Origin of the sequence: Rhodopila globiformis (assembly GCF_002937115.1) — a bacterium.
Lineage (GTDB): Bacteria > Pseudomonadota > Alphaproteobacteria > Acetobacterales > Acetobacteraceae > Rhodopila > Rhodopila globiformis.
In genome coordinates this window covers 1-54,839 of the sequence record NZ_NHRY01000236.1, presented here as the reverse complement: position 1 = coordinate 54,839, position 54,839 = coordinate 1, and the positions used below count along the sequence as shown (strand labels likewise).

At 68.4% G+C, this 54,839-nt stretch carries 55 protein-coding genes and 1 tRNA gene (1 of these 56 running past the window's edge); 29 read left to right on the top strand and 27 right to left on the bottom strand.

The features are described from left to right. The 4 genes from glgA to CCS01_RS36225 form a co-directional block, all read right to left on the bottom strand. Positions 1-108, bottom strand: partial view of a glycogen synthase GlgA gene (gene glgA, locus CCS01_RS23500; RefSeq protein WP_104521193.1) — the beginning only. The gene continues 1,341 nt to the left of window position 1, outside the view; 108 of the gene's 1,449 nt are visible here — the first part of the coding sequence; it begins with the start codon at positions 106-108; its stop codon lies beyond the left edge, outside the window. Between the two features lie 258 nt (positions 109-366). Then, positions 367-1,632 (bottom strand): glucose-1-phosphate adenylyltransferase, encoded by a 1,266-nt coding sequence (glgC, locus tag CCS01_RS23495; protein ID WP_104521192.1) that lies wholly within the window; start codon positions 1,630-1,632, stop codon positions 367-369. An 85-nt stretch (positions 1,633-1,717) separates the two neighbouring features. Next, positions 1,718-4,216, bottom strand: a complete 2,499-nt coding sequence (locus tag CCS01_RS23490) for a glycogen/starch/alpha-glucan phosphorylase (RefSeq protein WP_104521191.1) — start codon at positions 4,214-4,216, stop codon at positions 1,718-1,720. A 182-nt stretch (positions 4,217-4,398) separates the two neighbouring features. After that, on the bottom strand, positions 4,399-4,818 hold the full coding sequence (locus CCS01_RS36225; protein ID WP_104521190.1) for a zinc-ribbon domain-containing protein: 420 nt from the start codon (positions 4,816-4,818) through the stop codon (positions 4,399-4,401). Between the two features lie 116 nt (positions 4,819-4,934). Here CCS01_RS36225 and CCS01_RS23480 point away from each other — a divergent pair, with 116 nt between their 5' ends. The 6 genes from CCS01_RS23480 (at position 4,935) to CCS01_RS23455 (ending at position 9,693) form a co-directional block, all read left to right on the top strand. Continuing rightward, the gene (locus tag CCS01_RS23480) at positions 4,935-5,690 is read left to right on the top strand and encodes a cell division ATP-binding protein FtsE (RefSeq protein WP_104521189.1); all 756 of its coding nucleotides are present in this window, start codon (positions 4,935-4,937) and stop codon (positions 5,688-5,690) included. Continuing rightward, positions 5,687-6,625, top strand: coding sequence for a cell division protein FtsX (locus CCS01_RS23475; protein ID WP_104521188.1), 939 nt, complete (start codon positions 5,687-5,689; stop codon positions 6,623-6,625). The genes CCS01_RS23480 and CCS01_RS23475 overlap by 4 nt, the downstream gene beginning before the upstream one ends. After that, positions 6,625-7,257: a YdcF family protein gene (locus CCS01_RS23470; protein WP_104521187.1), complete on the top strand. Its 633-nt coding sequence runs from the start codon at positions 6,625-6,627 to the stop codon at positions 7,255-7,257. Before CCS01_RS23475 ends, CCS01_RS23470 begins: the two co-directional genes overlap by 1 nt. Beyond that, positions 7,254-8,000, top strand: a complete 747-nt coding sequence (locus CCS01_RS23465; RefSeq protein WP_104521186.1) for a lysophospholipid acyltransferase family protein — start codon at positions 7,254-7,256, stop codon at positions 7,998-8,000. Before CCS01_RS23470 ends, CCS01_RS23465 begins: the two co-directional genes overlap by 4 nt. A gap of 242 nt (positions 8,001-8,242) precedes the next feature. Further along, complete coding sequence (locus tag CCS01_RS23460) at positions 8,243-9,301, top strand: DUF2125 domain-containing protein (RefSeq protein ID WP_158258562.1); 1,059 nt, start codon at positions 8,243-8,245, stop codon at positions 9,299-9,301. A gap of 113 nt (positions 9,302-9,414) precedes the next feature. Further along, on the top strand, positions 9,415-9,693 hold the full coding sequence (locus tag CCS01_RS23455) for a hypothetical protein (protein WP_104521184.1): 279 nt from the start codon (positions 9,415-9,417) through the stop codon (positions 9,691-9,693). Here CCS01_RS23455 and nth read toward each other — a convergent pair. Continuing rightward, complete coding sequence (gene nth / locus CCS01_RS23450; RefSeq protein ID WP_104521183.1) at positions 9,681-10,346, bottom strand: endonuclease III; 666 nt, start codon at positions 10,344-10,346, stop codon at positions 9,681-9,683. The two genes, CCS01_RS23455 and nth, sit on opposite strands and share 13 nt — an antisense overlap. 111 nt (positions 10,347-10,457) lie before the next feature. Continuing rightward, on the bottom strand, positions 10,458-11,231 hold the full coding sequence (locus CCS01_RS23445) for an N-formylglutamate amidohydrolase (protein ID WP_104521182.1): 774 nt from the start codon (positions 11,229-11,231) through the stop codon (positions 10,458-10,460). A gap of 28 nt (positions 11,232-11,259) precedes the next feature. Here CCS01_RS23445 and CCS01_RS35915 point away from each other — a divergent pair, with 28 nt between their 5' ends. From CCS01_RS35915 to aqpZ, 9 genes are all read left to right on the top strand, one after another. After that, entirely contained in the window at positions 11,260-11,568 is a 309-nt protein-coding gene (locus tag CCS01_RS35915; RefSeq protein WP_104521217.1) for an SH3-like domain-containing protein, read from the top strand. Beyond that, entirely contained in the window at positions 11,568-11,846 is a 279-nt protein-coding gene (locus CCS01_RS35910) for an SH3-like domain-containing protein (RefSeq protein ID WP_104521181.1), read from the top strand. The genes CCS01_RS35915 and CCS01_RS35910 overlap by 1 nt, the downstream gene beginning before the upstream one ends. After that, positions 11,843-12,463, top strand: coding sequence for a nitrile hydratase subunit alpha (locus tag CCS01_RS23430; protein WP_104521180.1), 621 nt, complete (start codon positions 11,843-11,845; stop codon positions 12,461-12,463). Before CCS01_RS35910 ends, CCS01_RS23430 begins: the two co-directional genes overlap by 4 nt. A gap of 90 nt (positions 12,464-12,553) precedes the next feature. After that, entirely contained in the window at positions 12,554-12,934 is a 381-nt protein-coding gene (locus CCS01_RS23425; protein ID WP_104521179.1) for a GxxExxY protein, read from the top strand. 205 nt (positions 12,935-13,139) lie between these two features. Further along, on the top strand, positions 13,140-13,259 hold the full coding sequence (locus CCS01_RS35445) for a type II toxin-antitoxin system YoeB family toxin (protein ID WP_338050001.1): 120 nt from the start codon (positions 13,140-13,142) through the stop codon (positions 13,257-13,259). A gap of 104 nt (positions 13,260-13,363) precedes the next feature. After that, positions 13,364-14,485, top strand: coding sequence for an acyl-CoA dehydrogenase family protein (locus tag CCS01_RS23415; RefSeq protein WP_104521178.1), 1,122 nt, complete (start codon positions 13,364-13,366; stop codon positions 14,483-14,485). Between the two features lie 13 nt (positions 14,486-14,498). Then, positions 14,499-15,734 (top strand): acyl-CoA dehydrogenase family protein, encoded by a 1,236-nt coding sequence (locus CCS01_RS23410; RefSeq protein WP_104521177.1) that lies wholly within the window; start codon positions 14,499-14,501, stop codon positions 15,732-15,734. Beyond that, positions 15,731-17,845: an acetate--CoA ligase family protein gene (locus CCS01_RS23405; protein ID WP_104521176.1), complete on the top strand. Its 2,115-nt coding sequence runs from the start codon at positions 15,731-15,733 to the stop codon at positions 17,843-17,845. The genes CCS01_RS23410 and CCS01_RS23405 overlap by 4 nt, the downstream gene beginning before the upstream one ends. Positions 17,846-18,125: 280 nt before the next feature. After that, positions 18,126-18,866 (top strand): aquaporin Z, encoded by a 741-nt coding sequence (gene aqpZ / locus CCS01_RS23400; protein WP_104521175.1) that lies wholly within the window; start codon positions 18,126-18,128, stop codon positions 18,864-18,866. Positions 18,867-18,898: 32 nt separating this feature from the next. Here the strand turns inward: aqpZ and CCS01_RS23395 are convergent, their stop codons facing one another. After that, complete coding sequence (locus CCS01_RS23395) at positions 18,899-19,396, bottom strand: DUF4142 domain-containing protein (RefSeq protein WP_104521174.1); 498 nt, start codon at positions 19,394-19,396, stop codon at positions 18,899-18,901. A 107-nt stretch (positions 19,397-19,503) separates the two neighbouring features. Between CCS01_RS23395 and CCS01_RS23390 the strand changes: the two genes are divergently transcribed. The 6 genes from CCS01_RS23390 to CCS01_RS23360 all read left to right on the top strand — a co-directional run bounded on the left by CCS01_RS23390 (position 19,504) and on the right by CCS01_RS23360 (position 27,285). Continuing rightward, the gene (locus tag CCS01_RS23390; protein ID WP_104521173.1) at positions 19,504-20,355 is read left to right on the top strand and encodes an SDR family NAD(P)-dependent oxidoreductase; all 852 of its coding nucleotides are present in this window, start codon (positions 19,504-19,506) and stop codon (positions 20,353-20,355) included. A gap of 185 nt (positions 20,356-20,540) precedes the next feature. Beyond that, entirely contained in the window at positions 20,541-22,010 is a 1,470-nt protein-coding gene (locus CCS01_RS34800; protein ID WP_338050000.1) for a cyclin-dependent kinase inhibitor 3 family protein, read from the top strand. 378 nt (positions 22,011-22,388) lie between these two features. After that, positions 22,389-22,997, top strand: coding sequence for a glycerol-3-phosphate 1-O-acyltransferase PlsY (gene plsY, locus CCS01_RS23375; protein WP_104521172.1), 609 nt, complete (start codon positions 22,389-22,391; stop codon positions 22,995-22,997). A gap of 49 nt (positions 22,998-23,046) precedes the next feature. Beyond that, positions 23,047-24,159: a DNA-processing protein DprA gene (gene dprA / locus CCS01_RS23370; RefSeq protein WP_104521171.1), complete on the top strand. Its 1,113-nt coding sequence runs from the start codon at positions 23,047-23,049 to the stop codon at positions 24,157-24,159. Between the two features lie 16 nt (positions 24,160-24,175). Beyond that, the gene (gene topA / locus CCS01_RS23365) at positions 24,176-26,890 is read left to right on the top strand and encodes a type I DNA topoisomerase (protein ID WP_104521170.1); all 2,715 of its coding nucleotides are present in this window, start codon (positions 24,176-24,178) and stop codon (positions 26,888-26,890) included. A 164-nt stretch (positions 26,891-27,054) separates the two neighbouring features. Continuing rightward, a complete protein-coding gene (locus CCS01_RS23360; protein WP_146101924.1) occupies positions 27,055-27,285 on the top strand; it encodes a hypothetical protein in 231 nt (76 codons plus the stop codon). Between the two features lie 100 nt (positions 27,286-27,385). Here CCS01_RS23360 and CCS01_RS23355 read toward each other — a convergent pair whose 3' ends face one another. From CCS01_RS23355 to CCS01_RS23330, 6 genes are all read right to left on the bottom strand, one after another. Further along, positions 27,386-27,628, bottom strand: a complete 243-nt coding sequence (locus CCS01_RS23355) for a hypothetical protein (RefSeq protein WP_104521168.1) — start codon at positions 27,626-27,628, stop codon at positions 27,386-27,388. After that, positions 27,601-27,837 carry a hypothetical protein gene (locus CCS01_RS23350; RefSeq protein WP_146101922.1) on the bottom strand — a complete coding sequence of 79 codons (237 nt, stop codon included), beginning with the start codon at positions 27,835-27,837 and terminating at the stop codon, positions 27,601-27,603. The genes CCS01_RS23355 and CCS01_RS23350 overlap by 28 nt, the downstream gene beginning before the upstream one ends. A gap of 441 nt (positions 27,838-28,278) precedes the next feature. Then, positions 28,279-29,148: a CDP-alcohol phosphatidyltransferase family protein gene (locus CCS01_RS23345; protein ID WP_193540163.1), complete on the bottom strand. Its 870-nt coding sequence runs from the start codon at positions 29,146-29,148 to the stop codon at positions 28,279-28,281. Next, positions 29,145-29,816, bottom strand: a complete 672-nt coding sequence (locus CCS01_RS23340; protein ID WP_104521166.1) for a phosphatidylserine decarboxylase — start codon at positions 29,814-29,816, stop codon at positions 29,145-29,147. Before CCS01_RS23340 ends, CCS01_RS23345 begins: the two co-directional genes overlap by 4 nt. Before the next feature lie 58 nt (positions 29,817-29,874). Then, positions 29,875-31,254: a glutamate--cysteine ligase gene (locus tag CCS01_RS23335; protein ID WP_104521165.1), complete on the bottom strand. Its 1,380-nt coding sequence runs from the start codon at positions 31,252-31,254 to the stop codon at positions 29,875-29,877. A 102-nt stretch (positions 31,255-31,356) separates the two neighbouring features. Beyond that, positions 31,357-32,055, bottom strand: a complete 699-nt coding sequence (locus tag CCS01_RS23330; protein WP_104521164.1) for a 16S rRNA (uracil(1498)-N(3))-methyltransferase — start codon at positions 32,053-32,055, stop codon at positions 31,357-31,359. A 30-nt stretch (positions 32,056-32,085) separates the two neighbouring features. Between CCS01_RS23330 and ubiA the strand changes: the two genes are divergently transcribed. Together ubiA and CCS01_RS23320 are read left to right on the top strand one after the other, a co-directional pair. After that, a complete protein-coding gene (gene ubiA, locus CCS01_RS23325; RefSeq protein WP_104521163.1) occupies positions 32,086-33,006 on the top strand; it encodes a 4-hydroxybenzoate octaprenyltransferase in 921 nt (306 codons plus the stop codon). Continuing rightward, on the top strand, positions 33,003-33,716 hold the full coding sequence (locus tag CCS01_RS23320) for a class I SAM-dependent methyltransferase (protein WP_104521162.1): 714 nt from the start codon (positions 33,003-33,005) through the stop codon (positions 33,714-33,716). The genes ubiA and CCS01_RS23320 overlap by 4 nt, the downstream gene beginning before the upstream one ends. Here CCS01_RS23320 and CCS01_RS23315 read toward each other — a convergent pair. The 6 genes from CCS01_RS23315 to lipB all read right to left on the bottom strand — a co-directional run bounded on the left by CCS01_RS23315 (position 33,680) and on the right by lipB (position 41,567). Then, on the bottom strand, positions 33,680-35,152 hold the full coding sequence (locus CCS01_RS23315) for a hypothetical protein (protein WP_104521161.1): 1,473 nt from the start codon (positions 35,150-35,152) through the stop codon (positions 33,680-33,682). The genes CCS01_RS23320 and CCS01_RS23315 overlap by 37 nt on opposite strands. A gap of 27 nt (positions 35,153-35,179) precedes the next feature. Then, positions 35,180-36,547 carry an ATP-binding protein gene (locus CCS01_RS23310; protein ID WP_104521160.1) on the bottom strand — a complete coding sequence of 456 codons (1,368 nt, stop codon included), beginning with the start codon at positions 36,545-36,547 and terminating at the stop codon, positions 35,180-35,182. A 457-nt stretch (positions 36,548-37,004) separates the two neighbouring features. Then, positions 37,005-37,436 carry a tellurite resistance TerB family protein gene (locus CCS01_RS23305; RefSeq protein ID WP_104521159.1) on the bottom strand — a complete coding sequence of 144 codons (432 nt, stop codon included), beginning with the start codon at positions 37,434-37,436 and terminating at the stop codon, positions 37,005-37,007. A 43-nt stretch (positions 37,437-37,479) separates the two neighbouring features. Continuing rightward, positions 37,480-40,314, bottom strand: a complete 2,835-nt coding sequence (locus CCS01_RS23300) for an ATP-dependent DNA helicase (RefSeq protein ID WP_239992363.1) — start codon at positions 40,312-40,314, stop codon at positions 37,480-37,482. A gap of 94 nt (positions 40,315-40,408) precedes the next feature. After that, complete coding sequence (locus CCS01_RS23295; RefSeq protein WP_204848410.1) at positions 40,409-40,753, bottom strand: hypothetical protein; 345 nt, start codon at positions 40,751-40,753, stop codon at positions 40,409-40,411. 100 nt (positions 40,754-40,853) lie between these two features. Further along, positions 40,854-41,567 (bottom strand): lipoyl(octanoyl) transferase LipB, encoded by a 714-nt coding sequence (gene lipB / locus CCS01_RS23290; RefSeq protein WP_408887505.1) that lies wholly within the window; start codon positions 41,565-41,567, stop codon positions 40,854-40,856. Between the two features lie 32 nt (positions 41,568-41,599). Between lipB and CCS01_RS23285 the strand changes: the two genes are divergently transcribed. Next, positions 41,600-41,685, top strand: a tRNA-Leu gene (locus tag CCS01_RS23285). Positions 41,686-41,820: 135 nt separating this feature from the next. Here CCS01_RS23285 and CCS01_RS33930 read toward each other — a convergent pair. The 4 genes from CCS01_RS33930 to CCS01_RS23270 all read right to left on the bottom strand — a co-directional run bounded on the left by CCS01_RS33930 (position 41,821) and on the right by CCS01_RS23270 (position 43,925). After that, a complete protein-coding gene (locus CCS01_RS33930; RefSeq protein WP_158258561.1) occupies positions 41,821-41,997 on the bottom strand; it encodes a hypothetical protein in 177 nt (58 codons plus the stop codon). Between the two features lie 57 nt (positions 41,998-42,054). Beyond that, entirely contained in the window at positions 42,055-42,495 is a 441-nt protein-coding gene (locus CCS01_RS23280; RefSeq protein ID WP_104521157.1) for a hypothetical protein, read from the bottom strand. 200 nt (positions 42,496-42,695) lie between these two features. Continuing rightward, the gene (locus CCS01_RS23275) at positions 42,696-43,232 is read right to left on the bottom strand and encodes an SH3 domain-containing protein (RefSeq protein ID WP_104521156.1); all 537 of its coding nucleotides are present in this window, start codon (positions 43,230-43,232) and stop codon (positions 42,696-42,698) included. A gap of 6 nt (positions 43,233-43,238) precedes the next feature. After that, positions 43,239-43,925, bottom strand: a complete 687-nt coding sequence (locus tag CCS01_RS23270; RefSeq protein WP_158258560.1) for an N-acetylmuramoyl-L-alanine amidase family protein — start codon at positions 43,923-43,925, stop codon at positions 43,239-43,241. Here CCS01_RS23270 and CCS01_RS33925 point away from each other — a divergent pair. Further along, positions 43,908-44,123 carry a hypothetical protein gene (locus tag CCS01_RS33925; protein WP_158258559.1) on the top strand — a complete coding sequence of 72 codons (216 nt, stop codon included), beginning with the start codon at positions 43,908-43,910 and terminating at the stop codon, positions 44,121-44,123. The two genes, CCS01_RS23270 and CCS01_RS33925, sit on opposite strands and share 18 nt — an antisense overlap. A 62-nt stretch (positions 44,124-44,185) precedes the next feature. On the opposite strand, the gene CCS01_RS23265 is transcribed toward CCS01_RS33925, so the two are convergent. From CCS01_RS23265 to cobA, 4 genes are all read right to left on the bottom strand, one after another. Continuing rightward, positions 44,186-44,449, bottom strand: a complete 264-nt coding sequence (locus CCS01_RS23265) for a hypothetical protein (protein WP_104521154.1) — start codon at positions 44,447-44,449, stop codon at positions 44,186-44,188. Between the two features lie 51 nt (positions 44,450-44,500). Further along, positions 44,501-46,201, bottom strand: coding sequence for an NADPH-dependent assimilatory sulfite reductase hemoprotein subunit (locus CCS01_RS23260; protein WP_104521153.1), 1,701 nt, complete (start codon positions 46,199-46,201; stop codon positions 44,501-44,503). Positions 46,202-46,564: 363 nt separating this feature from the next. Continuing rightward, the gene (locus tag CCS01_RS23255) at positions 46,565-48,310 is read right to left on the bottom strand and encodes a diflavin oxidoreductase (RefSeq protein WP_104521152.1); all 1,746 of its coding nucleotides are present in this window, start codon (positions 48,308-48,310) and stop codon (positions 46,565-46,567) included. A gap of 10 nt (positions 48,311-48,320) precedes the next feature. Continuing rightward, entirely contained in the window at positions 48,321-49,166 is an 846-nt protein-coding gene (cobA, locus tag CCS01_RS23250) for a uroporphyrinogen-III C-methyltransferase (RefSeq protein ID WP_104521151.1), read from the bottom strand. A 235-nt stretch (positions 49,167-49,401) separates the two neighbouring features. Here cobA and CCS01_RS23245 point away from each other — a divergent pair, with 235 nt between their 5' ends. From CCS01_RS23245 to pgmG, 4 genes are all read left to right on the top strand, one after another. Then, complete coding sequence (locus CCS01_RS23245) at positions 49,402-51,684, top strand: NADP-dependent malic enzyme (protein WP_104521150.1); 2,283 nt, start codon at positions 49,402-49,404, stop codon at positions 51,682-51,684. Positions 51,685-51,686: 2 nt separating this feature from the next. After that, positions 51,687-52,139, top strand: coding sequence for a DnaJ domain-containing protein (locus CCS01_RS23240; RefSeq protein ID WP_104521149.1), 453 nt, complete (start codon positions 51,687-51,689; stop codon positions 52,137-52,139). 106 nt (positions 52,140-52,245) lie between these two features. Continuing rightward, entirely contained in the window at positions 52,246-53,148 is a 903-nt protein-coding gene (gene galU / locus CCS01_RS23235) for a UTP--glucose-1-phosphate uridylyltransferase GalU (RefSeq protein WP_193540162.1), read from the top strand. Between the two features lie 17 nt (positions 53,149-53,165). After that, complete coding sequence (gene pgmG / locus CCS01_RS23230) at positions 53,166-54,575, top strand: phosphoglucomutase/phosphomannomutase PgmG (protein ID WP_104521147.1); 1,410 nt, start codon at positions 53,166-53,168, stop codon at positions 54,573-54,575. Positions 54,576-54,839 lie beyond the last annotated feature (264 nt).

The window sequence follows — 54,839 nt, the reverse complement described above, 5'->3', positions numbered from 1 at the left end:
CACGCCGGCCGCCTTCAGCGCCTGCGGCAGCGCGCCCATCACGTCGGCAAGTCCGCCGGTCTTCAGCAGCGGGAAGATTTCGGAGCCAACGGCGAGTACTCGGGTCAATGTTTGTTGTCCGTCCGTGTTGTCGCGGGCATGGACCCGCTTCGATGAAGGGCGGCGCCGGTAGCAGCGCAATCACGCGTGACAGGCCCGATCAGTATCCCGATCAGTATACGGGGAGAGAGCAAGGTCGTCTCCCTATCGTCATGGTCGGGCGTGTCCCGGCCATCTGCGCTTCGACGGTGGGGGGTGGATCGCCGGGACACGCCCGGCCATGACGGGGGGAGAGAGTCACCTGAACCATGAAGTCCGAGGCGATTCTCAGCCGGCCAGCCGCTCGATCATCGGCGGCGTGATCAGGCAGACGCCGCGCTCGGTGCGGCGGAAGCGCCGGGCGTCTTCCTCCGGATCCTCACCCACCACCAGGCCCGCCGGAATCCGCACGCCCTTTTCAACGATCACGTTGCGCAGCCGGGCGCCGCGGCCGATGTCGGCAAGCGGCAGGATCACCGCCTGCTCGACCCGTGCATACGAATGTACATGCACGCCGGTGAACAGCAGCGACTGGCGCAGGAACGCGCCCGAGACGATGCAGCCGCCCGACACCAGGGACGAGATCGCCTCGCCGCGGCGGCCGACTTCCTCGTGCACGAACTTTGCCGGCGGCGTGATCTCGGCATAGGTCCAGATCGGCCATTCGTGGTCGTACAGGTCGAGCGCGGGGATCACCGCGGTCAGGTCGATGTTGGCTTCCCAGTAGGCGTCGAGCGTGCCGACGTCGCGCCAGTACGCCTCCCGCTCGGCGCCCGACCGGACGCAGGACTGGGTGAAGCGATGCGCCACGGCTTTGCCGTGCTTGACCAGGTAGGGAATGATGTCCTTGCCGAAATCGCGGTTGGAGGACGCATCGGCGGCGTCGCGGCGCAACTGGTCGATCAGGAAGTCCGTCTTGAAGACGTAGATGCCCATGCTGGCCAGCGCCATGTCCGGCCGGTCCGGCATCGGCGGCGGATCGGCTGGCTTCTCGATGAAGGCGATGATGCGGTCTTTCTCGTCCACGTGCATGACGCCGAAGCCGGTGGCCTCCACGCGCGGCACCTCGATGCAGCCGACGGTGACGTCCGCCTGCTGCTCGGCGTGCTGCTCCAGCATCAGGGCGTAGTCCATCTTGTAGACGTGGTCGCCCGCCAGGACGACGATGTATTCCGGCTTGTAGCCCTCGATGATGTCGATGTTCTGATACAGCGCGTCTGCGGTGCCCGCATACCAGGTATCGCCAGAGCGCTGGGATGCGGGCAGGATGTCGAATCCCTCGTTCCGCTCCGGCCGGAGGAAGTTCCAGCCGCGCTGCAGGTGCCGGATCAGGCTGTGCGCCTTGTACTGGGTGGCGACGCCGATTCGGCGGATGCCTGAATTCAGGGCATTGGACAGGGCGAAGTCGATGATGCGGCTCTTGCCGCCGAAGTGTACCGCAGGCTTTGCCCGCGTATCGGTCATTTCGAGCAATCGTGATCCGCGTCCGCCTGCCAGGACATACGCCATGGCGTCACGGACGATCGGGGCATGGATTCCGGAACGCTGCGGCATTGACGCTTCCCCCTGCCTGGGCAACCTGGTTAACGTCCCCCGATGGGAACGTACCAGGCGCCGTAGCACAAGGGCACGTGACTGCCTATGCGGAAGCTTGATAGGCCGGCACGTCCCAGACGTCGGTGGCGTAGTCGCGGATCGACCGGTCCGAGGAGAACCAGCCGACATTGGCCGTGTTCAGGATCGCCGACTGCCACCACTCCTCCGGCCGGCGCCAGATGTCGGCGATGTGCCGCTGGGTGGCGAAGTAATGATCGAAGTCGGCGCAGACCAGGAAGTAGTCGTGGTAGCGCAGCGAATCGACCAGGCCGCGGTAGCGGTCCGGCTCATCCGGCGAGAACACGCCCGCCTGCACGCTGTCCAGCACTTCCGACAATGCCGGGGAGGCAGCGATCAGGTCGCCGGCATCCAGCCCGCGCTGCCGCCGCGCCGCCACCTTGTCCGCCGTCAGGCCGAATATGTGGATGTTCTCCATCCCGACGCGCTCGGCGATTTCGACGTTGGCGCCGTCCAGCGTGCCGACGGTCAACGCGCCGTTCAGCGCGAACTTCATGTTGCCGGTGCCGGACGCCTCCATCCCGGCGGTGGAGATCTGCTCCGACACGTCCGAGGCCGGGATGACCATCTCGGCCAGGCTGACCGAGTAGTTGGGCAGGAAGACGATCTTCAGGATGTTGCGGACGGTCGGGTCGTTGTTCACCACCTTCGCCACGTCGTGGATCAGCTTGATGACCAGCTTGGCCTGGTAATAGCTGGCCGCCGCCTTTCCGGCGAAGATCTTCACCCGCGGCGCCCAGTCGTCCATCGGCCGCGCCCGGATGGCGTTGTACAGCGCGATCGCCTCCAGAATATTGAGCAACTGCCGCTTGTACTCGTGGATCCGCTTGATGTGGACGTCGAACAGGGCGTTCGGATCGACACGGATTTCCAGTTCCCGCCGGATCAGGTCCGCCAGCGCCAGCTTGTTGACGTAGCGGCAGGCGGCGAAGCGCTTCTGGAAGGCGCGGTCCGAGGCCAGGGGCCGCAGCGCGGTCAGCGCGTTCTCGTCCTCCAGCACCTTCGGCCCGACGGTGTCGGTCAGCAGCCGGGTCAGCCGCGGGTTGGCTTCGAACAGCCAGCGGCGGAAGGCGATGCCGTTGGTGACGTTGACGATGCGCTCGGGGAACAGGTTGTGCAGATCGCGGAACACCGTCTCCCGCATCAGCCCGGTGTGGAGGGCAGAAACGCCGTTGACACGGTGCGAGCCCAGGAAGGCCAGGTGGCTCATGCGCACCCGCCGCCCCTGCTGCTCATCAATCATGGACACGCTGGACAGCAGGCGGTCGTCGGACGGGTATTCCAGGCGGACCTTGCCCAGGTGCAGCGCGTTGATCAGGTAGATGATCTGCATGTGGCGCGGCAGCAGCCGCTCCATCAGCGGCACCGGCCAGACCTCCAGCGCCTCAGGCAGCAACGTGTGGTTGGTGTAGCTGAAGGTTGCCTGCGTCATGCGCCAGGCTTCCTCCCAGGGGATCTGGTGCACGTCCAGCAGGATGCGCATCAGCTCCGCCACGGCGATGGCCGGGTGGGTGTCGTTCAGCTGGATCGCGGTCTTGTCGGGCAGGCTGCTGATGTGGCCGAACGCCCGGATATGGCGGCGGACGAGGTCCTGCAGCGAGGCCGAGACGAAGAAGTATTCCTGCCGCAGCCGCAGTTCCTGCCCCGCGGCGGTGGCGTCGGAGGGGTACAGCACCTTGGTAATGGATTCCGCCCGCACCTGCTCGGCCAGCGCGCCGGCGTGGTCGCCGTGGTTGAACGCATCCAGCCGCAGCGGATCGGCCGATCGCGCGGACCACAGGCGCAGGGTGTTGACCCGCCGCCCGCGCCAGCCGACGACCGGCGTGTCGTAGCCCACGGCCTCGACCGTCTCGGCCGGGTGCCAGACGTGCCGCACCGCGGCTTCCGAGATCGGCACCGCCTCGATCGAGCCGCCGAAGCCGATGTTGTAGCTGACCTCGGGCCTGTGGAACTCCCACGGGTTGCCCATCGCCAGCCAGTCTTCCGGGTATTCGTGCTGCCAGCCGTTCTTTACCACCTGGCGGAACAGCCCGTGCTCATAGCGGATGCCGTAGCCATGGGCCGGGATGTCGAGCGTCGCCATGCTCTCCATGAAGCAGGCGGCCAGCCGTCCGAGGCCGCCGTTGCCCAACGCAGCGTCAGGCTCCAGCGCGCGCAGCTTGTCGAGATCGACGTCAAGCCCGGCCAGCGCCGCGCGCATCGTCTCGATCATGTTCATGTTGTTGAGGTTGTCGAACAGCAGCCGGCCGATGAGGAACTCAAGCGACAGGTAGTAGACCCGCTTGGCGCCCTGCTGGTACGTCGCCTCGGTGCTGGACACCCAGCGGTCAACGATCAGGTCGCGGATCGCCACCGCGGTGGCGATCAACCAGTCGCGTTCCGTCGCGACGGCGCGACGTTTGCCCACATGGTAGGTGAGCTTGTCCAGGATCGCATCCCGCAAAGCCACCACGTCGGCGTCGTTCTGCTCGGTGTCGACTGTACGGCTGGTCTCATCGGCGGCGAGCCGCTCCGAGATATCCATATCAAGCTCCACGCTTCTTCACCTCTTCGTGATCCTGCTTATCGCCACGAAAGCATGTCTGTACCGTCAGCATCAACCCTTTGCACGAGCTTACGGCAGTTTTGCGGCCAGTTTAGGCCAGTTTTTGACATTTTCCACGGTGATGTGACGAAATTGCAGGCGATGCCCGGTTTCATGGCACGTCATTGCGCCCTGTTGCCAGGGTTTTGCACCGGTTGCTGCGTTAAAGCTTCGCGAAACACCAGGATACGGCCCGCGGGGGGCCATATCCTCACAACGGCCTGCCGCCAGATCACGATGCCGGTACCGGCACCCGCCAGCACCAGGACGCTGGCCAGCCAGGCCGCCGTCAGCCCGACGCGGCGTGGCGACCGCGGCGGCGGCATCGCGGCCAGCCGCTGCATCGCATCCGCTAGCGGCGCCGCCGGCTCCCGCGCCACCGGTTCTGGCGGCGTTGGCGCCCCCTGCGGCGGCGCCGGCTCGGCCACCGGGGCCGGCTTCCAGACCGCATTGCAGCGGGCGCAGCGCACATGGCGCCCCGGCCTCAGGCGGGAGGCGGGCACTTCATACACGGCGGCGCAGGTCGGACAGGCAATCTGCATGGAAACCCGTTATGATCCGTCACGGATCATAGCTGGAATGTCACCGGATGTCGCAAAACAGTTTACTCGATCACGACGAAATGGCGGGAATCGGCGGTCTTCGCTAGACAGCGCTGATGCTGAAATTCGACGGAGTCGGTCTGCGCTATGGGCATGGCGGCCTGCACCAGGGCAGGGCGCTGGGGCCGGAAGTGCTGCACGACATCAGCTTCCGGCTGGAGCCCGGGGCATTCCGCTGGTTGCTCGGCCCGTCCGGGGCAGGCAAGACCAGCCTGCTGCGCCTGATGTACCTGGCGGTGCGGCCGACGCGCGGGCACCTGACCCTGCTCGGCACCGACGTTGCGACGGCGCCGCGGCGCGCCCTGCCGGTGCTGCGCCGGCGCATCGGCGTGGTGTTCCAGGATTTCCGCCTGCTGCCGCACCTGTCGGCGTTCGACAACGTCGCCCTGCCGCTGCGCATCGCCGGCCGCCCGGAAGGCCAGATCCGCGCCGACGTCACTGAGCTGATGCGCTGGGTCGGCCTGTTCCGCCACCTCGACGCGCGCCCCGCCGCGATGTCCGGCGGCGAGCAGCAGCGCGTCGCCATCGCACGCGCGGTGATCACCCGTCCCGCCCTGCTGCTGGCCGACGAGCCGACCGGCAACCTGGATGACGGCCAGGCCGAGCGGCTGATGCAGCTGTTCAAGGAACTGAACCGCATCGGCACCACCGTGATCGTCGCCACTCATAATGAGTCGCTGGTTGGCCGGCATCCCGCCCCGGCGCTGCGCATCGCCGATGGGTACCTGTCCACTGGCCGTTCCCCTGGCCCTTCCACTGGCCCTTCCCCTGGCCCTTCCACTGGCCGCGGCGACGCACCGGAGGCATCATGAGCCCGCTGCGCCCGGCCGGCTCGCTGCGTCCCGCCGGTTTCGACGAGCTGGGCCTGCGCCGCGCCCTGTCGGACCGCATGCTGCCGCTGCTGGTGGCGGCGATGGCGTTCCTGGCCGCGCTGGCCATGGCCGGCTGGTTGGGCACCGCGGCGCTGGCCCGCCACTGGCAGGAAGGCGCCGGCGCGGCGCTGACGGTGCAGGTGCCGCAGCCCGGCGAGGCGTCCAGCCAGCCGAAGGAGACGCGCCTGGCCGCGGTGCTGGCCCTGCTGAGCGGCACGCCCGGCGTTGCCTCGGCGCACGCGCTGTCGCAGCAGGAACTGGGCGACCTGCTGAAGCCCTGGCTCGGGCAGGGCGCGGCGCGGCTGGACGTGCCGATCCCGGCGGTGGTGGCGGTGCGGCTGACGGATGCGGCGATGGACCTGGCGCCGCTGACGAATCGGCTGCAGGCGGCCGCGCCCGGTACCCTGGTGGAGGATCATGGTATATGGATGCGGCGGCTGGCGGTGCTGGCGCGCAGCCTGCAGGCATGCGCCGGCCTGACCCTGCTGCTGGTCGCCGGCGTCGCCGCCGCGGTGATCGCCGTGGCCACCCGCGCCGGCCTGTCCACAAGGCGGGAGGCGATCGAGATCGTGCACGGCCTGGGCGCGACCGACGGCTACATCGCCGCCCGCTTCGCCGCGCGGGCCACCGGCCTGGCTGCGGTTGGGGCGTGCCTCGGCGGCGTCATCGCCCTGCCGATTGTCCTGACCCTGGCGCAGATGGCGGCGCCGTTCGGCGGGCAGGGCGCGCCGAGCGGCAACCCGGTGCAGGATGCGCTGGGCGCGGTGCCGGCGGCCTTGTGGTTCGCCTTGCCGTGTCTTCCCCTCACCGCCGCGGCGATCGGCTTCGTCACGGCCCAGAGCGTCGTGCGGCGATGGCTTCGGCGACTGCCGTAATGCGCCCGCGCGGCGGCGCGCGCTGGGTGGCGGGGATCGCCGCCCTGGCGGTCGTCGCCTGGAGCCTGGGCTTCCTCTGGTTCGTGCAGGTCGCCGTCCACCGCACCGGTCCGCCGCCACCAGCGCACGCCGACGGCGTGGTCGCGCTGACCGGCGGGGCCGGGCGGGTGGAACTGGCGCTGCGCCTGCTGGCCGCGGGCCAGGCCGACAAGCTGCTGCTCAGCGGCATCGGCGGCGGCACCGAGCTGAGCACGCTGGGCCGCATGGCCGGGATCGACACCGCGAAGCTGGCGCCGCGCGTCACCGTCGGCCGCTATGCCAGCTCGACCCTCGGCAACGCGGTGGAGACGGCCGCCTGGGCGGCGCAGAACGATATCAGCACCTTGATCGTCGTCACCGCCGCCTTTCACATGCCGCGCGCCCTGGCCGAACTGCACCGCGCGCTGCCGGACGTCGCCCTGTTCCCGCTGCCGGTGCCGCCGGGGAAGGATGGCACCGAGCGGGGACCGGGGCTGAGGCTGGAGATGGGCGAGTTTGCCAAGTATCTTCTGGCGGTTTCCGGCCTGTCCGCATGGCTGCCGCATCGCGAGGCGCCGGCCGCGCTTCATCCATCCCCGGGTTCCGAAGAATGATCATCCTGCGTTCCGCGATCTTCAACGTCGTGTTCTTCACGGCGACCTTCCTGTTCACCCTGACCGCCGCGCTGGCTGGACTGGTGTTGCCGAACCATGTCATGAGCGTGGTGAACGCCTGGGCCCGCTTCCTGCTGCGGGCAGCGCGGCTGATCTGCGGTATCCGGCTGGAGGTGACCGGGCTGGAGAACATCCCGCCGGGCGCGGCCCTGATCGCCCCGCGCCACCAGTCGGCGTTCGACACCTTCGTGTGGTTCACCCTGGTGCCCCGCTGCGCCTATGTGCTCAAGCAGGAACTGCTGCGCATTCCCGTGTTCGGCCCCCTGCTGCAGACGGCCGGGATGATCCCGATCGATCGCGAGGCCGGCGCCGGCGCGATCCGCACACTGCTGCGGCAGGCGGACACCGCCGTTCGCCACCAGCGGCAGATCGTGATCTTCCCGGAGGGAACCCGCAGCGAGCCCGGCCAGCCCCGGGCGCTGCAGCCCGGCGTCGCGGCGCTGGCCAGCCGCACCGGCCTGCCGGTCATCCCCGTCGCCACGGACTCCGGCCTGTGCTGGGGACGCCGGGCGTTCCGCAAGCGGCCCGGCACCATCCGCATCGTCATCGCCCCCCCTATCCCGCCCACCGCCGATCGGCCGGCGTTGATGCGGGTGCTGCAGGCGGGGATTGGAGCCCTGGATCAACCTGTGGCGAGCGAATCGGCGCGGTTGCATCAACCTGTGGATAACTCTGTGGGGTGATCTTGTCCGAGATTGTTGCTACGCATGAGTTCGCGGGGTTAACCGATTGATAAAACAGGGATTGATTTTTATTCCCGTGACTTTTTCACGGATGTTTGCGGCCTGGGGATGGAAATGCTTGATTCGATTGGATGTTGTGCCCGGAGCGGCAATGTGCGCCCGTGGAGCCGCGGTTTCGTTACCGGCCGTCGCCGTGGCGGCCGGTTGGCCGTAAGCAACCGCGTTTCCTGAACCGAGGCAGAATGCGCCGTATCACCTGGGTCATCCTGGCCGCCATTGCCATTCTCCTGGTGGCGGCCGACGTCGTCTATTGGCACATCGCGTCGGATCGGCTGCGGCGCGGCTTCCTGGCCTGGACCGACGCCCGCCGCGCTGAAGGGTGGGAGGTCGAGACCGGCGCCGTTTCCCTGGGCGGCTGGCCGGAGGCGACGACCGTGACGGTGCCGAACATGCACCTGCACCACAGCGGCAAGGACTTTCCGGGCGGACTCGACTGGACCTCGGCCAGCACGACGCTGCGGGTTTCGCTGTACGCGCCGACTGTGCTCGCTCTGTCGTTCAGTGGCCCGCAGCATCTGCGTGTCGGCGGCGCGCCCGACATCGTCATTGTCGGCGACCGCATCGACGGGGTGGCGCCGCTGCAGCCGGATGCGGCGCCGGTGTATGACCTGAACGCGCGCGACTTGCGGGTGGAACCGGCCTCGGGACCATGGCACGTGACCATCGGCCTGCTGAACGGGCATGCCGACTTCGCCCCACGTCGTGATGCCGGCCCTCATGATGCCGGGGGGGCGCAGCAGGCCATCGGCTTCGTGCTCAGTGCCGAGGCGATTGCCTTGCCGGCGGGGATGAGATGGGCGCTGGGCCCGAACATTTCGTCGTTTTCGACGCAAGGGCTGCTGACCGGCCCGTTCCCGGCCAACGACAGCATGACGGCCGCAGCGTCGGCATGGCGGGATGGCGGCGGCTCGCTGACGATCACGCACCTGGCGATGGGATGGGGGCCCCTAGGCCTGACAGGTTCGGCGACGCTGGCGCTGGACGACCAGCTTCAGCCGATGGGCAGCGGCAACGCGCGGCTGGTCGGGTATGACGAGACGCTGGACCGCCTGGCAGCGGGCGGGATGCTGACGAAGTCGGCGGCGATCGCGGCCAAGGCGGTGCTGTCGTTGATCGCCGAGGGGGGCGTCGGCGACGAGCCCTCGGTGGTTGACGTGCCGCTGACCCTGCAATATCGCACACTGTCCATGCGCCAGGTGCCGCTGCTGCGGTTGCCGGAACTGGACTGGCCGCCGCGATAGTGGTAGGGTGTGAGTATGCGGATGGACCTCCAGAGCCTTCGAATTAGTGGCCCGGCTGCCTAGCAGCCGGGGGTTGACCCGCTTCTTCGCATTCTCGCTCTGGGATTTTACTCATGTCTGACGACGTTCAGTCCACTGTATCCGTTCGATTCATGCTCGATGCCGATGTTGCGCCGGGGCTGCTGTCCCGGCTGCTGCAACCCTACGCCAAGCGCGACCTGGTGCCCGACCGGATGTGGTCGCACCGCGCCGGCGACATCCTGCACGTGGAAATCGCCATGGAGGCGATGCCGGCGGAATACGTCCACGTGGTCGAGGGCAACCTGCGCCAGGTCGTCGGCGTGCGCAACGTGGTGCGCATCGCCCGTCCCTGCCTGCGTCAGGTCGCCTGAACCGGCTCGGCCTTGCCCGGGGCCGGAGTCTTGTCGCCGTAGTGGCACCAGCGCGCGGCGACGCAGCGCCAGCATTCGGGCCGCCGTGCCTTGCAGACATAGCGGCCGTGCAGGATCAGCCAGTGGTGGGAGTCCCGCAGCCGCTCGGGTGGGATGCGCCTGACCAGCGCGTCCTCGACCTCTCGCGGGGTCTTGCCGGGGGCGAGGCCGGTGCGGTTGCCCAGGCGGAAGATGTGGGTGTCCACCGCCATGGTGCTTTCGCCGAACGCCACGTTCAGCACCACGTTGGCGGTCTTGCGGCCGACGCCGGGCAGCGCCTCCAGCGCCGCGCGGTCGTTCGGCACTTCGCCGCCGTGCTTCTCGACCAGGACGCGCGACAGTTCCACGACGTTGCGCGCCTTGCCCTGCCACAGGCCGATGGAGCGGATGTGCGACGCGACGCCATCGACGCCGAGGGCGACCATGGCGGCGGGCGTGGGCGCCGCGGCGAACAGCGTGACGGTGGCGCGGTTGACCGAGACATCGGTGGCCTGCGCCGACAGCACGACGGCGATCAGCAGGGTGAACGGGTTGATGAAGGTCAGCTCGGTTTCCGGCGCCGGGTTGTGCGCGGCCAGCGCCTCGATGAAGCCGCGCACCTCGGCCAGGGTCATCAGCGGCGTGGCGCTGGCGGGGGGCTTTGCCACGCGCGCCTTACGGGGGACGGCTGGCATCAGCGGGCGGGTCTCGTCATGGCGGTGGTCCCCTTTTCTCAAAGCAGGGCGTCAGGCGGCCTTGAGCCTTTCGTCGGCGGCGGTGAACAGGCGGGCGAGGCGGCGGGCCCAAGCGACCTGGCCTTCCGGCTCGGCGATCAGGTCCTGGCGGATCTCGATCTCGACATGCGCCAGCCCCCGCCGGTGCCCATGGGTCGGCACGCTATAGTCTGTGTGGTCGCCGAGCGCATAGGGGGCGTTGTCGCCGACGATCAGGTCGCCTTCCTGCCGCAGCAGGTCCAGCAGGATGTTCGCGAGGCGTGGGTCCTTGTCGTACAGGACGCCGATCTGCATGGCGCGGCTTTCGCCTTTGAAGGAGGGGGTGAAGCTGTGCATGGCGATCAGCACGGTGCGGCGGTGGGCGCGGGCGTCCAGCAGGGCCCGGATGCGGTCGTGGTAGGGGGTGAAGATCGCGGCGGCGCGGGCGGCCTTGTCGGCCTCGGTCAGGGTCCGGTTGCCGGGAACCACCGTGTATTCGCTGATTTCCGGCATCGCGCTGTCCCAGGACGGGTGGCGGTTGCAGTCGATGACCAGGCGGGAATAGGCCTGGAGAATCGCCGTTGCGTCCAGCAGTTCCGACAGGCGCTCGGTCACGCCGGCGATGCCGATGTCCCAGGCGATGTGGCGGAGCCGTTCGGCCGCCGGCACGCCCAGGTCGCCCAGCGCCGCCGGGATCAGCCACCCGGCGTGGTCTGCCGTCAGGAAGATATCGGAGGTGCCGTTTTCTCGCAGCACGCGGACAGGGGCGGGATCGCTGGCGGTCAGGAGTCGGTGATGCTCTGGCATTTGGCACAAGATGGGCTATCGTCGCGGCATGGACAAGGAAGCCAGACGGGCTCACCACGACCTGGGCGGAGCGTCGAAGTTCATGTGCGAGCCGGTGGATACCGAGCCGCACAGCCTGACCGACTTTGACCGGGAGGTCGATGCGCTGCGGCAGTTGCTGTCGGCGCGGGACCTGATGAGCGTCGATGAACTGCGGCGCGGGATCGAGGCAATTCCCGAGGCCGATTATCACCGGCTGGGCTATTACCAGCGCTGGATCCGCTCGATCGCCGACAACCTGCTGCGGCGAGGCGTGATCACCGAAGCCGAGCTGCGCGCCGCGCTCGAGGCAGGCTGATGTTCGCTCCGGGTGAGACGGTGCGGGTGAAGGATGCGTGGCCGGAGGCGACCGGGCCGGTGCACATCCGCACGCCGCATTACGTGCGCGGCGTAACCGGCGAGATCGTGCGGCACCTGGGCGATTTCCCCAACCCCGAGGACCTGGCGTTCGCTCGTCCGGCGGAAACGCGGCCGCTGTATCACGTACGCTTCCGCAAGGGCGCGGTCTGGCCGGAGGCGAAGCCGGACGACGAACTGCTGATCGAGATCTTCGAACATTGGCTGGAGCGGCCATGACCATCCTGGAAGCGGACAGCGATCAGCTGCTGGCGGCGGTGCGGGCGTTGCTGGAGCGCAAGGGGATTGTTACTTCGCCGGAGGTGCACGCCCAGATCGCCAGCACCGATGCCGCCAGTCCGGGCCAGGGCGCACGCATGGTCGCCAAGGCGTGGGTCGACCCGGATTACCGCGGCCTGCTGCTGGAGGACGGCACGCGCGCAGCGGAAGCACTGGGCATCCGCATGCGTGGCCTACCGCCGCTGGGCGTGCTGGAGAATGGGCTTGAGGTGCATCACCTTGTGGTCTGCACGCTGTGCAGTTGCTATCCGCGGGCGGTGCTGGGGTATCCGCCGTTCTGGTACAAGTCCGCCGCCTACCGCGCCCGCGCCATCCGCGATCCGCGGGAACTGCTGGCGTCGGAGTGGAAGACGGTCATTCCGGATACAGTCAAGCTGCGGGTGGTGGACTCGACCGCGGATTACCGCTGGATGGTGCTGCCGCGGCGTCCGGACGGAACCGAGGGCTGGGATGAGGAACAACTGGCCGCAATCGTCCGGGTGGGCGACATGATCGGCGTGACGGTGCCGGAGGCTCAGCCTGCCGCTGTGGGCACAGGCAGCGAAACACGTTCATAACTTATTTGTGTTCATTTGTGTTCATTTGTGGTTGATTATCTTGTTCAGTTCCGCCGCTGTGCCGAATCCAGCCAAGGATATCAACCACAAATGAACACAAATAAGGATGTTGCGAATGATCTTTCCAACAGGATCATCGGGTGCGCGCTTCTGGTTTCGAATAAGCTTGGCTCGGGATTTCTGGAAAAGGTCTATGAGAACGCCCTGGCCTACGAATTGCGCAAGGCGGGACTGATGGTCCAGCAGCAATACAATGTGGCAGTCTATTATGATGATGTGGTTATCGGCGCGTATACAGCCGATTTGTTGGTGGAAGATACGGTGCTTGTCGAGCTGAACGCCGTCCAGGCGCTGGATGCGGTCCACATGGCCCAGTGCATGAACTATCTGAAGGCAACCCGGCTCTGGCTTTGCCTGCTGCTCAACTTCGGCCGCGCGCGCCTTGAGATCAAACGTTTGATCAATGGATAGCGAAGCCGGGCAATGCGTCAGCCGCGTGCCGATCGTCGTTACGCGCCAGAACGGCAAGGGCAACGTCGTCATCCTGTCGGAGGAGGAGTTCCAGCGCTGGCCCAGATCGGTCAGGCCATGCCGGGCAGGATCAATCTCCTGATCGAGGACGCTCGCCGCGCCATGTCCAAAGGCCCGGGCAAGCCCGAGCCGTTGAAAAGGCGACCTGTCGGACTGGTGGTCGCGCCGCATCAGCGGTGAACATCGCCTGGCGTATCGTATTGTGGGCAAGACAGGTGCTGACCAGCGGATTGAAATTGCCATGTGCCGCCAGCATTACGAGTAACGCCAGTCATGGCGTCAAGGGCCTGACCGTTCCGGCCCCAAGGCTTGTTCCCCCCTGATCCCCGGATAACAATCCCACCAGGGACGGAAGAAGGCCAAGCCATCATGAACTTCGATTTCCCCGAGGAGCTGATCCAGCTCCGCGACCAGGCGCGGCGGTTCCTGGCGGATCGCTGCCCGCCCTCGGTGCCGCGCCGCATCCTGGAGACGTCCGAGCCCTACGCGGCCGACCTTTGGCGGGCGATCGCGGAGATGGGTTGGACCGGGGCGGCAATTCCCGAGGAGTACGGCGGCGTCGGCCTCGGCCGCCTGGGCGTCTGCGTGCTGGCCGAGGAACTCGGCCGCGCGGTGGCGCCGGTGCCGTTCTCGTCCTCGGTCTATCTGGCGACCGAGGCGATCATGCTGTTCGGCTCGGAGCATCAGAAGCAGCACTGGCTGCCGAAGCTCGCGTCCGGCGAGGTCATCGGCACCTTCGCGATGGCCGAGCAGCCCGGCCCGGCGGACCCGGCGAAGCTGCTGCATTCCATCGCCTCGGGTCACGTGACCGGAACGAAACTGGCGGTGCCGGACGGCGATATCGCCGACTTCGCCGTGGTCGCGGTCAACGGCGGCGGCCGCCATGCCTGGCTGCACATCGTCGACCTGAACGCCCCCGGCGTCAGCCGCGAGACCGTCGCCACCATCGATCCCACCCGCTCGCACGCCCGCCTGGACCTCACCGCCGCGCGCGCCGAACCGCTGCCGGGCAGTACTGGACCCGGAACGATCCATCGCCTTCTCGACTACGCCGCCGTCCCGATGGCATTCGAGCAGGTCGGCGGCGCCCAGGCCGCGCTGGACATGGCCGTCGCCTACGCCAAGGAACGTTACGCTTTCGGTCGGCCGATCGGCTCGTTCCAGGGCATCAAGCACAAGCTGGCGGATATGTACATTCAGGTCGAGCTGGCACGCTCCAACGCCTATTACGGCGCCTGGGCGGTGCACACCGGCGCCGCGGAACTGCCGGTCGCGGCCTCCGTCGCCCGCATCGCCGCGTCCGAGGCGGGATGGTTCGTCACCAAGGAAAACATCCAGACCCACGGCGGCATGGGCTTCACCTGGCAGATGGACTGCCACCTGTATTACCGCCGCGCCCGGCTGCTGAGCCTGGCGCTCGGCGGCACGCGCGAGTGGAAGCATCGCCTGATCGATGAACTGCGCGCCCGCAACGACCTGATCGCGGCATAAAGGAGGCCACCCGATGGACTTCGAAGACACACCGGAAGAAGCCGCGTTCCGCGCGAAGTGCCGCGCCTTCCTCGACGCCAACGCCGAACGCCGCAAGCCCGGCGCGGTGGAAGGCTACCGCCGCGGCCAGGACGCGCCCGGCGCGATGGAGCGGGCGAAAGATTTCCAGCGCCGCAAGTACGAGGCCGGTTTCGTCGGCATCCACTGGCCGGTGGAATGGGGCGGTGGCGGCGGCACGCCCATCCAGCACGTGATCTACAACCAGGAGGAAGCGAAATACGACGTGCTGACCGGCCTGTTCGGCATCGGCATCAACCTCGCGCAGCCGACGATCTGCACCTGGGGCACGCCGGAACAGCGCGAGCGGTTCGTCAAGCCGGCGATGCGCGCCGAGGAAGTCTGGTGCCAGCTGTTCAGCGAGCCCGGCGGCGGGTCGGACCTGGCGGCATTGCGCACCCGGGCCGAGAAGCAGGGTGACGAGTGGGTCGTCAACGGCCAGAAGATCTGGAACTCCGGCGCCCACTACAGCGATTTCGGCATCCTGGTGGCGCGCAGCAATCCGGACGTGCCGAAGCATGAAGGGCTGACCTTCTTCATCCTCGACATGAAAACGCCCGGCATCGAAATAAGGCCGATCCGGCAGATTTCCGGATCGTCGCATTTCAACGAGGTGTTCTTCAACGATGTCCGCATCCCCGACAGCCGCCGCGTCGGTCCCGTCGGCGCCGGCTGGAAGGTGGCGCTGACCACGCTGATGAACGAACGGCACGGCATGCGCGACGCGCCCGGCCCGGACGTCGCCGAACTGTTCCGCTTGGCGCAAACGATCGAGCTGGAGAACGGCCCGGCGATCGACGATTCCGCCGTGCAGGAAAAGCTGGCGGAATTCTACGTCCGCTCACAGGGGCTGAAATACACCAAGTTCCGGGGCATCACCGCGTTGTCGCGCGGCCAGACGCCCGGGCCGGAATCCTCCATCGTCAAGGTCGTTGCCGCCAACAAACTACAGGACATCCTCTCTTACGGCCTCGACATGATCGGCATGGCCGGGCCGGCCATGGGCGAAACGATGCCGGTGGCCGGAATTTTCGAGGAAGCGCTGCTCTACTCGCCGGCGCTGCGCCTGGCCGGCGGCACCGACGAGATCATGAAGAACATCATCGCCGAACGCGTGCTCGGCCTGCCGCAGGACCCGCGCGCCGACAAGGGCATGCCGTTCCGGGACATCCCCACCGGGACGCGCAAATGACCGGGCACGCGCTGCATAGTTTCTTCTGGCCGGACTCCATCGCGGTTCTCGGCGCATCCCCTGACCTGCACCGCATCCGCGGCCGGCTTCTGCACCAGTTGCGGGAGAACGGTTTCCCCGGCCGCGTCCTGCCGATCAACCCGAGCTACCGGGAAATCGACGGCCTGCCTTGCTATCCGTCCATCGGCGCCGTTTCGGACGTGGATCTGGCCCTGGTGGCGATCCCCGCGGCCGGCGTGGCGGCGGCGGTGGAGGAATGCGCCCGCGCCGGCGTGAAAAACTCCCTGATCATCAGTTCCGGCTTCGCCGAGGAAGGCGGCGCCGCCAGCGCCATGCAGGCGGAACTCCAGGCCGTCGCGCAACGCACCGGCATCCGCGTCTGCGGCCCGAACTGCGAGGGCTACTACAACGCCCTCGGCCGCGTCGCCACCACCTTCAGCCCGACGGTGGAAACGAAAGAGGACGCCGCCCGCACGCTGGTCTCGCCGAAGCGCGTCGGCGTCATCGCGCAGTCCGGCGGCATCGGCTTCGCGCTGTTCAACCGCGGCCAGGCGGCGGACATCGGCTTCAGCTACGTGATCTCCACCGGCAACGAGGTCGACCTGACCATGGCCGACTTCCTCGACTACATGGTCGAGGACCCGCACACCCATGCCGTCATGCTGTTCTGCGAGGCGGTACGCAACGGCCCCGCCTTCGTCGCCGCGCTGGAAAAGGCCCGCCGCCTCGGCAAGCCCGTGATCGCGATCAAGGTCGGACGATCCGATGCCGGAACAAGGGCGACGGCGTCGCACACCGCTTCCTTGTCCGGTTCCCACACCGCCTATCACGCCGTGTTCCGGCGCTACGGCGTGCTCGAGGCCGACGACATGGACGAAGCCGTGGCCATCGCCGGCACCGTGCTGACCTGTCCGCCGCCGAAAGGGCGGCGGGCCGGCATCATCACCGTCTCGGGCGGCGGCGGCGCCTGGATGGCGGACACGCTGTCGGCGCACGGCCTGGCGGTGCCGGCCCTGTCGGCGGCATCCCAGGCGGCGCTGCGGCCGCTGATGCCGTCCTACGGCGCCGCCGGCAACCCGGTCGACGTCACCGCGCAGGGATCGAACACCGGGCCGGCGATGATGACGGTGATCGAACATCTCGCCCGCTCGGACGAGATCGACATGCTCGTGCTGGTGACGTCGCTCGCCAGCGAGACCCGCGCGTCGCTGGAGGCCGAGCGGGTCCGTGCCGTGGCGGAAACGTGCGGCAAGCCGATGACGGTGTGGAGCTACACGCTGCCCTCGGCGTTCGGACGCGCCTCCGCCGCCGGTTGCGGCCTGTTCGTGCACAGCAACCTGCGCAATGTCGGCGTGGCGCTGGGGCGGCTTGCCGACTATGCCGACGCCCTGCGGCGGCCGTTGCCGGAGCCGTTCGAGCCGCTGCCCGACCGGCTGCAGCCCGGCCTGCCGCGCGTGGTGCCGGAATATCTGGCCAGGCAGGCGTTGTCCGCCTGGCTGCCGCCCGCGCAGGAACGGCTGGTCCACGCCGAGGACGATGCCGTGGCGGCAGCGCAACGGCTTGGTTTCCCGGTCGTGCTGAAAATCCAGTCGCCGGACCTGCCGCACAAGACCGAGGCCGGTGGCGTGCGCCTGAACCTTGCCGATGGTGACGCGGTCACTGCGGCCTACCGGGCCATGCTGGCGGACGTGCGCCGGCACGCGCCGCACGCAACGATCGACGGCGTGCTGGTGCAGCGCATGGCGCCGAAAGGGCATGAGCTGGTCATCGGCATGGTCAATGATCCCACGTTCGGGCCGATCATGATGCTGGGATTCGGCGGCACGACGGTCGAATTGTTCGGCGACGTGGTGCATGCGCCGGCGCCGCTCGATGTCGCCGAGGCCACGCGCCTGATACTGTCGCTGAAATCCGCCCGCCTGCTGACCGGCTTCCGCGGCGCCAGGCCGGTCGATCCGGCGCCGGTTGCTGCCTTGGTCGCGGCATTGTCCCGTGCCGCCCTGGCGTTGCGCGGGCAGGTGGAGGCGTTCGAACTGAACCCGGTCATCGTCCATGCCGACGGCTCCGGCCTGACGGTGGCGGATGCGTTGCTGACGATGAAGCCGTCGTAGCGCGGTCCTCACCGGATCGCGGAGCGATTCCGGACTGACCAATGCGCGGGCAACATGAACCGGCGCGTTCCCATCCGGCGCGGAAGCACGCCGGCGCGGAAGCACGCCGGCGGCGACTGGAACACGCTGCGCCGGGCGGCGTGCGTTCAAATAGAAGTTATCTTTCGCATGAACGGAAAACCATCAATTGCTCGTAACGCTTGTCGCCTTGCGACGACACGTCCGGCAATAATAATGAGGACCAGCTAAAAAACGATATCGCAATGAGTTGGAGGGTGGCATGCGAGACGACCTGTCGAGACGGGTGAGCGCTGAATTTTTCGGTACATTCTGGCTGGTCTTCGGCGGCTGCGGCGCGGCGGTGCTGTCTGCGGCGTATCCTGGCCTGGGCATCGGCTTCCTGGGCGTTGCGCTGGCGTTCGGATTGACCGTCCTGACCATGGCCTATGCCGTCGGACCGATCTCCGGCGGCCATTTCAACCCGGCGGTGACGCTCGGCCTGTGGGCGGCCGGCCGGTGCGCCAACAAGCATGTCGTTCCCTACATCATCGCCCAGGTGATCGCCGCGGTCGCCGCGGCCGCGGTGCTCTGGGTGATTGCCTCGGGCAAGCCCGGCTGGGTGCCGGGCAATTTCGCCGCCAACGGCTATGGCGATCTGAGTCCCGGCAAGTACGGGCTGACGTCCTGCCTGATAACCGAGGTGGTGGCGACGTTCTTCTTCCTGTTCGTCATCATCGGCACCACGTCCAAGGGCGCTGCCTCGGGCTTCGCCGGCATTCCCATCGGCCTGGCGCTGACCCTGATCCACCTCGTTGCGATTCCAGTGACCAACACCTCCGTCAATCCGGCCCGCAGCACCGGGCCGGCGCTGTTCGCCGGCCCGCAATATATCGGCCAGCTCTGGCTGTTCTGGCTCGCGCCAATCCTGGGGGCGATGGTTGCCGGGGCGCTGACGCGCTGGATGTATGAGCCGGAGGGGATCATCGACACCGTCGTGGTGGAGGAACGGCGGGTCGCCTGACGGACATCGGCCGGGCCCGTCAGGCGCCGTTGCTACTTCGCCACGATGGACTCGGCCATCTGCAGATGCTGTTCCAGGACCGGCAGGTACTTGGCGGCGAACGCCTTCCGCTGCGGGTCCTTGCCGTTCTCGGCTTCCTTGCGGAAGTCGGCCACGTCCTGCTTATGGTCCCGCACCATGTCCTGCATATAGGCCCGGTCGAACGCCCTGCCCTTTGTCGTGCTGAGCTTCCGTTCCTGCGCCTGGTCCTTCGCATCCAGGCCATCGGGCAGTTTCAGGTCCTGGTTTCTGGCCACCTCCATCAGGGCCTCGTTCGCCTGGGTATGGTCGGTGACCATCCGCTCGCCGAACTGCTTCACCGCCGGGGAAGAGGCATTGTCCTTCGCCAGTTGCCCGAAGGCGACCTCGGCCTGGCCGCCGGCGGCGGCCTTGGTGGCGAAGGTCCTGTCCTCGGACGACAGCGCGGCCATGGCGGGGACGGCGGCAAGGCTCAGCAACGCGGCGGCGAAAGTTACGGAAACATATTTCATTGCGGCTTTCCTGGATATGACGATGGGCGCCGAACGCCGATCCGATGGGCTGGTTGCCTCGTGGGTGCCTCCTGCCGGATGATGTGTCCCGCAGGAGGAAACCAACCATGGGAAAACTGACAGGCAAGGTCGCCATCGTCACCGGCGCCAGCCGCGGCATCGGCCAGCAGATCGCCGAACTGTTCGCGGCCGAGGGCGCCCGGGTGGTGTGCGCCGCCCGCACGCTGAACGAAGGCGACCACCGGATGCTGGAAGGCTCCCTCGCCCGCACCGTCGCGCTGATCCGCCACAGGGGCGGCGAGGCAACCGCGGTCACCGCCGACGTGTCGTCCGAGGCCGAATGCATCGCCCTGGTGCAGGCGGCGCGCGACGCCTATGGCCCGATCGACATCCTGGTGAACAATGCGGCGCTGAACTACTATCTGCCGACCGAGACCTATCCCACCAATCGCTGGATGCGCTGCTTCGCGATCAACGTGCACGCGCCGTTCATCCTGTCGAAGGAGGTGCTGAAGGACATGGTCCCGCGCCGCGCCGGCGCGATCGTCAATATCAGCTCTGGCGCCGCCATCGGCCCCGGGCGGGGGCCGTATCAGGACCAGGCGGTGCGCGGCGGCGTCATGTATGGCACCACCAAGGCGGCGCTGGAACGCTTCACCCAGGGGCTGGCGCAGGAGGTCGCGCACCATGGCGGCATCAGCGTCACCGCCGTCTCGCCCTCGCAGGTGGTGCCGACGCCGGGCACGATCCACCACAAGCTGGTCACCGGCATAGACGACCCGAAGGGCGAGCCACCGATGCTGATGGCCCGGGCCGCGCTGCTGCTGGCCAGCGAGCCGGCGGAGAAGGTGAACGGCCGGGTGACCTACAGCCAGCAGATCCTGAAGGAGTACGGCTGGATCGAGGAGGCGAAGGGGCGCGGCGTCAGCATCCAGGGATCGGGCTATTCGCTGGTATAGACGGCTGGAGAGCCGTGGGGCGCAAGGTGCGTTGCCTTCCGGCAAGGTGAGGGCCGTTCCCTCTCCGTCATGGCCGGGCGTGTGTCCGTCGATATCAGGATAAGCGGACTGGAGGAGCAAGGTCGTCTCTCTATCGTCATGGCCGGGCATGTCCCGGTCATCCGCCCCCCACCGTTGAAGCGCAGATGGCCGGGACACGCCCGGCCATGACGGTGAAGCAACGGACCGGGCGCCAGATCCTTCTCCAACCGTCGCCCTATCCTGATACCGACGGGCACACGCCCAACCATGGCCGGAGCAGCGGCACCCGGTTCCGCCCCGTGTTGACAGGCGTAATCTGCCGCAAGTGGCGAGACGCCGACCGTTGCGGTATTCCTGCTTCGCCAACCGATTCCCTTTTTCGAGACTGCAGCATGGCCGGCGCGCGGACAAGCCAGACACACCCGCTTCAGATTGCGGACGTGCGTGCCAGCCCCTCGCATGGGCGGATCGGCATCACATTCTGCCCCGGCAAGCATGACAATGCCGCGGCGACCGGGGCCTGGGCCCGCGACCTCGCGGCGGACCTGGCCGTCATCGTCGCCTGGGGCGCGCGCCTGGTGCTGACGCTGGTCGAGCCAGCCGAACTCGCGGCGCTCAAGGTGCCGCACCTCGGCGCGGAAATCCGGACCCTGGGGCTCGACTGGCGGCATCTGCCCATCGCGGATTACTCGGTTCCGGCCGAGGCATTCGAGCAGCAATGGGAGACGGATGGCCAGGACATCCGCGCGTTGCTGCGCAGCGGCACCGATGTGGTCGTGCATTGCAAGGGCGGGCTCGGCCGGGCCGGCATGATCGCTGCCCGGCTTCTCGTCGAGCTGGGCATGCCGCCCGAGCAGGCCATCCGGGAGGTTCGCCGCGCGCGCGCAGGCGCGATCGAGACGCCGGCGCAGCTCGCGCTTGTCAGGCGGACGAAGACAATCATCGCCGTGGATGCAACCGCGGATCCTCCTGCCATCGACACGGCCAGCATGCGGAAGGTCGGCGGGCAGATGGGAACCAACCCGGGTGGCGTCTTTCAGGACGAGACCGGCCGGCGGTTCCACGTGAAGTCACTGGAGTCGCCCGCGCACGCCCGCAACGAGATCATCGCGGCGAGGCTCTATCAGCTCGCCGGGGCGCCAACGCTGGCCTATGTGGCCGCGAAGCAACCAAACCAGGTTGCGACCGCGTTCATCGCGCTTGAGAAGACGCGCGTTTCGCAGCTCACCGATGCCGAGCGCCGGCAGGCGCAGCACTGGCTCGGCGTGCACGCCTGGACCGCCAACTGGGACGCCGCCGGATACGACGGCGACAACCAGGGCGTCGCCAACGGCGTGGTCATGACGCTCGACGTCGGCGGCGCGCTGGCGTTCCGGGCGCAGGGCGACCCGAAGGGCAAGGCGTTCGGCACGTGTGTCCGTGAGATCGACACGCTGCGCCAGGACGCGGACAATCCCCACGCGATCAGGCTGTTCGGGGACATGAGCCCCGCCGCGATCAATGCGGCCATCGCCGTGGTGACACGCATTCCCGATGCCGCGATCCGGCGGGCCGTCACCGGGAATGGCGGCACCAGCGCGCTCGCCGACAAGATGATCGCGCGCAAAGCCGACATGGCCAGGCGTTTGACCTGAGCCGACCGGCTGCCGGCATGGCGCGCCAGGCAACCGGCATCAGGATGCGAACGCTCCGCAGCGAACGGGTCATGCCCCATAGTTCACCACCGGCCGGCGCGGCCGACCCACCCTGCATGAAGCTATGGGGCGACCAGGGCAGGCTCGTCCCCCACCATCGGGGTAGTTTCTTGTTAGGCGCCGGCCCGCTGCCTGTGCATACAGCCAAGCCGGGTGACGGAGCCACCTGCGCGCGGTGTGCCGTAACGCTGGCTATCCCCAGCGGCGCGATCGTCCGGTTCACGACCCCTATCGCCGCGCCGCCGATTTGGCGCTATCGAGCGTCGCCCGGCCGGCGCGCCCGCGATCGGCCCCTGTCTTGATGGATTGATGCACCCCATGCCCGACGTGCTTCTGACGCTCGCCCTGATGCTGTTCGGCTACCTGCTGGGGTCGATCCCCTTCGGCCTGCTGCTGACCAGGACTGCCGGTCTGGGCGACATCCGCGGCATCGGCTCGGGCAATATCGGCGCCACCAACGTGCTGCGCACCGGCCGCAAGGGCCTGGCCGCCGCAACGCTGCTGCTGGACGGGCTGAAAGGCGCCGCCGCCGTGCTGATCGTCCAGGCCGTTGCCAGTTACGAACTCGCCCTGCTGGCCGGGCTGGCCGCGGTGCTGGGCCACCTGTTCCCGGTCTGGCTGAAGTTCAAGGGCGGCAAGGGCGTCGCCACCGGCCTCGGCGTGCTGATCGCCGCCTCCTGGCCCATCGGCACCGCGGCCTGTGCCGTCTGGCTGATCGTCGCCGGGGTGGCGCGCTTCTCGTCGCTGGCCGCGCTCGCCGCCTTCGCGTTCGCCCCCCTTGCGGCGCTGGTTGTGGAAAATTTCTCCCTCGTTAAGCTTGCCTTTACCATTGCCGTGCTGGTGTTCGTCCGGCACCAGGCCAACATCCGCCGGCTGATCGCGGGCACCGAGCCGCGCATCGGCCAGAAGAAGGCGGGCGCCGCCTGAGGCCGATCCGCCGGCAACCCGGCCGGCGGTCCGCAGGAACGAAGCCGGCATGCCTGACTGGACCAGCCAGATCGACCATCTCCGCCTGACCCGCGCCGAGGGCGTCGGTCCGGTCACCTACCGCCGCCTGCTCGACCGCTACCGCACGCCCGCGGCGGCGCTGGACGCCCTGCCGCGCCTCGCCCGCGCCGCCGGCCGGACCTCGGCCATCATGAGCCGGGCCGATGCCGAGCAGGAACTGCAACGCACCTATGACCTGGGCGGCCGGGTGGTGTTCCTCGGCGACCCCGGTTATCCGCCGCTGCTCGCCCTGCTGGACGACGCGCCGCCCTGCCTGGTGTTCCACGGCGACGCGCCTCTGGCCCAGCAGCGCTGCGTGGCGGCGGTGGGCGGCCGCAACGCCTCGGCCAACGGCCAGCGCATGGCCGAGGCGCTGGCGGCCGAGCTGGCGCAGTCTCTGGTGGTCGTCTCCGGCCTCGCCCGCGGCATCGACACCGCCGCCCACCAGGGCGCCATGCGCACCGGCCGGACCATCGCGGTGATCGCCGGCGGCATCGACCAGCCCTACCCGCCGGAGAACGCGGACTTGCATCGGCGCATCGCCGGCACCAACCTGCTGGTAACCGAGGCGCCCATCGGCACGGTCCCGCAGGCGCGGCACTTCCCCCGCCGCAACCGCATCATCGCCGGCCTGTCGCTGGGCGTCGTGGTGGTGGAGGCCGCCTTGCGCTCCGGCAGCCTGATCACCGCCCGGTTCGCGCAAGAGGCGGGGCGGGAGGTGTTCGCCGTCCCCGGCTCGCCGCTCGATCCCCGCGCCAGGGGTGGCAATGATTTGATCCGCCAGGGGGCTGTGCTGGTCGAATCCGCCGCCGACGTGCTCGACAACCTGCCACTGGCGCCCGCCGAGCCGCGGCCGCGGCGATCAGGAATTTGCGAGCAGGCGGAATTGTCCGGCCTCGGCGTGGCTCCGGTGGCGTCGGAAGCACGTAGACAGGTTCTCGATCTGCTGTCGCCGGAGCCGACGCTGGTTGACGATCTGGTGCGGCGCTGCCAACTGTCGCCACCCGTCACGGTTGCGGTTCTGCTGGAATTGGAACTGGCTGGCCGTGTAGAGACCTTGCCAGGCAGCCGCGTCGCACTCTTGCCGGATGCCATTGATTAGGATAGCGCACACATCAATGTCTGACGTCGTCGTCGTTGAATCTCCCGCCAAGGCCAAGACCATCAACCGGTACCTCGGTGGTGGCTACACAGTCCTGGCCAGCTTCGGACACGTGCGCGACCTGCCGCCGAAGGACGGCAGCGTCCGTCCGGACGAGGACTTCGCCATGGACTGGGAGTCCGACGCCCGCGGCGACAAGCAGGTCGGCGCCATCGCCAAGGCCCTGAAAGGCGCGAAAATCCTGTATCTCGCCACCGACCCGGACCGGGAAGGGGAGGCGATTTCCTGGCACGTGCGCTCGATGCTGGAGGACAAGCACGCCCTGAAGGGCGTCAAGGTCCGCCGCATCACGTTCAACGAGATCACCCGCAACGCCATCCAGCAGGCGATGGCGCACCCGCGCGACCTCGACCAACCGCTGATCGAGGCCTACATGGCCCGCCGCGCGCTGGACTATTTGGTCGGGTTCACGCTGTCCCCCGTGCTGTGGCGCAAGCTGCCGGGCAGCCGCAGCGCCGGCCGCGTCCAGTCCGTCGCCCTGCGCCTGATCTGCGACCGCGAGGCCGAGATCGAGGTATTCCGGCCGCGCGAATATTGGACCATCGAAGCGCTGTTCCTGACCCCCGCCGGCGCGCCGTTCACCGCGCGTCTCACCCATTTGGACGGCAAGCGGCTGGACCAGTTCGACCTCAATAATCAGGCGCTGGCCCTGGCCGCCAAGGCCGCGGTCGAGGCCGGGCAGTTCACCGTCGGCTCGGTCGAGCGCCGCCGCGTCAAGCGCAACCCGCCGCCGCCGTTCACCACTTCCACCCTGCAGCAGGAGGCGTCCCGCAAGCTCGGCTTCGGCGCCCAGCAGACGATGCGGCTGGCGCAGGCACTGTATGAGGGCGTCGATATCGGCGGCGAGACCACCGGCCTGATCACATATATGCGAACCGACGGCGTGCAGATGGCGCGCGAGGCGATCCACAGCATTCGCGATCATGTGAAGGGCAGCTTCGGCGCCAACTACCTGCCGGCGGCGCCGCGCGAATACACCAGCAAGGCGAAGAACGCCCAGGAAGCGCACGAGGCGATCCGCCCGACCGACGTCTCCCGCACGCCGGACAGCCTGGCGCGGCACCTGACGCCGGAGCAGCGGCGGCTGTATGAACTGATCTGGAAGCGCGCCGTCGCCTCACAGATGCAGTCGGCCGAGATCGACCAGGTCGCGGTGGACGTCACCGACGGCAAGGGCATCAAGCTGCGCGCCACCGGCTCGATCATCGCCTTCGACGGCTTCCTGAAGCTGTATCGCGAGGATACCGACGACAAGGCCGAGGGCGCGCCGGACGACGACGACAACCGCATGCTGCCGCCGATGAGCGAGCGCGACCCGCTGAAGCGGCAGAAGGTGGACGCCTCCCAGCATTTCACCCAGCCGCCGCCGCGCTACTCGGAAGCCAGCTTGGTGAAGAAGCTGGAGGAGCTCGGCATCGGCCGTCCCTCCACCTATGCCTCGATCCTGTCGGTGCTGCAGGATCGCGCGTATGTGAAGCTGGAGAAGCGCCGCTTCGTGCCGGAGGACCGCGGCCGCCTGGTCACCGCATTCCTGGTCAGCTTCTTTGAGCACTACGTCGACACGGGCTTCACCGCCGGCCTGGAGGAGAAGCTCGACGAGATCTCCGCCGGCGCGCTGAACTGGCGTGCTGTGATGCGCGCCTTCTGGGAGGAATTCTCCAAGGCGGTCGAGCAGACCCGCGATCTGAAGATAAGCGACGTCATCAACGCGCTGGACGCCGATCTGGGGCCGCATTTCTTCCCGCCGCGGGAGGATGGGACGGACCCGCGGGTGTGCGCGGCCTGCGGCACCGGGCGGCTGGGGCTGAAGCTCGGGCGCTATGGCAGCTTCATCGGCTGTTCGAACTACCCGGCCTGCCAGTACACCCGCCGCCTGGCGATCGATGCCGGCAGCGATGACCAGGCCGAGACGCTGAAGGACGGCATGCGCTCCCTGGGCGTCCACCCGGACACCGGCGAGGAGATTACGGTCCGCCGCGGTCCGTACGGCCTGTACGTGCAGCAGGGCGAGGCGGGCGAGGACAAGAAGGTGCGGCCGAAGCGGACCTCGCTGCCGCGCGGCATGGACGGCGAGCAACTGACGCTGGAGCAGGCGCTGAAGCTGCTGGCCCTGCCCCGCGTCGTCGGCCTCCACCCCGAAACCAAGGACCCCATCGAGGTCGGCATTGGCCGGTTCGGGCCGTACGTGAAGATGGGGGCGGTGTTCGGCTCGCTGGACCGGGACGACGACGTGCTGGCCCTGGGCCTGAACCGCGCCGTCGACCTGCTGGCGAAGAAGCTGGCGAGCGTGCGGACCATCGGCCCGCATCCGGACAACAAGGACCTTGTCACGGTGCGCAAGGGACGGTTCGGCCCCTATGTGCAGCACGGCAAGATGGTCGCCACCCTGCCGCGCGGGGTGGCGATGGAGGATATTTCCCTCGACGAGGCGGTGAAGCTGCTGGCCGAGAAGGGCAAGGCGCTGAAGCCGCGCGGCGCGGGGGCACGCAAGGGTAAGGCGGCGGCGTCCAAGGCGGCGCCCGAAGCGGCGGAGAAAGCCCCACGCAAGGCTCCGGCGAAGAAGGCGGCCGGGAAGGCGCCGGCCAAGCCGGCGGCGAAGAAGGCCACGGCGGCAAAGAAAGCGCCGGCCAAGGCCGCGTCAGCCAAGGTGCCCCGACGGGCGGCCGAATAATTCCGGCAGGTTTCCGGTCCGTGCAGGATCGGGCTCCGTCGCCAACAGTTTGGGGAGGGCTCGCATACGGGCGCGTGGGAGCCTTGCGAGCCACAGCCGGCCCGCTCATCTGCAACCGCATGAAAAAGAAGCGCACCCGCCGATCGGCTGCCGGACTTCCGGTCATGATGGCGCAACTGACCGCAACATCGTGGGAGACGATCTTCCACCGCACGACCATGATGGCGCAGGGCGCGTGCAGCGCCGCCGAATACCAACGGATGGTGACGGAGAAGGTGGCGGCCATGCAGGCTTCGGCGCTGGCTGCAATGACCGGCCGGGGCCATGCCGCGGTGCTGGCGCCCTATCTGAAGCGGTCGCGGGCAAACGCCAGGCGCCTCCGCCGTCGATCCTGAAGCAAACCGTAGTAGGATCGTCTGGTAGCATCAGTAACAGACCGGCCTGGAGGGGGCTCAAGAGCCCAGCACAACCAACAGGCCGTGGATCGGGAACGTCTCAAGGTTTCCGGTAGATCTCCGGCCCCAGCAACTCCGGCACATCCTCCGGCGATTCGATCACAACCGGGGTCAACCATGGCTTTGCGTGGCCGCGGGATACCGCCAGACGCATGCGGGCCTCCTCCAGTGTCGGGATGGTTTCAGCCGCGTTCGCACGCTTCCGACGGTTCACCGCGGCCGGTGCGGGACGGGTTTCAAGGCGGGGCGCGTGCTTCATGGTCGGATGCTCCGCCTGGAACATGGTGCCTCACCGTGCGGTGTCACAAGCTCAAACCCCATGTCAGGCGAACAGTAGAACGGGATCAGCGCAGGAAGCGGATCGACCAGCCGCAGATCATGCTTCCCGAGGGCTGTTGCATAGACATCCAAGGCGGTGACCACCACGGCCGCCACCTTGCGCCGCAGCGGATAGTCAGGGGCCGGGTTGTCCTCCAGGTCGTGCAGCGACATGTGAGTGGCTCTTGGCGACGGCCGCCCCAGCACCAGCGCGCACAGGATGCCGCCGCGCCATACCGCCAGCTCAAACCGGGCCGCATGCCCACGGCGCCAATCGGCGGTCATCTCCGGTCACGGCCAGGTGACACGTCGCGGCGACCGGGTCTTGAACGCATCCAGGGCAGCCGCATCGATCGGGCGCAGTTCAACGACAGGCCCGGCCGCAGCCAGATCAGCTTCCGCTGCCTGACAGGCCAGGCGGCGCAGGGCATGGTAGCGGAACTCGGCGGATGGTCGGCTGGCGGGCATACGAGACAGGGCGGCAGGATGCGGCAGTGATGCCGGGCGGGCGGGTGGCTGTAAAGCCTGCACCGAGACGGCCAATCAATGGCTTACAATCCCCTCGTTGCGGCTGCCTAATGCGCAGTGAGCGTTTCTTGTTGGCCGGAACTGCCCCTACGCGCTCTCCCGCCGCCCCGTATCGGTCTCGTCCCGCAACGCCTCGGCCTCCTGCCGCAGCCGCCTGAAGCTGCGGATACTCAGCGGGATCATCCCCAGGTAGATGAAGCTCGCCGCCGCCAGCGCCGCCCACGGATCGGCGATCATCACGACGACATACGCGCACACGCCCAGCAGCAGCGGCAGCACGTATTCCGCCGGCACCTTGAAGTTCTTGAAGCTCCAGATCGGCAGCGTGGAAACCAGCAGCATCGCGGTGCCAAGCAGCACAGCGGCGCACAGCAGGGGATACTGGGCCGCATTCTGCAGCCACGTCAGTCCCAGGGATTGCGCTTCGAGACCGAGGAACAGCGGAAACAGCGCCAGGCAGGCCCCGGCCGGCGCCGGCACGCCGGTGAAGAAATTGTACGCATAGGCCGGACGCGGACCGCTTTCCAACGAGGCGTTGAACCGTGCCAACCGCAACGCCATGCACACCGCGAACACGATGCACGGCGCATACCCAAACGCGCCGCCGCGGTGCAGCGACCATAGGTACAGCACGAACGGCGGCGCCACGCCGAAGCACAGGAAATCGGACAGGCTGTCGAACTCCGCACCGAACCGGCTGGTTGCCTTCAGCAGCCGGGCGAGGCGGCCGTCCAGCCCGTCGATCACGGCGGCGATCATGATCGCCACCACGGCCGCACCGAACCGGCCTTCCAGCCCGAGCCGCATCGAGGTCAGCCCGGCGCACAGCCCCAGCATGGTCATCAGGTTGGGGATGATGCGGTTGAACGACGGCCCGTGGTAGCGCGGACGCTGCCGCTTCCGCGGCCGGTAGCGCCGCAGGCGATGGATCGGGGAAGGGCCCGGCCGATCGCTCATGACCCCAGTTCGGCGATCACCGTCTCGCCACCCACCATGGTTTGTCCCTCCAGGACCAGCGGCCTGACGCCCACCGGCAAATAGAGGTCGGTGCGGCTGCCGAAGCGGATGATACCGAAGCGCGCGCCGGCGGTCACTGTTTCACCTTGCTTCACCGTGCACAGGATGCGCCGGGCGATCAGGCCGGCGATCTGCACCACGGCGATCTCCTGCCCGTTCGGCAGGCGGATCGCCACCGCGTTGCGCTCATTCTGTTCGCTCGCCTTGTCCAGGCTGGCGCTGACGAAGGCGCCGTGATGGTAGGTGACGCGGGTCACGACGCCATCGGCCGGCACCCGGTTCACGTGCACGTTCAGCACGGTCAGGAAAATGGACACCCGCCAGCGCGGCTCGTTGCCCAGGTCGAGCTCCGCCGGCGGCGGGATCTGGCCGATGGAGACGATGCGGCCGTCGGCCGGGGCGAGGAACAGCCCCGGCCGCTGCGGCGGCACACGCTGCGGGTCACGGAAGAAGAACAGGCAGAACGCCGTCCAGAGCAGCCCGAGCCAGACCAGCCAGGCGCCGATGGCAACTCCGAACAGGATGGCGACAATGCCGCCAAAGATGAAGGGACGCCCGGCCGGATGCGGCGGGGCGAGGGTTCCGCGAATGTCGTCGGCGATGCTCATTGGGCGTGGGGTTATGAGGCTTTACCCCGCGCCCGGCAAGCGCACGTTGCACCGCCGATCAGATCGCCGCTTCGGCGAAAATGCGGCTGGCGTCGCCGCGCCAGGGGCCATGGTACTGCGCCAGCCAGTGTTCCGCCTGCGTCGGCGCGCCCTCGGCGATCGCCTGCAGCGGCGCCAGGAAAATCCGTTCGTCGTTGCCAGCCGCATCCTGCAGGCCGCGGGCCCGCAGACCGTCCTGGGCAATCGCCACCACATCCCGGACGATGTCGCGCAGCGTGCCGCCGCGCCACGGCGTGGCCAGGCCCTGGCGAGGGACGGCGGCACGGGCGGCGACCGCATCCTCCCAGCCGGCGCCGCGCAGCAGCGACTCGGCCGCGGCCAGGGCCGCGTCGTCGTACAGCAGGCCGACCCAGAGGGCGGACTGCGCCAGCATCATGTCGGCCCGGCCGGCGTCGGCGCCGCGCATCTCCAGGAAGCGCTTCAGCCGCACGTCGGTGAAGGCGGTGGTGACATGATCGGCGAAGTCGCCCAGCGTCGCGGTCTCGCCCGCCAGCTCGGGCACACGGCCGGCCATGAAAGCGGCGAAGGACTTCCCCGCGACGTCGATGTAGCCGCCGTCGCGATAGACGAAGTACATCGGCACGTGCTCGATCACCCAGGACGCATAACGCTCGAAGCCGAAGCCGTCCTCGAACATCACCTTCGGGATGCCGGACCGCTGCACATCGGTGTCGGTCCAGACATGCGCGCGGTAGGACAGGAAGCCGTTCGGCCGGCCTTCGGTGAACGGCGAGTTGGCGAACAGCGCGGTGGCCAGCGGCTGCAGCAGCAGGGAGACGCGCAGCTTCCGTCGCATGTCCGCCTCGGAGGCGAAGTCCAGGTTGACCTGCACCGTGCAGGTGCGGGTCATCATGTCCAGCCCCAGGCTGCCCACCAGCGGCATGTAGCGCTTCATGATGGCGTAGCGGCCCTTCGGCATCCACGGCATCGCTTCGCGCTTCGCCAGCGGATGGAAGCCCAGCGGCGCGAAGCCCGTGTCGAGGTCGCGGCAGACGCTGCGCACCTGGTCGAAATGCGCCTCCAGCTCCTGCTGCGTTTCGTGCAGCGTGCGCAGCGGCGCGCCGGACAGCTCCAGCTGCCCGGCCGGTTCCAGCGAGATGGAGTCGGCGCCCTGCTTGACGCCAATCGGGTTGTCGCCGTCGAGAATCAGCGTGCCGTCGCAGGCGGCCAGCCCGAGCAGCAGATCGTGGATATTGCCCGGCTGGCCGTCCGCCGGCCGATACGGCGGCGGCGCAAGGTCAGCATGGCGGAAGCCGAATTTCTCATGTTCGGTGCCGATGCGGAATTCACCCGGCGGCTTGCAGCCGTCGGCGAGATACGCGGCCATCTGGCGGACCGACGTCAGGGGCGTGTGATCGGCGTCTCCGGGATTGGACATAGGGCTCCCAAAACAGGTCGGTTGTGATCGCCGATTTGCGCCCAATCGTACGGGTCGGCCGGTGACCGGAATGCTCAGTGCATATAGGTCACGGTTTAGGTACTAGCCATACCTGGATGCTTGCAGCAAGACGATACCGGCGATCGCCGCGGTTTCGGCCCGCAGGATGCGTGGCCCGAGCGACACGGGGCGGACAAAATCGAACTGTTTCAGCACCGCGTGATCACGCGGTCCGAAGCCGCCTTCCGGGCCGACCAGCAGGCCGGAATGCGGCGTGGACAAGGCCAGCGGCGGGACGTCGGTACGTTCCATGGCAACGAACAGGGGGCGAGCCGCGGGCCATGCCGCCAGCGCATCCGCCAACGGCCGAGCGGGATGCAGCGCCGGGACGGTCAGCCGCTCGCTCTGTTCCGCCGCCTCAATGGCGATAGCCTGCAGCCGGTCTTCATTGACCCGCGCGGCGTTGGTGCGTTCGGTGAACACCGGCAACAGGGCGGAAACGCCGAGTTCCGTGGCCTTCTGCACCACGAGATCGGTCTGGTCGCGCTTCAGCACGGCGAACATCAGCCAAGTATCGGCGTCGTCCGCCTGCGGCCTGACGAGGAATTCAACGGCGACGCCAGCCTTTCCACGTCCCAAGCTGGTGATGCGGCCATCCCACTCGCCGTCCCGCCCGTTGAACAGCCGCACGCCATCGCCGGCCGAGCGGCGCATGACGCTGCCAAGATAGTGCGCCTGGCCGGCGCTGAGCTCGATGGTCGCGCCGGCGGCCAGCGGGTCCGTCACATGCAGACGGATCATGAAACTGGATTATGATCGGTTGACGGAACCATGCCTGAGCGCACAAACGTCTCCCTTATGCACACCGATATCGTCTCGACCGGTTGGGTCGCCCGCCTGCCACGTGCCTGGCTGCCCTACCTGCTTCTGGCGCGCGTGGACAGGCCCATCGGCACCTGGCTGCTGTTTCTTCCCGGACTGTGGGGCATTCTGCTGGCCCGGGCTCCCATGCACGAGACCCTCCGCCTGCTGACCCTGTTCGGCATCGGCAGCCTGCTGATGCGCTCGGCCGGCTGCGTCATCAACGACCTGTGGGACCGCGACATCGACCGCAAGGTCGCGCGCACCATTGGCCGTCCGCTGGCCTCGGGAGCCTTGCAGCCGTTGCAGGCGCTGACCTTCCTGGGCACGCTGCTGCTGCTGGCGCTGATGATCCTGCTGCAGCTCAACCTGAAGTCACAGGTGCTGGGCGTGCTGTCGCTGGTGCTGGTGGGGCTGTATCCGCTGGCCAAGCGGGTGACCTGGTGGCCGCAGCTGGTGATGGGGTTCACCTTCGGCTTCGGCGCCCCGATGGGCTACACCGCCGCCGCCGATCGCATCAGCTGGGCCTGGGCCGCGCTGTATGCCGCGGCGATCCTGTGGGACCTGGGCTTCGACACGATCTATGCGCACCAGGACCGGGAGGACGACGCGATCGTCGGCGTCCGCTCCACGGCGCGGCTGTTCGGGGAAAAGACCCGACCGTTCCTGGCCGCCTGCTATGCCGGGACCATGATGCTGCTGGTGCTGGCGGGGTGGCTCGCCGGGCTTGGCGTCTGGTTCTACCCGATGCTGGTCCTGCCGGCGGTGCTGCTCGGGCGGCAGGTGGTGGCGCTGGACATCAATGACCCGGCCGGCTGCCTGCGGCTGTTCCGCTCCAACCGCGAGGCCGGGCTGGCCATCGGCCTGGCCGTGCTGACGGGCTGGCTTTGAGCGGCGCGGACGACTTCATCCGCGCCAACACCGTCCTCGGCCGCGCGCCGCTGGTGCCGGAGATTCCGCTGCACCTGGCGACCGAGATCACGCCGATCTGGCAGGCGACCGAGGCCTGGCTTGCCGAGCGTAACGTCGAGCCGCCGTTCTGGGCCTTCGCCTGGCCCGGCGGGCAGGCGTTCGCCCGGCACATCCTGGACAATCCGAGCCTCGTCGCCGGCAAGCGGGTGCTGGACTTCGCCGCCGGCGGCGGGATCGCCGCGATTGCCTGCGCCCTGGCGGGGGCGGCCTCGGTCGAGGCGGCGGAGATCGACAGGCTGGCACTGGCCGCGATCGCGCTGAACGCCGCGGCCAATGGTTTGGCCCCCTCCGCCATGATGACGGACAACCGCCCCGGGTCGTCACGCCCTATGCCGGCCGGGATCACGCTCTCCGGCGATGTCGTCGGCAGCGCCTGCCGATGGGACATCATCCTGTGCGGCGACATCTGCTATGAGGCGCCGATGACGGCGCACATCCTGCCGTGGCTGGCCGCCATGGCCGCCGTCGCCAAGGTCTGGATCGCCGATCCCGGCCGAGCCTACCTGCCGAAGACCGGGCTGGCGCCGTTCGCTGCCTACGCCGTCCCGACGACGCGGGAACTTGAGGACCGGACGGTTCGCGACGTGGTGCTCTACCGCCTGCTGGCCGGCGGCCTCAGCCCGGGTTGAGCCTGCCCCAACGGAATCCCGTTCACCATCACGGCGCCGCCGTTGAAGGCGATGTCCCACACCAGGCTGTCGCCCTGCGGCTTGGCCATGCCCTTGGCGATGAACACCATCGGCAGCACCTGCATCGCCCGCGGGTCCTGCTGCAGCGTGCCAATCATCGCATCCAGGCCCGTTGCAGCCAGATGCACATCGAACCCCGGCGGTCCGTCCGGCCGTGGCCGCAGCCGCGCCCACCCGTCGAGCCGCAGCGGGCCGGCCTCGACCAGCAGATTCTCGATGCCGGCGCGCGACCCGGGTTCGTCCAGCAACGCCGCCGCGCGGGCCTGCAATGCCACCAGGTTGCCACCGTCGGCCGCAGCGTCGCGCAGCCACTGCAGCAGGGCGCCGGTCCGGACGCCGGAGAGCGTGGGCCTGATAACGATCCGGCGCGGCATGTAGCTGGCGTATTCCATCGGCACCATGCTCGCCGCCGGATCGCTGACGTCGATGTCGCAATACGCCGTCAGCCGCCCATTGCGGGCATCGCCCACCATGCCAAGCCGGATCCGGCCGGCATCGACCGCGCTGCCGTTGCTCGCCTCGAAATGCACGCCCTGGATGGTCTCGTCCAGCTTCACGCGGTTCATCAGGCCGCCAAGCGCGTCGATCATCGCGCCGAGCTGCGCCCGCGCCGCCGGCGTCATGTCTGGCATCCTTCCACCCGGGGCCGCCGCCATCGCACCCCGCCGCTCGGCCGAGAACGCACGGGCCGCGGCGCGCAGCCGCTCGGCCCGGGCGCGGTCCAGCCCGTCCACGTCGTAGCGCAGCGCCACGGAGCGTATCGACGCCTTGAAGCCGGTGCCCGGCTGGTCGCCCCGGTTGGTGACCGACCAGTTCGCCAGCGAGCCCCGTGCACGCACATTCAGATGCCTGTCGGCGTCGCCCGAGAGCGTGCCTTCCAGCCCATAGCGCTCGATCGTCTGGTCGGCGTGCTGCCCGGTCGCCTCGGTCCGCAGGATGATATGGCCCAGCTCGGCCTTGAACGGCGACGGGACGGACAGGCTGGGATCGACGGTCGCACGGAACGCCTGCCGGCCGATGGCGTAGGTCATCACGCCCGGTGGCGACGAATCCTTCCCCTGGATCGTCCCCTGGATCGTCCACGAGCCGGTGGGCGGCAAGGTCAGGCCGGTGATGTACCAGGCCCCGTTGGCGACCGGCCTGGCGCTGGCCTCGATCGCGGCATTGGGGGGAGCCGTGAGCGCCGGCAGCGGGACGCGCACGTGGTACAGGTCGCCGTCATGCGTGACCTCAGGCGGCGGGTCCTTCGGCACCAGCAGCCCGCCGCTGATCAGCGACAGCGCGTCCAGCAGGCTCGCTTCCGGCGTCTGTGCCGCGGCGGGACCGGCCGTAAGCGCCAGGACGACAACGAGGCGCGAGAGGTGTGACAGCTTCATGGGCCCTCGATAAATCGACTCGTCCCGTCAGACTGTGTTCGTCAGGCGCGAGCGGACCTGCTGCGCCGGCAGCCAGACGCTGACGGTGGTGCCCTGGCCCATTTCGCTCTCGATGATCAACTGTCCACGATGGCGGTTGACGATATGCTTGACGATGGCGAGCCCCAGGCCGGTGCCGCCGACGGCGCGGGAGCGGCCCTTGTCCACGCGATAGAACCGTTCGGTAAGGCGCGGCAGGTGCTCACGCGGGATGCCCGCGCCCTGGTCGGCCACGGCAATGACGACTCCGCGCCTGACCGGCCAGCGGTCGCTTTGCGGCGCGGTCACGCTGACTGACAGGACGCCGCCGTCCCGGCCGTACTTGACGGCGTTGTCCAGCAGGTTCTCCAGCACCTGCGCCATCTGGTCGGCGTCGCCGGCCACCGCCGGCAGGTCGGGGTCGATCTGCAGCGCCAGCTGGATGTTGCGCTCGGTCAGCCGGGGCTCGAACGACGCCACCATGTGGGAGACCAGGGGAGCGAGCTCGAGGGGTTCGGCTGGGGTCTGGTGCTCGGTCAGCTCGATCCGCGACAGGCTGAGCAGGTCGTCGATCAGCCGGTTCATCCGCGCGCCCTGCTCGGCCATGATCTCCAGGAAGCGCTGCTGCGCCGGCGGATCGTCCGCCGCCGGGCCGCGCAGGGTCTCGACGAAGCCGATGAGCGAGGCGAGGGGGGTGCGGAGCTCGTGGCTGACGTTGGCGACGAAGTCGGCGCGCATACGTTCGACGGCGCGCTCACGGGTACGGTCCGACAGCACCACCAGCGCCTGTCCGCCGTCGGCCAGGGGCGGGTCCATCGGCACGACGGTAGCGTAGACGTCGCGCGGCATCGGCACGCGCAGGCCGATCTCGGTGGCTTCGGCGGCAGTGCCGGCCAGGGCGCGGTCGATTGCGCCGCGCAGGCCGGGATGGCGCAGCACCGCGGCGAGGTCTTCGCCGAACGCCGTCCGAGCGGCGGCGTTGGCGCGGCGGACGGTGCGGTCCTGCGCCAGGACGATCACCGGGTCGGGCAGGCGTTCCAGGATCAGGCTGTCGATGCGCCGGTACTGCTCCAGCATGCCGGCGAAGGCGGCGAGGCGGCGCGACAGCCGCTCGATTTCCAGGGCGAGCGAATCCATCAGCGTCACGCTGTCGGCGGCCTGCACCGAAGCCGGCTGGTCGGGGGACATGCGGCGGACCGTCTCGGCCAGGCGATCGAGATCCTGGCGGAAGATCAGGACGAAAGCCGCGGCGGCGACGATGCCGAGCGCGAGGCCGAGCAGGGCGGGCCAGAAATCCGCATGACCGGTGAAGGCCAGCCCGGCCAGCGTCAGGGATGGGATGCCTGCCAGGAAGAAGGCGATGCCGGAGAGTCTCATGCTGTCGAGGCCAAGGCGATCACCGGGGTCATGTTGCGGGTGCGATGCTGCCGTTTCGTTCTATGCTCTATTTTCGCGGACCGAAACAAGCCGGACGGGATTTGATCCGGCGGCCAGTCTGGTGCCTTTCGTCATGGCCGGGCTCCCCCACACCGTCATGGCCTGGCTCGTCCGGGCCACCTATTCAAGCACGTGTGCCGCGACAGGTGGCCCGGACGAGGCGCATAGGCGCTAACTTAGGCGGCCGGGCGCCGGAACACCGCCCCGTCGTCATGGCGGCCACAGGGCCGCTATCCACGCCTTGCGGTGCTGCTATCGGCAGAAGGCGTGGATGGTGGGCCTCTGCCCACCATTACGATATGGGAACGACTCCTCACGCCGCGCTAAGTTAGCGCGTATGCGGACGAGCCGGGCCATGACGGTGTGGGCCACGGGCCGTGCCGCCGGGCCTTCCCCGTCAGCCGGCCGGATCGACGCGCTGATAGCGGGCGCGCACGCCACGCTCGATGGCCGCGGCGATCAGCGGGTCCAGCCCCAGTTCGCCGCGCACGAATTCCAGCATGTCCAGCGCTTCGCGGCGGGTGCCGCGGCCGCCGGCGACGACCTCGCAGGCCAGGGCGTAGGCGGTCTCCCGCAGCTTGGCGGTCAGGGCGGAGCGGATCAGCCGGCCGGCGATCGCCAGGCCGTCGTCGTCGAGCAGCAATCGCACCGCGCGGTCGGTGACGTCGGCCAGGCTTTCACTGGTGAAGTCCTGGAACGCCGGCAGGGTTTGCACCAGGCCGGACATAACGCCGATCTCCCGATCGGACATGCCGCCGTCGGCAGCGGCGACCAGCACCATGGTCAGGACCAGGGCCTCCGCGGGGGTCAGGGCGTCGCGGTTACGCATGAATTTGTTCCAGTTCTGTTCAACGGCTTCGAAGGGACAGCCTTCAAGCAGATGTGCGCGGCGAATGGAATGCACGAGTTTGTAGGAAGGCGGCGGTTTCTGCCACCGCCTCCGCCAAGCCGAGGCGGCGCACCGTGACTCCAGCCGGAAAGGCCGACATCAGCCGGCTGGGCGCCTGGCGGTCGAGCAGCACGAACACCCCGCGGTCGGTGCTGCGGCGGATCAGCCGGCCGAACGCCTGGCGCAGCCGCAGGCGGACGACGCGGTCGTCATAGGCCTTGGGGTTGCCGTCCGACAGGTGGATGCGCCGCTCGCGATGCAGGATGTCGGGGCGCGGCCAGGGAGTACGCTCGAACACCACCAGCCGCAGGGCGTTGCCGGGCACGTCGACGCCGTCGCGCATGGCGTCGGTGCCGAGCAGGCAGCTTTCCTCCTCGGTGCGGAAAATGTCGACCAGGGTGGCGTTGCCCATGGCGTCAACATGCTGGGCAAACAGCGGGATGCCGGCCTGCTCCAGCTCCGGCGCGATCCTGGCGTGGACGGCGCGCAGCCGGCTGATGGCGGTGAACAGGCCCAGCCCGCCGCCGCCCGCCGCCAGGAACAGCGCGCGATAGGCCGCGGCAAGCTGGTCCAGGTTGCCCGGCGTCACGTTGGTGACGATGAACGCCCGGGTCTGCTCGGAATAGTCGAACGGCGAGGCCACCGCCGCGCGGATCGCCGGAGACGGCAGATGCGGCGCGCCGACCCGCGCCTCGGCCGCCCCCCAGGCGATCTCCGGGTCCTGGCTGCCCGAGTCGCGCAGCGTCGCCGAGGTGACCAGCAGGCCATGCGCCGGGGACGCCAGCGTGGTGACGAAGGGAATCGTCGGGTCCAACCAGTGGCGGTGCAGGCCGACCTCGACGTCGCGGAACGCATCCCGGCGGTCGAGGCGCAGGAACAGGATGGTGCTGGGCCGCTGGCCAGGCTCGTCATGCGGCGCGAGCAATTCCTTCAGCATCGCGGTCCAGGCGGTCAGCGGTGTCAGCGCGCGGCGGGTCAGGGAGCGGCAGATCGCCTCGATGCGGTTGCGAGTGGTTTCGTCGAGCTTCTCCGCCTCGTCGGTCAGCCGGGCGAGCAGCCGCACGCGCAGCGTCTCCAGCGGCTCCGCGATCCGCGCCAGCGCCCGGGCCAGCCGATCGGCGGCCTGGGCGGTGTCGGGGTTGATGGGGAAGACGTCGCATTCCAGGGTGCCGAAGCCGCCGCCGCGCCCGGCCTCGGCGCCGCTGGTGCGGGCCAGGATCTGCCGGCGGATCAGCCGCAGGAAGGCCTCGGACGGATTGGCCCGGGCGGGTTCGATTTCGTCCAGTTCCGGCCCCTCGTCGTGCATCCGGCTGGCCCAGTCCGACGGTGGCAAAGCGCTCGCCGCCTGCAACGCCGCCTCCAACGGTGCTTCCAGCGCCGGCCGATCGGCCACGATTTCTTCGAGACGGCGGGACAGGCCGCGGGAGCGGGAACGGCCGCCCTCGGCGCCACGCAGCCAGCGGCGGAGCTCGGCGGTTTCCGCGCCGGACAGAGCGGCGGAGAAGGCCGAGTCGGCGGCGTCGAAGACGTGGTGGCCCTCATCGAAGACATAGCGGGTGGGTACGGCGTTGTCGTCCAGCCCGCCCCAGGCCGCCTGGGTCATCACCAGCGCGTGGTTCGCCACCACCAGCTCGGCGGTGCGCGAGCGGCGGATGGTGTGCTCGACGAAGCAGCGGCGGAAATGCGGGCAGGCGCCGAAGATGCATTCGCCGCGGCGGTCCGCCAGGGTGGCGATCAGGCCGCCGCCGAACAGTTCCGGCAGCCAGCCGGGCAGGTCGCCGCCCTGGATGTCGCCGTCGTCGCTCGCCATCGCCCAGCGGGCGATCAGGCCGAGCGGCACGACCTGCTGGTTCATGAAGCCGCCGGACGCGATATTGACCGAGTCCTCCAGGTTCAGCAGGCAGAGGTAGTTTTCCCGCCCCTTGCGGACGACGACGCGGCGGCGACGCTCGGTCGGGTCGGGGATCAGGCGCTGCAGCTCGCTGTCGATCTGGCGTTGCAGGTGGCGGGTGTAGGTGCTGATCCAGACGGCGCCCTTGTTCTTCTCCGCCCAGACGCTGGCGGGGGCGAGATAGCCGAGCGTCTTGCCGGTGCCGGTGCCGGCCTCGGCGAGGACAAAATGCGGATCGCCGCGCACCTCCCGCGGAGCGAAGGCGGCGGTGGCGGCGCCGGCGTAGTCCCCCTGGCCGGGACGCTGCTCGGCTGCCGGGCCGAGCATCGTCGCCAGCCGGGCGCGGGCCTCGGCCTGCGAGACCGGGTGCGAGGCGGACGGCGGCTGTGGCGCGGCGTCTTCCCACTCCGGCAGGACCTTCCAGACCTTCAGCGGCTCGTTGGAGCCGGCGGCATCGGGGCGGCCGAGGGCGTGGGTGACGTAGCCGCCCCATTCCCAGCCGACTTGCTGCATCCGCGCCGCCAGCACGGCGGCATCACGGTTCAGCAGCGTGTCGCGGCCCTGGACCAACTGGTGCAGCAGCGCGGCGGCGAGGTCGGGCAGGTGCGCCACCTCGGCCTCCAGGCCAGTCGGCGGATGGTCGTCGTCCAGCGCCAGAGCGAGGCCGCGCGGCGTCGGCGCGGCGGTTTCGGCGGGGCGGACGAAGGCGAACAGTTCCAGCAGGTCGAAGGCGCGGCCGGCTCGCATGCCGAGCCGGCGGAAAGTGGCGGGCGCGTGCACCAGGATCGGCGGCGGCATGGTGCGGAGCCGCTCGGCCGCCGCTTCCGTGGGCAGCAACAGGAGTTCGCCATCCGGGGTCAGGATGGCGGCGCGGCCGTGACCCGCGACCACGGACGGGGAGTCTGGCAGCAGGATGGTGGGACTCACATCAGATGTTTAGCCGGGAATCTGCCTGCTGTCATCGCGGGGGGCGGCAGGGGCATCGTGATGGTACCGCCGCGGCGACCAATAACGCCATGGCCTACGGCACCCATTTGAGTGCGCGGGCGATGGTCAGCAGCACGGTGGCAATCCCGCCCAGCAACCCGGCAATGGCCAGCGCAGGGGCGAGCCAGCGGTCGCGGTCGAGCTTACGTGCCTCGGCGCTGAGCTTGATCTGTTCAGCGCTGAGCTTGGCTTGTTCGGTGGCGAATTTGATCTGTTCAGCGCTGAGTTTAGCCTGTTCAGCACTGAACTTGGCCTGTTCGGCGGCAAATTTGCGCGCTTCCTCCGACAGCTTGGCGGTTTCCGCGCGATCACGATCGATGCGGGCGATCTCGGCGCGAATGTCAAGCCGATCGCGCCAGTCGGTCGGGACGTCGCTCATGGCTCAGATCCCTGCTACGCCGTTGCGTTGGTGACTCATCGTCCATGACTTGGTCGGTTGTTATTACCCTATCTTACCACAACTTGATCGGCCGGCGATATCAAGCCTTGTCCGCCAGAGCGCATACCGACGGAGGAGCGTTGCTTTCGAACACTTCCTCCCACGCCGCGCGCAACGCGACATCAGCGTCGTGCAGCGTGGCGGGGATGCCGAGGGCGGCCAGGCTGGTGACGCCGTACTGCGGCAGGCCGCAGGGGACGATGCCGCCGAAATGGGTCAGGTTGGGCTCCACGTTCAGCGCGACTCCGTGCCAGCTGACCCAGCGGCTGACGCGCACGCCAACGGCGGCGATCTTCGACTCGCGGCCCGTGGCGGGGTCCACCACCCAGATGCCGACCCGGCCCTGCCGCCGCTCGCCCTTGACGTTGAAGCGGTCGAGGGCGCGGATCAGCCACTCCTCCAGCCCGTTGACGTAGCAATGGATGTCCATCGGCGGGACGCGGCCATGCCTTCGGTGCAGGTCGAGCATGACGTAGGCGGTGCGCTGCCCGGGGCCGTGGTAGGTCCATTGCCCGCCGCGGCCGGCCTTGTAGGCGGGGAAACGGGCCGGGTCGGTCAGTTCCTCCGGCCTGGCCGAGGTGCCGGCGGTGTACAGCGGCGGGTGCTCGACCAGCCAGACCAGTTCCGGCGCGGTGCCGTCACGGATGGCGGCGATCCGCGCCTGCATGGTGGCGAGGGCATCGGGATAATCGGTCAGGGCGTCGTCGATACGCCATTCGAGTGCAAATGAGGTCATTGAACCCGTTTCATACATCCGCTATACGGCCCCGCCTACCTGATCACGGTGCGGTCGTGGCGGAATGGTAGACGCGCAAGCTTGAGGTGCTTGTGGGGGTAACCCCGTGGAAGTTCGAGTCTTCTCGACCGCACCAAACCCGCCCGGTTTCGGGGGCGGGTCAGGTGGTGCCCTTCTTTGGGTGACGGTAGCGACCCGGCCCCAACATCCTCCCTGGGCGACGAGGCCAGCGGTAGGGTTGACTGTCGCCTTGCCTTGCAGCGGACAGGCGCTAGCGCGGCCGGCGTGAGGTGTGGCGGTTGATCCAGACCAAGGCATCAATCAGCCAGTCTTTTTCGTTCACCGATGCCAGACGCTGCTGCGTGTGAACCAACAACCGGGCGGCGAGGATGATCACCGCACAGACGAAGGCTCCGAATATCAGGTATAACGTCCACTCAGAAACCATCGGCAACATCCTGACGATTCTTGGCGTATTGTAAGCTTGGGCAAACAAGGGGTGAATTCAATTCTTCACAGCCAATTCCATTTCAAGCGCATACGCCAACCCAAGGTTCAGTAACCCGATTACGGTCATCGCCCCGAGCCACTTCCAACCGATGGTCGCAGCCAGAAGCGTTACCGAGAACATCAACGATTCGATGAAGAAGACCAGAATCAGGGTCAGCAGATAGACAAGCGCGGTTCTCTGGGCGCGACCTGTGTTCCACATCAGCTTGATCGCGCTGCCGGCAACGCCGACACACAGCAGCACGATCTGTATCGGCCAGAAGCGAGCGTCGGTGAAGGTCCGGTCCGCCACCGGAAACGCCCCATCCGGCGCAGTGCGGAGGGCCATCAGCATCAGAAGCTGACAGCCAATCGGAATGGCCGCCACGATGAACCCGACGAGCTGCATCCGCCGCTGCTGGCGCTTGATGCTCACCGTCTCCTGGTCATCCTTCATCCAACCTGCCCAGACGTTCCGAAAACCGGTTGCCGTGATACCGGCGAGACGTAAATGAACGGTTAAGCCACAGGCAGGTGTGTGGCCATATTTCGGAGCTGAAGCGCGTTCAGGCCGTGGCTTCTGGCCTGCGTGATCCCGACAGCGCGTTGGCCCGTCACGCAGGAACGGCAACGCCCAACGCCACGCCGTACAGCGGCCTATCCGCCGACGGCCTCGCCCGGAAAGCTTCCCCAGATCGCAGCCCGGCGCACAAAGCCGCTGAACCCATGGGTCGCCACCTGGCACCAGGCCGAGGCCGCGCGGCAGCGGCGCAGCCGGCCGATAACCCCCTGACGCAGGCGGGCAACGACCTGCCCGCCCGGGTTCGGCTGGTCCCGCAATACCGCTTCAGGGGCCGAAACGACGAAGCTTCGCTGTCCCGACAGCAGCGCCTGATGGATCCAGCCGGTGGTGCCGTCCCGCATGCGGACTTGGCGCCAGGTTTCGAATTCCCAGATGATCTGCACCGGCAGCCCGCGGCGATGATAGACCCAGTCGATCGGGTAGCGCTGCCCGGGCCCGCGCCGCACGTTGACGACGCTCGAGCGCAGGGACACGAACCGCGGCAGCGGCAATCCGGTTATGATGCCGCGGTTCCGCGTGGGCAGCGCGTTACCGCTGTTGACGGCCAGTGCCGCGCCGTGCGGCAGGATCAGGCCGGCCAGCAGACAAAGGATGGTGGCAACCCAGCGCATGACGTGTCAGCCTCGCTGCTGCTTCGGATAGGGAACTGCCGCGAAATACGCATCCACGGCCTGCCGCACCGCCCTTGCCAGGACCTGCCGTTGCGCCGGGCTGCGCAGCAGGGTTTCCTCGCGGCGGTTGGTCAGGAAACCCATCTCGATCAGCACGCCGGCGATATCGGGGGCACTGAGCACGGCAAACCGGGCATACGGCGCCGGATGCGGCTGCATCGTCACCTGCCGCGCCAGCCCCTGCACCACATCGCGCTGAAACCGGGACGAATGTATCTGCGTCTCGCGCCGCATCAGCAGCGCGAGGATATGCATCACCTGCCGCGACACCCCGCGCAACACCGGATTCGCATAGCGTTCGGCGCTGTTCTCCCAGTGCGCGATGGATGCGGCGCGCGCGTCCGAGGCGCGCCAGGCGAAGCGATAGACGCAGGTGCCGTGTGCCGCCGGATCGGGCGAGGCGTTGGCGTGCAGCGAGACGAACAGCGCGGCACCCAACCGCCGGGCGTGCTCGACCCGCCCGTCCAGTGGGATGAAAATGTCGGTGTCGCGGGTCATGGCGACACGGTAGCGCCCGGCTGCGCGCAACTGCCGGCGCAGTTCCAGCCCGGCGGCCAGGGCCACGTGCTTCTCCTGCGTGCCGTAGGGGCTGATGCAGCCCGGGTCCTTGCCGCCATGGCCGGGATCGATCACGATCAGGGGACGCCGATCCTGTCGCTTCGCCGGATGCTGCGGGCGATGCGCGGGACGGGCTGCCGCCGGTCTTTGCCGGGCAAGGAACAGACCGGCGGACACAGCGGCGCCACACAGCACGTGGCGGCGGCTGAACATGACCGCAACTACCACGTGAGCTTCAGAAAGAGCTATAGCAGCTTGCTTAAACTCGATTAATGTCTTTTAGCAATGGATTCCATCACGAGTCCGGTCGTGGCATGACGGTCATACCAAACTTTTCACCCGGCCAGCGCGGCGCCGCCCCAGGCTGTCAGCGTCCACAGCACCAGCAGCGCCACCTGCGCCCGCAGCGTCAACGCCGGTGCGGGCGCATCCGCGGCAATCGGCCGGCCGCCGTTCAGTGCCAGCGCTGTCACCGGCAGATAGATGACAAAGCTGGCCAGCGTCGCCAGCAGCAGGCCCGCCACGCAGGCCTGGCCGCCGAAGACGAAATACGTCGCCAGCGCCGCCGCGACATGCGGCAGGCCCGGCAACCAGGGCACCTCGGCGGAAACTCCGGGAATACCCGACAAGGAACGGACAGCGCGCATGGCTCAGGCCCCTGCTTCATGAGAGAGGTTGGCGTGGAAGTCCAGGCCGGCGGTGGTTTCGGCGACGATGCCGGCGCGGATCACGTAGTCGCCGAAGTGCTCGCCCGGCCTCCGCTCCGTGGCATACGACCCGAACAGCGGCGACAGGGCGGCGACGATCGCGTCGCCATCGACGTCGCGGCGGTGCAGTTTGTTCAGCCGGATGCCCTCGTGGGCGCCGCCGAGATACAGGTTGTAGAGGCCGGGCGTGCGGCCGACCAGGGCGATCTCCGACAGATAGGGGCGGGCGCAGCCGTTCGGGCAGCCGGTCATGCGGATGGTGATGTCGTCCTGCGACAGGCCGAAACGCTCCAGTTCGGTTTCCAGGCGGGTAATCAGGTCGGGCAGATAGCGCTCGCTCTCGGCCAAGGCGAGGCCGCATGTCGGCAGCGCGACGCAGGCCATGGCATTGCGGCGCAGCCCGCTTAGCGGCTTTTCCAGACCATACGCCGCCAGCAGCGCCTCGACCTGCGGCCGCTGCGCCGGGGGGATGTCGGCGATCACCAGGTTCTGGTTCGGCGTCATGATGAAGCGGCCGGTGTCCAGCGCCGCGATCGCGTGCAGCCCTTCCAGCATCGTGCCGCGAATGCGGCCGTTCTCGACGAACAGGGTGAAGTGGCTGGTGCCGTCGGCTTCCTGCGTCCAGCCCGTGCGGTCGCCGGTGGAGGCGAACGCGAACGGCCGCGCCGGCGCCAGCTTCACCGCCAGGCGCTCATTCACCAGCGCGACGAACCGCTCCAGCCCCATGTCGTCGATGGTGTATTTCAGCCGGGCGTGCTTGCGGTTGGAGCGGTCGCCGTGGTCGCGCTGCACGGTGACGATCTTCTCCGCGGTGTCGATCACGTCCTGCGGCTTGCAGAAGCCGATGACGGTGCCGGCACGCGGATAGGTTTCCGACTCGCCATGGGTCATGCCCATGCCGCCGCCGGCAACCACGTTGTAGCCGACGATGCGGCCGCGCTGCACGATCGCGATGAACCCCAGGTCGTGCGCGAAGACGTCAATATCATTGTATGGCGGCAGGGCGATCGCGATCTTGAACTTCCGCGGCAGATAGGTCCGCCCCAGGATCGGCTCGTCCTCCACGACCCCGCCTGAGATCTTTTCTTCGCCGATCCAGATCTCGTGCCAGGCTCGGGTCTTCGGCAGCAGGTGCTGCGAGAGGTCGCGGGCGAGCGTGGCGATGGTGGCGTGATGCGCCCGCTCCCACGGCGCGACGGTGGCGATGACGTTGCGGTTGACGTCGCCGCAGGCGGCGATGGTGTCGAGCAGGTCCTCGTGCAGGCCCTGCATCAGCGGCTGCAGGTTGCCCTTCAGCACACCGTGGAACTGCACGGTTTCGCGGGTCGTCAGGCGGATGGTGCCGTTGCCGCGCTCCAGCGCCAGCTTTTCCACCTTCAGCCATTGGCGCGGAGTCAGAATGCCGGCCGGCACCCGCATCCGCACCATGAAGCTGAATGCCTTTTCCATCCGCTGCTTGCCGCGCTCGGCGCGCAGGTCGCGGTCGTCCTGCTGGTAGAAGCCGTGGAACTTCGTCAGTTGGGTGTCGTCATCCGCCAGCGCGCCGCTCTCGACGCGGGTGAGGCCGTTGGCGATGGTGCCACGCAGGAAGTTGCTGCGTTCCTTGAGGCCTTCATTGGCCGAAAGCGGCCGTTCGATGTCCATGGTCTGGTGCCCTTGGGCTGGTCAGCGGTTGCAATGGAGGCGGGGAAGGCATGGGACTTCAGTGTGACCTGCCCGTGTCCGGGTGGGGCCAGGCCCATTGCCTCTCGTGGGGCCAGGCCCGTTGCCTCTCCGTCATGGCCGGGCGTGTCCCCATGGGCGCTAACATAGCGGGGCACGTTGCTCCCTCGTCATGGCCCGGCTTGTCCGGGCCACCTGTCGCGGCACAGATGGTGGAATAGGTGGCCCGGACAAGCCGGGCCATGACGGGGTGGCAACGGCCGTGCCGCCCGGCCGCCTAAAGTCAGCGCCCATGGGGACACGCCCGGCCATGACGGAGAGAGTACGGCGCGCACCACCTTGCTCTCAGTAAACATCGCGCAGGTAGCGGCCGTCGCGGCGGATTGCGTCCAGTTCCGCCTTCGCCGCAGCCTCATCCTGACGGCCCTGATCGGCCAGGATGCGCAGCAGCGCGGCATGCACGTCCTTCGCCATCGCATTGGCGTCACCACAGACGTAGAGCGCCGCGCCGTCCTTCAGCCAGCGGTACACATCCGCCCGCGCATCCCACAACGAGTCCTGCACGTACCGCTTCTCCGGCTGATCGCGGGAGAACGCGACGTCCAGCCGGGTCAGCAGCCTGCTCTTCAGCCAGTCCTGCAATTCGAGCTGATACAGGAAGTCATGCGTATAGTTCCGATGCCCGAACACCAGCCAGTTGCGCCCGCCGGCGCCCACCGCCTCGCGCTCCTGCAGGAACCCACGGAACGGCGCCAGGCCGGTACCAGGGCCGACCATGATGATCGGGCGGTCGTTGTCCGCCGGCAGGCGGAAATGCGGGTTGGCGCGCAGGAACACCTTCAGCTTGTCGCCCGCACGGTGCCGCGCGGTGATATCGACCGACGCCACGCCCTGCCGCGGCCGCCCGTGCGCCGCGTAGCGCACCGCGGCGACCAGCAGGTGCGCCTCCTCGCCCACCGCCTTGCGGCTGGAGGCGATCGAGTAGTAGCGCGGCGGCAAAGGACGCAGCAGCGCCGTCAGTTGCTCGGCCGACAGCTTGCCCGGCGCGGTTTCCAGCAGATCGATGACCTGCCGCCCGGCGGCCCACTCGGCCGGCGGCACCGGCGTGCCGGTCTCGCGGGCGAAGTCCTCGACCTGCTTCTGGGTCAGCGTGGTGATGTCCAGGCGGTTGACCAGCGCGTTGCGCAGCGCCTCGTCGCCGGCCAGTCCTGCTGCATTCAGCACCGCATCGGCCAGCGCCGGATCGTTCGACGGCACCACGCCCAGCGCGTCGCCCGGCTCATACAGGATGCCGGAACCCTCCAGCGACACCGCGACATGGTGGGTATCCGAACTCGAGCGGCTGCCGCTCAGGCGCGCATGTTCGGTGATCTCCGCCTCGAACGGACGCGCGCGTGTCGGCGCATCGGCGCCCGGGCGGGCGAAATCGACATGGATGACCGAGGCGCCGGCGTCCTTGGCGCCGACCTCGGCATTCAGCCGCTGCAGGGTCGCGTCGATCCAGCCGTTGGCCGGAGTCTCGAAATCGACGTCGCAGTCGATCCGGTCGGTGATGCGCGCGCCGCCCAGAGCGGCCAGGCGCTCATCGATGCGGCGGCCGATTTCGCAGAACTGGGCATAGGCGCGGTCGCCCAGGGCGAGCACGGCGTAGCGGGTCTTCTCGAACCGCGGCGCGTCGTCGGCCATCAGGGCTTCGTAGAAATCCACCGCGCGCTGCGGCGGGTCGCCCTCGCCCCAGGTGGAGGCAACCACCAGCAGGTTCTCGCTTGCCGCGGCCTGCGCCGGAGTGAAGTCGGCCATGTCAACGACCTTGGCGGCGAACCCCAGCTTTGCCGCCACCTTCCGCGCCTGGTTGGCCAGCGCCTCGGCGTTGCCCGACTCGGTGGCGAACAGGATGGTCAGCGGCGCGCGCTTCGCCGGCGGCGCGGCCGGCGTGGCGGCGTGCGTGCCGGATGCGGCCTGCAGGCCGGCGAGGTAGCCCGACAGCCAGGCGCGCTGCTCGGCCGTGCTGACCGAGATGACGCGGTTCAGCGCCGCGATGTGTTCCTCGGCGAACGGAGCGGTGCTGGGCAGCAAGGGGGCGGTCTGCATGGGTCTTCCTTCAGGCGTGGATGCGAGCCGGTGGCGTGGCGCCCGAGGCTTTGGCGTTGCTTGCTTCGACGGTCATCGGCTCGGTCTGCTGCCATGCCGCCAGCAGCGGACGCAGCGCGATGACGGAGCCGACCAGGATCAGGGTCGCGGCGCCGGGCGGGACGGCGCGCACGGCCTCGGCCGCGGTCGCCAGCGTCGCAATCCGCACATCCTGGTCGGGACGCGTGGCATTGCTGATCAGCGCGACCGGTTCGTCCGGCGCGCGCCCGGCCTCGATCAGGCGGGCGGCGATCTGGCCGATGCGGCGTTGCGCCATGTAGAAGACGAGGACCTCGGACCCGCGCGACAGGGCGTGCCAGTCCACGGCCGCCAGGTCCCCGCTGGAATCGTGGCCGGTGGCGAAGGCGACGCTGCGGGCCAGGTTGCGGTGGGTCAGCGGGATGGAACAGGCGGCGGTCGCGCCGATACCGGCGCTGATGCCCGGGACGATGCGGAACGGGATGCCGGCGGCGGCCAGCGCCAGGGCTTCCTCGCCGCCGCGGCCGAACACCAGCGGATCGCCGCCCTTCAGCCGGACCACCCGTTGCCCCTGCCGGGCGAGCCGGATCAGCTGATTGTTGATGCCAAGCTGCTGGGTGCGGATGCCGCCTGCCCGCTTGCCGGCCAACTCCAGCCGCGCCTGTGGCGCCAGGGAGAGAATCGCCTCGGAAACCAGCGCGTCGTGCACGACGACATCCGCCTGGCCCAGCGCATAGGCCGCGTGCAGGGTCAGCAGGCCCGGATCACCCGGCCCTGCGCCCACCAGCCAGACGGAACCTGGATCAAAACGAGGGCCAACGAGGCCGGGAAAATCCATTGGAACGTTGCACCCTGAAACGCGCGGGGACGGCGGAACTCAGGGGTAAAGAGGATATTTTTCCAAAAACCGCAAGATGAGCGATTGAATTTAGTATAACTTTCCCTTACGTCGTCCATAGAGGGGTGTCGTTTTTCTCCGCCTGCGGCAGCGGACAAAATCCATCCCGTTGTTGCCAGCGCCCCCGCCTGCTCGCATGGTGCGCCCCTTCCAACCGACCGATCTGAGGCAAAGTATGGACGACGATTTCCGCAAGGCCGCGCTGGACTATCATCGGCTGCCCCGGCCCGGGAAACTCGCCATCGAGCCGACCAAGCGCATGGCGACTCAGCGCGACCTGGCCCTGGCCTACTCCCCGGGCGTCGCCGCCGCGTGCGATGCGATCAAGGCCGATGCCGACGCCGCCTATGACTACACCGCGCGCGGCAACCTCGTCGGCGTGATCTCCAACGGCACCGCCGTGCTGGGCCTGGGCAACATCGGCGCCCTGGCCGGGAAGCCGGTGATGGAGGGCAAGGCCGTCCTGTTCAAGAAATTCGCCGGCATCGACGTGTTCGACATCGAGGTCGACGCCTCCGACCCGGCGCTGTTCTGCAACGTCGTGGCGGCGCTGGAGCCGACCTTCGGCGCGATCAACCTGGAGGACATCAAGGCCCCTGAATGCTTCGCCATCGAGGCGGAACTGCGCAAGCGCATGCGCATCCCGGTATTCCACGACGACCAGCACGGCACCGCCATTACGGTTGCGGCCGCGGTGCGCAACGGGCTGCTGCTGCAAGGCAAGGACCTGGCGGACGTCAGGCTGGTGACCTCGGGCGCCGGCGCCGCCGCTCTGGCCTGCGTCGATCTGCTGGTGTCGATGGGGCTGCGGCCGGAGAACGTCACCCTGACCGACATCAAGGGCGTGATCCGCGCCGACCGCCCGGACATGCTGCCGAACATGGCCCGCTATGCGCGCGACACCAACGCCACCACGCTGCAGGACGCGCTGCCGGGCACCGACATCTTCATGGGGCTGTCGGCGCCGCGTGTGCTGAAGCCGGAATGGCTGCCGCTGCTGGCCGACCATCCGCTGATCCTGGCGCTGGCGAACCCCGAGCCGGAGATCGACCCGGACCTCGTCACGTCGCTGCGGCCCGACGCCATCATCGCCACCGGCCGCACCGACTATGCCAACCAGGTCAACAACGTCCTGTGCTTCCCGTTCATCTTCCGCGGCGCGCTGGACGTCGGGGCCACGACGATCAACGAGGCGATGAAGATCGCCGCGGTCGAGGCCATCGCCAAGCTCGCCCGGGTCGAGGCCAGCGAGGTCGTCGCCGCGGCCTATGGCGGCGCCGCGCCGGTGTTCGGCCCGGACTACATCATCCCCAAGCCGTTCGACCCGCGGCTGATCCTGGAGATCGCCCCGGCCGTCGCCAAGGCGGCCATGGACAGCGGCGTCGCGCGTCGGCCGATCGGCGATTTCCATGCCTATCAGAAGGACCTGGAACGGTTCGTGTTCCGCACCGGCTACCTGATGCGGCCGGTGTTCGAACGCGCGGCGCGCGATCCGAAGCGCCTGGTGTTCGCGGAGGGCGAGGACGAACGCGTGCTGCGCGCGGCCCAGACCTTGGTGGACGACGGCATCGCCCAGCCAATCCTGCTCGGGCGGCACGAAGCGATCGCGGCCAAGGTGAAGGAGATGGGGCTGCGCCTCGACCTCGGCCGCTCGGTCCGGGTGCTGGATCCAGCCACGGACCGTGAAGTGTTCGATCCGCTGGTGCCGGAATACCAGCGCCTGGCCGGACGCCGCGGCACCCCGCCCGAGCCGGCGGCGCGGCGGGTGGCGACGCGGCCTTCGGTTGCCGCGGCGATGCTGCTGCATGACGGCCAGGCGGATGCGGCGATCTGCGGCGGCACCGGCGCCTGGTGGCGGCAGATCCAGTATATATTGCCAATCATCCCGCGCCGGCCGGATGTGAACCGGGTGTACGCACTATCCTGCGTTATCCTGCCGACAGGCGTGCTGTTCTTGTGCGACACTTACATGGTGATCGAGCCGACGGCGGAGCAGATTACCGAGATGACCCTGCTGGCAGCGGAAGCGGTGCGCGGCTTCGGCATCGCGCCGAAGGCGGCACTGGTGTCGCATTCCAGCTTCGGCGCCAGCGACAGCGACTCGGCGCGCAAGATGCGGCAGGCGCTGTCAATGATCCGCGCCCGCGCCCCGGGGCTGGAGGTGGATGGCGAGATGCATGCCGACGCCGCCCTGGTGCAGGCGATCCGTGACCGCGCCGTGCCCGACTCGCGCCTGACCGGCACCGCCAACCTGCTGATCATGCCGAACCTCGACGCCGCCAACATCGCCTTCAACCTGCTGAAGGCGGCAGCCGACGGCCTGCCCATCGGCCCGGTCCTGCTGGGCATGTCGAAGCCGATCCATGTGCTGGTACCGAGCGTGACGGCGCGCGGCATCCTCAACCTCAGTGCCCTGGCGGTGGTGGAAGCCCAGGGCCTGGGCGGCGCGCGGGCCTGACGATGCTGTGGCTGCTCCTCGGCGCCCTGGTGCTGTTCCTGCTGCTGGGCGGAATGCGGGCGTTCGAGCAGGCCTCGGTCACCTCGATCAAATCACTGCTGACCTGGGTGGTGGCCCTGGGCGGGCTGAGCCTGGCCTTGCTGCTGGTCCTGACCGGCCGCGGCGGCATGGCGCTGGGGGCGCTGGTGATGTTCGGCCCGCTGATCTGGCGGAAATGGCAGGAGGCGCGACTTCGGCGGCCGAGCGCCTCCACCGCGCGGCCGCCGCCGAACCGGCGGGGTGGCACGATGACGCGGGAGGAGGCCTATCAGGTCCTGGGCCTCAGCCCCGGTGCCTCGAAGGCGGACATCCGCGCGGCGCACCGGCGGCTGATGCGCAGCGCGCACCCGGACGCCGGCGGGTCGGATTGGCTCGCCAGCCGGGTCAATGAGGCACGCGATATTTTGCTTCGGTAACGCCTAACGCAGGCCTGCCTGTCTGTCGCGCTTTCGTGTAATGCTATCGTCGGTTTGTGCCAGAGAATCCTCGTGCGCTTCGCCACATTTCCGCCCGTAGAGCATGATGTTTCGAGGCACTTCATATCGGAGTCGATGCGTGATCAAGAAACTGCGCAAGGCCGTTCTCCCCGTGGCCGGTCTGGGGACGCGCTTCCTTCCCGCCACCAAGGCGACTGCCAAGGAGATGCTGCCGGTCGTTGACAAGCCATTGATTCAGTATGCGGTGGAGGAGGCTCGCGCCGCCGGGATCGAACAGTTCTGTATGATCACCGGCCGCGGCAAGACCGCGCTGGTCGAGCATTTCGACGTCGCCTACGAGCTGGAAGCCACCCTGCGGGAACGTGACAAGACGGAAGCGCTGGAGGCGCTCCGCGCCACACAAAGCGAGCCGGGATCGATCACCACGGTGCGCCAGCAGGTGCCGCTGGGCCTGGGGCATGCGATCTGGTGCGCCCGCGCGTTCATCGGCGATGATCCGTTCGCGATCCTGCTGCCGGACGACCTCGTGCTGGCGGACAAGCCCTGCCTGCTGCAGCTGGCCGAGGCGTACTACGAGACCGGCGGCAACATCGTGGCGGTAACGGAAGTGCCGCGCGAGCAGACCTTCCGCTACGGCATCCTGAAAGTGGGCAAGGACGACGGCCGCCTGGTCGAGGTCACCGGCCTGGTGGAAAAGCCCGCCCCCAAGGATGCGCCGTCCAACCTGTCGATCATCGGCCGCTACATCCTGATGCCGGAGGTGATCAAGTACCTCGGGAAGATGGAACGCGGCGCCGGCAACGAAGTGCAGCTGACCGACGGCATGGCCCGCCTCATCGGCGAGCAGCCGTTCCACGGCCTGCGCTACCAGGGCACGCGGTTCGACTGCGGCGACAAGGTCGGATTCCTCGAAGCGCAGATCGCATTCGCCCTGAAGCGGCCCGACATGGCCGACGCGGTGCATGCGTTTCTGAAGAAATACGTCTGAACAGGAGCGCGCGGCCGATGGCTTTTTCCCACCACTTCGACCCGACCGTTCTGCGGGAATACGACATCCGCGGCATCGTCGGGCGCACCCTGCATGCTGCGGATGCCTTCGCCATCGGCCGCGCCTTCGGCTCGATCGTCTCCCGCGCCGGCGGCAGCCGGGTCGCTGCCGGCTATGACGGGCGGCTGACCAGCCCGGAGCTGGAGGCGGCGCTGGTCGAGGGGCTGCGGGCCAGCGGCATGGAGGCCCTGCGCATCGGCCGCGGCCCGACGCCGATGCTGTACTACGCGGCAACGACGCTGGAGACCGATGGCGCGGTGATGGTCACCGGCAGCCACAACCCGCCCGACTACAACGGCTTCAAGATGATGATCGGCCGCAAGCCGTTCTTCGGCGAGCAGATCCAGCAGATCGGCCAGCTGGCGGAAACCGGGGACGTGGTGCCGGAGGCCGAGGGGTCCGAGCAGAGCGTCGCCATCGTGGACGACTACGTCTCGCGGCTGCTGTCGGACTGGGACGGCGGCGACCGGATGCTGAAAGTCGTGTGGGACAACGGCAACGGCGCGGCCGGGGAGGTGCTGAAGAAGCTCGTCGCCTCGCTGCCCGGGGAGCATGTCGTGCTGAACGGCACGATCGACGGCCGTTTCCCCGCGCACCATCCCGATCCGACCGTGCCGGCCAACCTGGCGGACCTGATCGCCCAGGTGCGCCGGCGGAAGGCAGACATCGGCATCGCCTTCGACGGCGACGCGGACCGCATCGGCCTGGTGGACAACACCGGGGAGATCCTGTTCGGCGACCAGCTTCTGGTGATCCTGGCGCGGGACGTGCTGAAGTCGCACCCGGGCGCGACCGTCATCGCCGACGTCAAGGCCAGCCAGGTGCTGTTCGACGAGGTGCTCAAGGCCGGCGGCGCGCCGCTGATGTGGAAGACCGGCCACTCGCTGATCAAGGCGAAGATGGCCGAGACCGGCAGCCCGCTGGCTGGCGAGATGTCCGGCCACATATTCTTCGCCGATCACTGGTACGGCTTCGACGACGCGCTGTACGCGGCGGTGCGGACGCTGGGCATCGTCGCGCGGATGAACACGCCGCTGTCGGAGGTGCGCCAGGCGCTGCCGCATGTGATCAACACGCCGGAGGTGCGCTTCGATTGCGACGACCGCCGCAAGTTCGCGGTGATCGAGGAAGTCGCGGCGCGCCTGGCAGCCGAGGGGGCGAAGGTCTCGTCAACCGACGGCGTGCGGGTGCAGACCCCGGATGGCTGGTGGCTGCTGCGGGCGTCGAACACCCAGGCGGTGCTGGTGGCACGGTGCGAGGCGACGACCGGGGCGGGGCTGGAGCGGCTGAAGGCGGCGCTGACGCAGCAGTTGACGGCGTCGGGGCTGGCGACGCCGGATTTCTCCGGCAGCAACGCGGGGCACTGAGGCGCCGGGGACCCTACGCATCGCGGCGGCGCGCCTTCACCGTCATGGCCGTTGCTCTATCGTCATGGCCGGGACACGTCCGGCCATGACAATAGAGCAACGGCCACGACGACGGCGGTCAGCCGCATGGACGAATAATACCAACGGCCCCGACCGTTGACTCGTCTGTGACTTGGAGCGACGCGGCGGTCCGTGATTCGCAGGCGTCTCCAAGACAGGGAGACAGCGATGACCGTAGCGATCACCGGCCAGGATCTCTCAGCC

What these genes read in the sequence shown, in the direction of transcription:
- CCS01_RS23445 (WP_104521182.1), bottom strand. Translation starts at nt 11,231, where the DNA reads ATGCCAGAGCATCACCGACTCCTGACCGCCAGCGATCCCGCCCCTGTC.
- CCS01_RS33930 (WP_158258561.1), bottom strand. Translation starts at nt 41,997, where the DNA reads ATGGTTTCTGAGTGGACGTTATACCTGATATTCGGAGCCTTCGTCTGT.
- CCS01_RS23280 (WP_104521157.1), bottom strand. Translation starts at nt 42,495, where the DNA reads ATGAAGGATGACCAGGAGACGGTGAGCATCAAGCGCCAGCAGCGGCGG.
- CCS01_RS23460 (WP_158258562.1), top strand. Translation starts at nt 8,243, where the DNA reads ATGCGCCGTATCACCTGGGTCATCCTGGCCGCCATTGCCATTCTCCTG.
- CCS01_RS23405 (WP_104521176.1), top strand. Translation starts at nt 15,731, where the DNA reads ATGACCGGGCACGCGCTGCATAGTTTCTTCTGGCCGGACTCCATCGCG.
- CCS01_RS23275 (WP_104521156.1), bottom strand. Translation starts at nt 43,232, where the DNA reads ATGCGCTGGGTTGCCACCATCCTTTGTCTGCTGGCCGGCCTGATCCTG.
- CCS01_RS23310 (WP_104521160.1), bottom strand. Translation starts at nt 36,547, where the DNA reads ATGAGACTCTCCGGCATCGCCTTCTTCCTGGCAGGCATCCCATCCCTG.
- ubiA (WP_104521163.1), top strand. Translation starts at nt 32,086, where the DNA reads ATGCCTGAGCGCACAAACGTCTCCCTTATGCACACCGATATCGTCTCG.
- CCS01_RS23455 (WP_104521184.1), top strand. Translation starts at nt 9,415, where the DNA reads ATGTCTGACGACGTTCAGTCCACTGTATCCGTTCGATTCATGCTCGAT.
- CCS01_RS23425 (WP_104521179.1), top strand. Translation starts at nt 12,554, where the DNA reads ATGAACACAAATAAGGATGTTGCGAATGATCTTTCCAACAGGATCATC.
- CCS01_RS23315 (WP_104521161.1), bottom strand. Translation starts at nt 35,152, where the DNA reads ATGAAGCTGTCACACCTCTCGCGCCTCGTTGTCGTCCTGGCGCTTACG.
- CCS01_RS23330 (WP_104521164.1), bottom strand. Translation starts at nt 32,055, where the DNA reads ATGATCCGTCTGCATGTGACGGACCCGCTGGCCGCCGGCGCGACCATC.
- CCS01_RS23295 (WP_204848410.1), bottom strand. Translation starts at nt 40,753, where the DNA reads ATGAGCGACGTCCCGACCGACTGGCGCGATCGGCTTGACATTCGCGCC.
- CCS01_RS23395 (WP_104521174.1), bottom strand. Translation starts at nt 19,396, where the DNA reads ATGAAATATGTTTCCGTAACTTTCGCCGCCGCGTTGCTGAGCCTTGCC.
- CCS01_RS33925 (WP_158258559.1), top strand. Translation starts at nt 43,908, where the DNA reads ATGGCCGGGATCGATCACGATCAGGGGACGCCGATCCTGTCGCTTCGC.
- CCS01_RS23410 (WP_104521177.1), top strand. Translation starts at nt 14,499, where the DNA reads ATGGACTTCGAAGACACACCGGAAGAAGCCGCGTTCCGCGCGAAGTGC.
- CCS01_RS23360 (WP_146101924.1), top strand. Translation starts at nt 27,055, where the DNA reads ATGATGGCGCAACTGACCGCAACATCGTGGGAGACGATCTTCCACCGC.
- CCS01_RS23260 (WP_104521153.1), bottom strand. Translation starts at nt 46,201, where the DNA reads ATGGACATCGAACGGCCGCTTTCGGCCAATGAAGGCCTCAAGGAACGC.
- CCS01_RS36225 (WP_104521190.1), bottom strand. Translation starts at nt 4,818, where the DNA reads ATGCAGATTGCCTGTCCGACCTGCGCCGCCGTGTATGAAGTGCCCGCC.
- CCS01_RS23490 (WP_104521191.1), bottom strand. Translation starts at nt 4,216, where the DNA reads ATGGATATCTCGGAGCGGCTCGCCGCCGATGAGACCAGCCGTACAGTC.
- CCS01_RS23240 (WP_104521149.1), top strand. Translation starts at nt 51,687, where the DNA reads ATGCTGTGGCTGCTCCTCGGCGCCCTGGTGCTGTTCCTGCTGCTGGGC.
- CCS01_RS23390 (WP_104521173.1), top strand. Translation starts at nt 19,504, where the DNA reads ATGGGAAAACTGACAGGCAAGGTCGCCATCGTCACCGGCGCCAGCCGC.
- glgC (WP_104521192.1), bottom strand. Translation starts at nt 1,632, where the DNA reads ATGCCGCAGCGTTCCGGAATCCATGCCCCGATCGTCCGTGACGCCATG.
- cobA (WP_104521151.1), bottom strand. Translation starts at nt 49,166, where the DNA reads ATGGATTTTCCCGGCCTCGTTGGCCCTCGTTTTGATCCAGGTTCCGTC.
- CCS01_RS23350 (WP_146101922.1), bottom strand. Translation starts at nt 27,837, where the DNA reads ATGTCGCTGCACGACCTGGAGGACAACCCGGCCCCTGACTATCCGCTG.
- CCS01_RS23415 (WP_104521178.1), top strand. Translation starts at nt 13,364, where the DNA reads ATGAACTTCGATTTCCCCGAGGAGCTGATCCAGCTCCGCGACCAGGCG.
- CCS01_RS23340 (WP_104521166.1), bottom strand. Translation starts at nt 29,816, where the DNA reads ATGAGCATCGCCGACGACATTCGCGGAACCCTCGCCCCGCCGCATCCG.
- CCS01_RS23480 (WP_104521189.1), top strand. Translation starts at nt 4,935, where the DNA reads ATGCTGAAATTCGACGGAGTCGGTCTGCGCTATGGGCATGGCGGCCTG.
- plsY (WP_104521172.1), top strand. Translation starts at nt 22,389, where the DNA reads ATGCCCGACGTGCTTCTGACGCTCGCCCTGATGCTGTTCGGCTACCTG.
- CCS01_RS23430 (WP_104521180.1), top strand. Translation starts at nt 11,843, where the DNA reads ATGACCATCCTGGAAGCGGACAGCGATCAGCTGCTGGCGGCGGTGCGG.
- lipB (WP_408887505.1), bottom strand. Translation starts at nt 41,567, where the DNA reads ATGTATGAAACGGGTTCAATGACCTCATTTGCACTCGAATGGCGTATC.
- aqpZ (WP_104521175.1), top strand. Translation starts at nt 18,126, where the DNA reads ATGCGAGACGACCTGTCGAGACGGGTGAGCGCTGAATTTTTCGGTACA.
- CCS01_RS23355 (WP_104521168.1), bottom strand. Translation starts at nt 27,628, where the DNA reads ATGTTCCAGGCGGAGCATCCGACCATGAAGCACGCGCCCCGCCTTGAA.
- CCS01_RS23345 (WP_193540163.1), bottom strand. Translation starts at nt 29,148, where the DNA reads ATGAGCGATCGGCCGGGCCCTTCCCCGATCCATCGCCTGCGGCGCTAC.
- CCS01_RS35910 (WP_104521181.1), top strand. Translation starts at nt 11,568, where the DNA reads ATGTTCGCTCCGGGTGAGACGGTGCGGGTGAAGGATGCGTGGCCGGAG.
- topA (WP_104521170.1), top strand. Translation starts at nt 24,176, where the DNA reads ATGTCTGACGTCGTCGTCGTTGAATCTCCCGCCAAGGCCAAGACCATC.
- CCS01_RS23255 (WP_104521152.1), bottom strand. Translation starts at nt 48,310, where the DNA reads ATGCAGACCGCCCCCTTGCTGCCCAGCACCGCTCCGTTCGCCGAGGAA.
- nth (WP_104521183.1), bottom strand. Translation starts at nt 10,346, where the DNA reads ATGACCCTGGCCGAGGTGCGCGGCTTCATCGAGGCGCTGGCCGCGCAC.
- CCS01_RS23305 (WP_104521159.1), bottom strand. Translation starts at nt 37,436, where the DNA reads ATGCGTAACCGCGACGCCCTGACCCCCGCGGAGGCCCTGGTCCTGACC.
- CCS01_RS23475 (WP_104521188.1), top strand. Translation starts at nt 5,687, where the DNA reads ATGAGCCCGCTGCGCCCGGCCGGCTCGCTGCGTCCCGCCGGTTTCGAC.
- CCS01_RS23335 (WP_104521165.1), bottom strand. Translation starts at nt 31,254, where the DNA reads ATGTCCAATCCCGGAGACGCCGATCACACGCCCCTGACGTCGGTCCGC.
- CCS01_RS23470 (WP_104521187.1), top strand. Translation starts at nt 6,625, where the DNA reads ATGCGCCCGCGCGGCGGCGCGCGCTGGGTGGCGGGGATCGCCGCCCTG.
- CCS01_RS34800 (WP_338050000.1), top strand. Translation starts at nt 20,541, where the DNA reads ATGGCCGGGACACGCCCGGCCATGACGGTGAAGCAACGGACCGGGCGC.
- galU (WP_193540162.1), top strand. Translation starts at nt 52,246, where the DNA reads ATGTTTCGAGGCACTTCATATCGGAGTCGATGCGTGATCAAGAAACTG.
- CCS01_RS23465 (WP_104521186.1), top strand. Translation starts at nt 7,254, where the DNA reads ATGATCATCCTGCGTTCCGCGATCTTCAACGTCGTGTTCTTCACGGCG.
- CCS01_RS35915 (WP_104521217.1), top strand. Translation starts at nt 11,260, where the DNA reads ATGGACAAGGAAGCCAGACGGGCTCACCACGACCTGGGCGGAGCGTCG.
- pgmG (WP_104521147.1), top strand. Translation starts at nt 53,166, where the DNA reads ATGGCTTTTTCCCACCACTTCGACCCGACCGTTCTGCGGGAATACGAC.
- dprA (WP_104521171.1), top strand. Translation starts at nt 23,047, where the DNA reads ATGCCTGACTGGACCAGCCAGATCGACCATCTCCGCCTGACCCGCGCC.
- CCS01_RS23245 (WP_104521150.1), top strand. Translation starts at nt 49,402, where the DNA reads ATGGACGACGATTTCCGCAAGGCCGCGCTGGACTATCATCGGCTGCCC.